Genomic DNA, 41,384 nt, shown 5'->3' with positions numbered 1-41,384 from the left:
CGACCGCCCGCATCATCTTGTCGAGGGCGACAAGCTGACCGCCGATAGCCTGGACCTGCATCCATTCGCCTTCGACCGGGGTAATTTCCCAGATGAAGCGTTGATCAGCACCCACCATGCCGGCGGCCTCGACTGAGATTTCTTGTGCGCAATGCGGACATGCGACGTTGCCCATCACTCCCCCTTCCCCGGAGCGCCCGCCAACAGACGGGTATCTCCGACTTTCACTTCGCGGACATCCATCATGAACTCGATCGATACGCCGTCGTCTGATCCGAATGGCTCGGTCAGCACGGCGTGGATCGTGACGGGCACGTGGCCATGCTTCTTGAGGTGACGCGACAGGGCTTTCCGTCCTTTTTCGACATCCAGCATGCCATAGTGACAGTGGAACTTAGGAGGCGCTTTGCTCATCCTTCCGATCCTTCAGCGATAGTGGTGAGGGCGCGGGTCGGGAATTTGCCGACTCTGTAGGCAAAACAGGGGCGTTCCCGCTTGCTCGGCAAATCCGTCATGGCGGACCAACATCCGCTTACGCCGTCCGGGTCTGAAACGAAATCGTCACCATCAAAAAGCGGCGCTAGGCAGCCCTCGCAGTTGCCGACGACAGCGTCCTCGGAATGCTTCAGGTCGGCCCGTAGCCGCGCATTCTCAGCCTCCAGCGCCTTAACCCTTTCGGCTGTGGCGAGGAGGGCTGGCAATGCGTTGACGGCTGCGACGATCAGCGTGGCATCGCAGTGCGCCAACGTAGACCGTGGAATGTCAGCGATAATCGGGCGGCGATGATTACCACTCAGGATGCCGCTGATTCCCCAATCGAGATTGTGCCGCGCCGACCATTCGCCAGGCGTCGCCTTCTCCAGCAGCCCCTTAAGCCGCTCGATCTCCGCCGCTTCAAGTGCAGGGGTCATGCGTTGTGTCCTTTCGTTTCAGCCGGCCGCCAAGCTCCCCAGCCCACAGCAACCTTGTCTTCGGTCGGATGCTTGTCGGTGCGAGGGCGACCGGGGGTGTCCCAGCTGCGCCCCTTCACGTCCCACAGAAAGCGCCAGCCACAGGCTCGCACGGAAGCGCCGCCGACTTGTTGGCAACCTGCCGCGATATAGGGTTCGGCTTCCTCGCGGCTCCGGCACGTAATCACCGAAACACCATCGAAATCGCGGAAGCGATACCACTCGCTCGCTAGGAGATATGTCAGTCCGCGCCGATAGCCCTTCGCCCTCGCAGCCTTCTCCGTCGCCGCATACAGCATAGAGGGGGCGTTCGGGCTGGTGTCGGTGCAACAGCGCGTGACTTCGGTTGTCAGGCCGTCGTCAAGCCCGCGCGCCACCGGGCGGCCGCAGACGGCGATGCCGACAGTTTCGCCGGCCTCATCATGCAGGCCATGCAGCCACAGAAACCCGGTGGGCCATCCATGGTGGCGATGATGCTCCCGCACGAACGCTCGCGCCTCGTCCCGCGTGATCGGACGAAGATCTATCGCGCGGGTCACGCCTGATCTCCTTGGGATGCGAGGGAGCGGAGGGCCTGCCACACTGATTTCTGTGTGATGCCCACTTCGGCAGCGGCCATGCGTTGCGAGTACCCACTGGCCACAAGCCGACAGGCTTCGGCTTTCATTTCCGGAGTAACCCTATAGTTACCGTTTGCAGGGCCAAATGAACTGCGGCCAATACGCCGCCCGCGTGCAGTGCGCCCGTGGCGCTCTCTGTCCTCGGCGTTCTGTTTGGCTGTGCCCCACGCGAGATTATCCCAGCGTGGGTTTAGGTGATTTCCGTCAAGATGGCGGACTTCGCCCCCCTCAAACGGGGGAAGATCGAGGAAATTGAGTGCCACCAGGCGGTGGACGGCAACGCGCTTCCTCGTTCCTGCATACCGCAGCATGACAGCTGGGTACTCACGAGAATTTCGTGGCACGGATGCGCTCAGCACCGTTCCGTCATACTTTCGCACCCTACCGAGATTGGAGACCTCGTATCTACGCTGCGTACCAGCGACGACTTTCCAAATTTCTTGAGTCATAGGTCTCCTGCCCGCTGGCGGAGCGCTTCAGCGGTCGCCAATCTTGGGTTTGGCGGAACGCGCTCCGGGACTTCAACATAAAGCGTCATCGCGGCGTCGAGGGAGGCGGTGTAGCGATGAAGCCATGGGAGAGGCCGCCTGCCTTGTGCTTCAACTTCGATCGCCTTGGGATCGACGAGACGCCAAATCGCAATATCCAACTCGCGATCCGGACCCGTCACCTTCTCGGCTCGCTCCGCCAATTCCAGCAGCGATGTCATGCGGCACCTTGGATGGCGAACAGGGCGATGTCACGCGCCGTCATGCCGGCCCATTTCGGGTCGCGCTGTGGCGCAGCTTGGCAGATAGCCTCAAGGGCTTCGCGCTCGACCCGCACAGCATCTTCGACCTGGGCTAGATGGTGGGATATGATGGCGTCGGCGGCCCACAAAGCGTCTTTGCGTTCAGCTTCTGACGCCTGTTTCCACCGCACGTCGCGCAATTCCTCCAGCGTAAATTTGCTGCTGTCTGGCACCGCATTACGCGGCCCTATGATGCATCGCGCAATCTCCCCCCGATCCGGCTTAGCGGCATGGGATGGGAGGGAGGCTTCCTCAATGGCCGCGAGCACATCAAACCAATGCACCGTGACGGGCCGGTTGATGTGCTGCTGGTCAACATAGGGGAAACGCTTCTTGAGAAGAGCCTCCCGCGATACGGGCTGTTCCTTATTGGTCATGGGTGGGGCTCCAGCGTGATGGTGTTCGATGGGCCGGGCACGCCCCACTTGTTGCGCTCCACATGCGGGTAAAGCGCATCGAACTCCTCTTGGGTAAGCGGCGTTTTCCGACCTTCTAGATCGTGCCAAAAAATGTGCTTCGGCTCGTACCATGAACAGGAAATCAGCAGCCGATTATCAACGAGCGTGACATCCCAGCTATGCGCCGCGAGGTTTGCGGCCTCGTGCCGCACCTTTTCAGGGAACCTCGCAAGCTCGGCCGACCAAGTCTCAGGCTCGGCCTCCGTATCTTTCGCTCTCCCGTGGCGCGAACGGGCGAGGGCTACGACGCGCTTCACGCCCCTTCTCCCTTGGAGGGGCGATGTGCGGAGAGGGCCGAATAAGCAGCCTCAAGCCGGCGCCAATCCTTCACGATCAGGCGGAATTTGGCCCATTCTTCGTCATCTTCGTCGGCGGCGATGTATTCGCTGGCGCAATCGGCGAACGGCTTCATGGCCTCCAACGCCTCCACCAGCTCCGGTTTTACATTGGTGCGAACAGCGGCTACCGCTTCAACTGCCTCCTCTGGTGTGCAGTCAGGGAGGCCCATCTCCTCATCCAAAGCGGCCATGCGACAAAGAGCCTCTCGACGCCCGCCCGGTTCTACATTGGTAGGGGTTGGTGTGGCGTCGTACCAATCGCGAGCGCTTTTGAGCTTGGCGATAACGCGATCAAGACAGCGCTGGGTGTCGTAATCGTCGTCTTTCATGAAGCCATCGTAGATTTCGATCGCACCTTCGATCAGGTCGGGGAGCCGACCTCGCCTTTGCTGAAACGCTGCGGAGCTCGCCGCCTCGGTAGGGGTTGGGAATTGGAGGGCGGCGATGGAGAGCGAATCCTCAACTTCAAAAAGAATGGCGGCTATCAACTCATCAAGCCGATCGAGGACGGGTACAAAATCGTCCTGATCCATTGTCCCCACAGACCACGCCCCCCAAACCCGAGTGCAGTCGTAGGTATCGCCAAGCTCTGAAAGTAAGGCGCGCTGAATACCCACGCGCAACTCCCTGGCCCGCGCCTCAAGGTTCGGTTCAGCCACGTACCATCTCCCGCTTCGCCGCCGCCACAGAGGCCGCCACATAATGATCCATGCACATCGGCTTGCCATCCATCTCACAGCCATTGTCCGCGACGTGCTGGCAAGCGGTTTTATAACCACCCCGGTCGCGCGTGGCTGTGCATAATATGACATCATAATGTGTCGGATGATAGTTGCGCGTCACGATTGTTCCTCCAAAGCTTGAGGCAAGCTTATTGCTCTTGCTTATCGGCAGTGTCAACAAACTTTTTGCATGGACGTTCGATAATAAACGGCGTTTTGCGCTTGGCGAAGATGATCGGATCGACGTAGCGTCGATGCGTCAAAGCCGCCAGGATGGTGTGGGTCTCTTTCATGACATGGCTGCCACGAAAAGTATGAAGAGAGCGGCTAGGAAGCCGGTGGCGATGTTGGTCATGCACGTGACTCCAGAGTGCTGAAATACGCGACGGAATTCACCGCCCCGCGCCACCCAAAAAACCTGGGCGACTGGGCGAGGACATCCATCGGCGCGCAATGCGCCAACCTGATGCGGCGATCGGACATGGTGTGGAAGCGGTGCTGCTCGATCATGCTGCGCCCACGTTCAAGCGAGCGCGGGGCTCGATAACCTCGCCCTTGTCGCGTTGCTTGGCGAATGGCCTGAAATCGGCGAAATCGATCAGGAAATCGCGGGCATAGGTTCTAACCGTTGAGGGCTTCTTCTGAAGTGCGCCGGCCGCGTAGTCCAGAGATCGGCCCTGTTCGGCCAAGCCCATCAGATACAGGGCAACCTTCGCCTTAGCCTCGGTGATGCCAGCCTCAGCCGCAATCTGACCGAAAAGGCGTCCAGGGTTTTCCATCACATAGCCTCCCGATTTGCAAAATAAACCGCAGCGTTACCCGCCCACCTATCGCGCATCGCATCGGCCTCGCGATCCAGCCGATCCCGCAGGTTCGGCCATGGGATCAGCGGCGTTTCTGCTACCGTTTCCGCGTGCAGGGTCAGATCCAGCGCTATGTCGCGCAGGGGGCGGATTTGGGTGTGGGCGGTCATGCCTCACCTCGCGCGTTTGCGATGGCGGCCTTTATCTTCCTTCCAAACGCGAGAAATTCGTCGACGCTTTCGCGGTGACAGTTTCCGCTGACCGCGACATCGTACATCCCGTACGGTCGCATGATGTCTTCCAGTATATTGACCAGAGGTTCGGCCGTTCGCTCCCAATGCCAGCGATCAACCTCCGCGAGCAGCTCTTCGCGGTTCTTTGCCCACATCACTCGGTAGTCGTCCGCGTCGTCGGCGTCTTTGTGCAGGGCCTGCCAGTGACGTCCGAATTGGCCGGGGTAGATGTCAAACTCGCGGTAGCGCTCCAGAGGGCGCCCCGGAAAAGTAAGGGTGACGCTCACAGTCCCCTCCCCGTCTCAACCCACCGCGTGCCATGACCGATCGCGGCGGCTTCCGAAGCGTGAAACGAGCGATGGCCTTCACCGACGCACCAGTGGCCCTTGCCATAAATGCGCACAGCCCAGTCCATGCCGCGGCGAAGCGACCAATCAGGCTGTGGCTTATGTTCGAGGGTGTAGGTGCGCACGTCCGCCGGTGCGGGTGTGGGCTGGCCTACGACTGACTGGTGAAGCATTGACGTTCTCCATCTCAGCAGCCCAACGCTGCCGTTGCTCCGGATATGCTCGCAATAAATTTGCATGTCAACGCTTGACGCAAATATTTTTCCGGCATACTCTTTGCGCATGGACACAAAACACCCCCACGCCGCCTTGGTCGACCGCCTCGGGCGGCCCAAGATCAAGGATCATTTCAACATCAGCCGCCAGGCTATGGATTACTGGTGCAAACACGGCATCCCCAAGATGCACCATCGCACCATCGCCCTGCTCGGCATGATCCACGGCGTAGCTACGCCAGAACTGGATATTAAAGGAGAGTGAGATGCTACTGCTTGCAAAGATAGGCATCGTGTATGCCATCGTCAGTTTCGTCGCGTTTTGCGTGATGTGGACCGTTACCGCGGCCGGATCGCGGGCATCATGACACTGGGTCAACTCGCAATCATCGCGATCGCCTGCTTGGCCCTCACATGCCTCATTCCAGATCAAGCCCAATACCGCGAAACTCTCCCCGATGGGGATGATGGCGCGGATTGGGGTGGGGAGACCCATCATGACAACGCCTGATATTTATGTCGATCTCCTGGTCTTCGGTTTCATCGGCGTATCGCTTTTAGCGATCAGGATCGAAACCCAGCGCCTGCGCCTCTACGCCAAATACAAAGCCATGGCCGACAGCCGAGCCTACTGGCACTTCAAGGCGCTGCAGAAGGATGCGGAAGCGTCCAGGCGAGGGAAGCACGCGCGGTCTATCCAGATCGAGCAACAGGACGCACGGCGCCGGGCGACGACGCAGAAGCTTCGGATGGAGGTGGGGAAGTGAGCCGGATCAACGATCCCCGAGCTGCGGCAAGCGCCGAACACCGCAAGCAGACCAAGGTTTGCCAGCACTGCGGAGAAACCTTCTCTCCATCGGCACACCGCCAAGTTGATCGTAAAGCATGGGCGGCCCGCAAATTCTGCGGGAAAGCCTGCACGGCGCGAGGCATCATGAAACGGCCAGAGGTGGTCGAGCGCCAAGCAGCCACCATCAAGGCCAACTTCTCAGATCCAGCCTATCGCGCCAGGCATTCAGCCATGGCAATCGACAACTTCCGTCGCGGCGCTGCCACACGAAGAAAACACGGTATCGGCTGGATACCGGATGATCTGCGCGGCATGTATCGAAAGATGCGTTTTTCCTGTGGCGCACCCGAGGCACGGCGAATGATGAGGGAATATCTTGCCGCGATGGCCCGGCGCCAGGTCAACGCCGTCCTTCAGCAAATGAAGGATAAAGCAGAGAAGCAACGCAAGCAGGCGTACTAAACAGGAAGGACCTCACAATGCCAACCGCTGAAACCTACGGCTCAATCCGCCATCTCCTGTCCCTCAAATGCGACGGCCTAGAGCCCGACAATGAAGGGATGTTCGTTCTGCAATCATGGGTGCCGGATCGCGTCGTTCGCGACGTAGAAGCCTTGTGCGCCAGGGACGATCGGTTTGATTGGTGTTATGCGGCGGATAAGGCTTTATAGGTCGCGGCGTATAGGCCATAATCGTTTCACCTCGGCCTCTACATGGGGCCTTATTTTTGCGGGTAGCACATCCAGCGCCGAAACGCGCGCCTCTCTACTCTCAAGTTTGCACACGGCAACCGCCGCTTCATAGATAAAATACCGCGCAAAACTCTGAATGCTTGACGGGGCGTCCTGCAGATCCAGGCGCCCCGCCATTATATCGTCGATCCACTCATGGGAGCGCTTGGCGCTCATTGGGTGTTATTCACTCGGGTCTACGCCGTTTGTTTCGGTAGCCCCAGCGGGCGCAAGACCCTCCTTACGCTTCTCCAAGTGCCCCTGCAGTGCCTCGCGGTGCGGCGCCATGATTTTGCGCGACCAAACCGCTTTTAGCGCATCAAGGTCACCAGCCTCATCCATGTCCGCACGCGCCTGCTCAATTGTCAGGGTGTCGGCCTGCATGGTCGTGAGCGGCCTAACAGTGTACGGCTTCCGGCTGCCCTTCGTCGCAGTCAGAGCCATCGTGTGCGGCTTCTCCATATCCGACATATGCGAGATGCGGATGCCGCCGACCTCCATGCCACCCCACTTGACGGTCGGGTCGCGGTAGAGCGTCAGAGAGCGGCCGATGTACTGGCGCGCGTCGGCACCCCAGATCGCCACCAGCACGCGGGACATGGATTTGCACGGGCGAAAAAACTTATCCGTGCCCTCCAGGGCTATACTTACGGGTTGCTCTTGCCCTCCCCGAATATGAACTTCGGCAATGGTGAAAGTGCGCGGTCCGGCGATGAAGTCGTCTGCATTCCACTGATCGCTCTTCGGTACGATCACGCTAGTCATGTCGTTCATAAATCGCTCCATGTGCGACCCGCGCGATAATTGCGGATCGTGCCAGGGCAGACGCCGTATTCAGCCGCCAATTGGGTGGCCGGCGTTTGCCGATCTGCTTTAATTGCGGAAACCTGGGAGGCGGTTAGCTTTGCTTGCGCGCTACGCTCGCCGCGTGTGCTTCGCCCTTTACGCGACATATCTCTGCTGTTGTCAGCGTGCGTGCCCACAAACAGGTGCTGCGGATTGACGCAGCCTGGGTTATCGCACCGATGGCAGACGACATCGCCCGCCCCCAAGTCGCGCCCCGACACGACCACCGAAACACGGTGAGCTTTCACGTAGCCGCCACCATTCTTTTGCAGCACGCCATATCCGTAGTGATCGCGCTTCCCCGACCACTCCCAGCACCCCGTCGCCTCATTGATAGAGAAGCGGGTCGCAAAGCGCTCCTCAAGGCTGGGGCGCTGCCATTTGCCGCGCCTAGACATACATCTCCATTTCGACCGTGCGTTCGGTCGGGATGAGCTTGGGAAGCGCGGCCAGGCCAGCGTGATAATCAGCCATCTTCGCGGCCAAGCGATGCTCGAAAGCCTCTGCCGCCTCGATGATGGCGCTCTGAACTTCGGTGTCTGGCCAGACGCGAACGACGACCATGGGGAAGCCGCCGCTGTACGAAATGAAGTCGATCCACTCGCGGTCATCGGCTACCAGCAAGCCGGTTTGATGCTGCATGACGTAATCGGCTGGGATCGTGCCGGTCAGCACGTTCTCGATCATCGTCTGCACCTGGAATTTCTGCCGGCGCGACTTGGCTTCGATCAGGCCCTCCGCTCCGACCAAACCGTCAGGCGAATAGCCGATCGTGAAGCCCCACTTGTCGTTGGTGACGAAACCGCCATCCTCTACCGGCGCAAAATGATCGGCGTACATCGCGCGCGCCTTGATCTCGTCTTCAATGCCGCGAAGCATGTCGTCCGAGATGTAGTGCGGCTCGACATATTTGCTGATCCGCTGCGCCATAAGCTCGTAGAGGTGCGCGCGTTCCTTATCGTTCGAAGCGATCTTGAGAGTCGGCGTTACGATCAGCTTCATCTCCGAAGCGGTTAACAGGCCGCAGCGAGCGGCCAGCCATTCTTCGCTGCCCTGATGGACGTGGGGGTGGTATTTTGCTGTCATTCTCTTCAAATACCGCGCCGGGATAACACTTGCAACACATAATTCCAATATGGTATGCCCGAAGCATGAACAGCTACCAATCAGCGCTCGCGCGTCATGTGGAATTGTCTGGAGGCCAGACCGCAGCAGCTGAGAAGCTCGGTATAAGGCAGGCGACGCTAAGCCGATACATAGCCGGTCGAAGATGGCCTGGGTCTGTTATGGCGCGGCTGATCGATGACAAGAGCGGCGGCCAAGTTCCCTTCGCGATTTGGCAGGCTGAATCGCTCAAGCGATACGGCATCTCCCTTTAATCATCGGTCGAGGTATCGGACAATGGCCGCCAATCGATTTGCACCCAAGCAAATGACGAAGAAGCAAAACGCGCACGCATTCCGCATGTGGCTCAATTGCTGCACAGACCGTGCACTTGAAACGGCCGACGCGACATCAATCGCTAATTCTTACGGTCTGGACGTGCGGGACGTGAATAGCGAAATTCTGCGTCAAAAGCTCATCCGGAGCAACGCGCAATGATCGGTCATAATAGCGGAGAAAATCAGGTGAGTGATATCGTACAGTCCGACAAGCTGCGGCTGTTTATCGAACGCGTTGAGCGCCTTGAGGAGGAGAAGAAGGGCATGGCGGACGACATCCGCGATGTCTACGCCGAGGCCAAGAGCAATGGCTATGACGTAAAAACCATGCGCCGCATTGTGGCCCTTCGCAAAATGGAGAAGCATCAGCGTGACGAAGCTGCTGCGCTTCTGGAAACCTATGCCAATGCGCTCGGCATGCAGTTGGCGTTCCTGTGATAATGTCGTTTTTCTCTGGGCTTCTTGAGGAAAAGCAGGCGCCTAAAAAATGGCCAATCCTCGGCGATAGGACCGACCGAACAGAGCTGGCCATCCAACTCGCTTTCAGGAAAAAAGCTCGGCTTATCTGTCCACGCGTCAGAATAGTAGCTGTCCCCAATGGTACGCATATCGCTAGCCAAGCTGGAAGGCGAAAAGCTAACCAGGAGGGCCGCAGCGCCGGCTTTCCTGACGTGGTTTGTTTCTGGTCGCATGGCCAGCTTACCGGAAACATCGTGCCGCAAACTGCCATGATCGAGTTCAAGGCGGGTAAAACCGGCTGCGTGAGTGACGATCAGAGCGAATGGCTTAGCTGGCTGCAAACATCCGGGTTTGCCTGTGTGGTGTCCCGGCACGAAGATCATGCGCTGAGCTTTCTGCGCAGTATCGGCGCGCCTTTTGTCGATCGGCGCGGGCTATGACATCCGCAGTCAAATCATTGGCACACCGTTTCTTAAAGCGGATTAAAGGCGGGCGGGGGTCGCTACTGGCGAGAAGCGATCAACCCGCCCTGTACAACGCCTATGAGGGAGGCATTGCACATGAATGGTTTTAGTGCATCAAGTGGATTGGCGCAACTCTCCGGTGAGGCCCTATGAGCATGGCTTCCAACCGTTCCGAGGATCTGACAGAGCAGTTCCGCCAGTTCATCATCAAGATCTGCGACACAGATCCAGGGCATATCGTAGCTGACGGGCGGTGGCATCGATTCCGTATCGCCGACACGCGCCATAAAGGCAGTAAGCCTGGGCGCTACCTGCTGCACCTCGACGGCCGCCCTAACGGCATATTCATGGATTGGCGCGATGGTAACACGCGGCATAAATGGAAGTCAGACGGACCATGCGAAACACTAGACCGCGAGGAGATTGCGCGGCGCCGGTCTGCGCGTCAGCTCGACCAACTGCGCGGCTTTGAAGATGCCGCGGCAGATGCGGCTAACTACTGGAAGAGATGCGGAGCCCTTAATGATGGGCTGCACCCATATCTGGAAGCCAAGGGCATTTCATCCCAATACGGTACTCGACAGGGCTCGGGTAAGCCATTCGGGCTAGGTGATGCACCGTGTGTCATCATACCGCTTTCCAGCGCAGACGGCGCCCCTATGTCGCTTCAGGCTATCCGTGATGATTCAGAACGTCGTTTCTGGCCGGGCAGCACTCAAGAGGGCGCGCATTTCATGCTCGGCAAAGACGATGGGAAAAGCCCTATCGTCTTCTGCGAAGGCTTTTCGACCGCCGCCACCATCCATGAGGCTACCAAGCTGCCGGTCGTGATGTGCATCACCAGCGGGAACATGGTCCATGTCGCCCGCTGGGCCGGCCACAAGTGGGCTGGCCGCGACATGATCGTTGCCGGTGATGATGATTGGCATCTCGTCGACAATCCCCAGGTCAAGCGCAACGTAGGCAAGGATGCCGCGCTACAGATGGCCAAGATGCTGCCAGGCCGTGCCGTTTTTCCTGATATGGCCGGTCTAATCACGGACGGCGGCGACGATTTCAACGATATGGCCCGCGAATATGGGCTTGCGGACGTTGCCGCAGTGTTCTCTGCCGCACCTGCCGCACCTGATAAATTGGTTAAGGCAACAGCTTTCGAATGGCGCGCGACGGCCTCGATACCTAAGCGGAAATGGCTCTATGGACGCCACCTGCTGCGCAAATTCGTCAGCGTCGATGTCGCTGCCGGTGGCGTGGGCAAATCATCCCTAAAGATCGGTGAGGCGCTGGCCATGGCAACGGGCCGAGACCTGTACGACAAGGGTCTACCCGAAGGTGCGCTGACCGTTTGGCTATGGAACCTGGAAGATCCGGTCGAAGAGATTGAGCGACGGCTCCATGCCACCGCACAAAGATTCCGCATCAACCCATCGGAGGTGGACGGGCGCCTTTACGTCGACAGCGGCCGCGATCAACCCCTCATCATAGCCTCTGAAGGCCCAGACGGCGCTGTTATCGCCCGACCAGTTGTCGATGCGCTCATAGCCGAGATGATCGATCGTAAAATCGATGTCCTAACCGTCGACCCATTCATTAGCTCGCACGCTGTTTCGGAAAACGATAACAACGCGATCGACCTGGTTGCGCGGGAGTGGAACGTTATAGCCGAGCGCACAGGCGCGGCGATCAATCTCGTCCATCACGTCCGAAAGCAAAATGGCACGGAGGCCACTGCAGACAGCGCTCGCGGCGCCTCCGCGCTCATTGGTAAGGCCCGCTCCGTCGTTGTCTACAACCGCATGAGCCAAGCCGAAGCCGCAGCTCTAGGCGTTCAGGAGCAGGAGCGCTTCTTCTATTTTCGCGTCGACAACGACAAATCCAACCTCGCTCCAGCCGAACGCGGCGACTGGTACCGCATGAATAACGAGGATCTGGAGAACGGAGACAGTGTCGGTGTCGCATGCTCATGGACCCCGCCCGACGCCTTCGATGGCGTTACCCTCAATCATCTCAAGCAATTCCAGCGCGCTATCGGCGAAGGCAAATGGCGTAAGGATACCCAAGCGAAGGCCTGGGCCGGCATCGCGCTCGCTCCTATCCTGGAAGCTGACCCTAAGAACAAAGCTGACAAAGCCAGGATGCGCCGGATCATCGACAAGTGGGTCAGCGAAGGCGTTTTGGAAGTCGTTCTAGACCTCGACGAAAAGCGCATGGAGAAGGAATTTATTGTGGTTGGAAGGTGGGTAAATGAGTGATGCCGCACCTGATATTTTCGAGGTGCGGCAACGTGCGGCAGGTGCGGCAAAAAAATAAGCGCGACACCAGGTTGACATTTGCCGCACCACCTGATATCGCTTCTTGGCGATCAGGTGGGGTGCGGCAAGGGTCTACCATCCGGTTCGGCAGGTCGAAGGGACCTTCTCAAGGTGAGGCAGAAATGAAGACTGAAATCGAATTTGACGACCTCGGTAAGACGGTCGTTGCGGTATACCTAGATGGCCAGCGGTACGATTATCGCGGCACACACCAACATCAAAAAATCGACGGGTCCATGACGTTGCTGGTAGATTGGGAAACCAATTGCCCGGAATGCGGAACCGCGTTTGTCACCAGCTCTACCCGTCGTACGCCCATGGCGTTCACCCGCAGGTGCTCGGAGCATCGTGTGGCCGGTAAAAACGTAAGCAAAAAACATCCGCGTTTCGCGGGTAAACGAAAGGATTAAAAAATGGCTGGCTCAGTGAACAAGGTAATCCTGATCGGCAATCTCGGCGCAGACCCTGAGAGCCGAAGCTTCAGCAATGGCGGCAAGGTCGTTAACCTGCGAATCGCCACCTCGGAAAGCTGGAAAGACAAGTCGACCGGGGAGCGTAAGGAAAAGACGGAATGGCATCAGGTGGCGATTTTCAGCGAAGGCCTCACCAATGTCGCCGAACGCTATCTGCGCAAGGGCAGCAAGGTCTATCTGGAAGGCGCGCTGCAGACCCGTAAATGGCAGGACCAGTCTGGCGCTGATCGGTATTCGACCGAGATCGTGCTGCAGGGCTTCAACGCGACTTTGGTGCTGCTCGACGGTAAGCAGGAGGGGAAAGGCTTTGATCGATCACCTGCGCCCACGCCGACAGGCCGTGTAGATCAGGGGAATGGCGCGGGAGGGTTCCGTGCGCCAGTTTCTGATGAGCTGGATGACGATGTGCCATTTATCACACAATTTGGCGCCTGGTAGACGCCATGGCCACCCGCTACATCCGCTTCCCCGCTGAGCATCCGTTCCACCGAGTGAGCGAGCCTGCCATCCATTTCTCGGAAGGAGACGGCTGGATCATGACGGTGGTTGATTATGACATGAATATCATGGAATATGGCTACCACACCGAGCATGACGCCAAGGCGGCGGCGTTCCAGTGGCGGTTGCTCAGGGGTTTGTATACCGAGGAAGAAGGGTGTATGGATATCGAGATGATCGCCGCCAGGTGGCATTTGCCGATTGTTGAGGTTGAGGGAGTGGAGGCGTAATGCGTGACTATTCCGCTCTTCTCGACGCACTTACCGAGCATGGTAATCTAACCAAGGCGTGCAGGGATCTTGGTATAGCCAAGAGCACGTTTCTGGATGCTGTTGATGCGGACTCCGCACTAGCCGACCGATACACGCAGGCGCGCGCGCGAGGCTTCGACACTGAAGCGGAGCGAGGTCTTGAGGACGCGCTCACTTGGGAAGGTGATGCAGCGCTCGGGCGCCTCGCTCTTGACGCGCGTAAATGGTATCTCAGTAAGCTGGCCCCCAAACGCTACGGCGACAAGCAGCTAATCGGCAGCGATCCGGAAAACCCGCTACCCGCCGCCCTGGACCTCTCGAAGCTGAGCCCCGAGCAGCTGAAGGCGCTGGCGTCTATCCCGGTTGATGGAAAAAAGTAGCCAAGTTACTTTTTCTGTTGACACGTGCCGCTGGTCGCAATATACAGAGATCACACCACGGGGCAGCGCCCCACCTGATGAGGGAGAATGAAGATGGACTACGAAATCATCACCGTAAGCAGCTACAACGGCGACGGGACGACCGAAAAGGCCGTTGAGGTTTTCAATCCTGTGACAGGCAAGACCATCTCCATCTGCCGCCGTCGTCCGTATGAAAATAAAGAAGCTTGGATCGCACGGGCTTTGGACACGGCCGCACGGTTTAAGGATCAGGGACGTTGACCCCCGCCACCGTAAAATCCATCCGCAAGTCGCTCGGCCTAACCCAGAACGAGCTTGGCCGCTGGCTGATGCTCTCCGGCGAGCAACCAGGGCACACGGTTCGCATGTGGGAGATGGGCAAGCGGCCTGTGACAGGGCCTGTGGAGGTTTGCTTGACCGCTTTTGCGGGTGGCTATGTTCCGGGTCATATTGATGGGGAGACGGTAAAATGACTACCACATCAATAATCTTACTCAGCCTTTCGTTAGGCTTCCTACTGTCAGGTTGCGCCGTAGTTCTGGCATTCCGCAGCGTCGTATGGGCGATAGGGCTTAACAAAGCTTGGGCTATCCTGATAGGGCTAGGCGTTGCTACTGATGTCTGCGCCATCCTTTTTACGTTCGCAACATGACAATCACCGCCGCTCACGTCCTTGCGGCTAGGCGGGCCTTGGTGGAGCAAGGCGACTATAGCTTCGTCGAGATGCCGCCCAAACTCAGGACGGTGTTTGAGGGCGAGGCAGACGCGCGCGGCAGCTTTGGAGGCAGGGGCAGCGGAAAGACTCGGACATTCGCCAAGATGACCGCCTATCGTGCTGTTGGGTGGGATCTGCAGAAGCGTGAAGGCATCATCCTCTGCACGCGCCAGTTCATGAACAGTTTGGCGGAAAGCTCGCTGGAGGAGATCAAGGCTGCGATACGTGAGGATGCGTTCCTCGCTGCTGAGTTCGAGCTGGGCGAGAAGTATGTCAGGACCAAGAGCGGGCGCGTAAGCTATGCCTTCTCCGGTCTGGATCGCAATATCGACAGCATCAAGTCGAAGTCCCGCATCCTGCTTAATTGGACCGACGAAGCCGAGAAGGTTAGCGAAGAGGCCTGGTCCAAGCTTATCCCCACGCTGCGTGAGGACGATAGCGAGAATTGGGTCACGTGGAACCCCGAGAGCAAGCGCAGCCCGACGCATCAGCGGTTCCGGCTGTCAAAGGACCCGCGGTACAAGATCGTTGAGATGAGCTGGAGGGACAACCCGTGGTTTCCCGACATCCTCGATCGTCAGCGGTTGCGCGACAAGGAAGAGCGGCCGGACAGCTATAGCCATATCTGGGAAGGCGACTTTGCCAACGCGTTGGAAGGCGCCTACTTCGCCAAGCACATCCAGCAGGCGAAGGAAGATGGGCGCATCTCCAACGTCTCATTCGATCCACTGATGACAGTCCGCCTGTTTGTCGACATCGGCGGCACTGGTGCGCGTGCTGATGCCTTCACGATCTGGCCGGCGCAGTTCATCGGGCGAGAGATCCGCGTCAGGGACTATTACGAGACTGTCGGTCAGCCGCTCGCCGCACACCTCAACTGGCTGCGATCGAAAGGCTACACGCCTGATCGGGCGCAGTTCTGGCTTCCTCACGATGGCGCGACACAGGACAAGGTGTATGACGTGTCGTATGAGTCCGCCCTGCGGGATGCGGGGTACAAGGTCACAGTGATCCCCAACCAGGGTAAGGGGGCCGCGGCGGCGCGCATTGAGATGGCCCGGCGCCTGTTCCCGCAGATATGGTTCGACAAGGACACGACCGAGGCTGGACGTGATGCGCTGGGCTGGTATCATGAGAACAAGGATGACAAGCGCGGTGTTGGTCTTGGGCCGCTCCACGATTGGTCGTCTCATGGTGCTGATAGCTTTGGGCTGATGTGCGTGGCCTATGAAGAACCGCGCAAGGCCCAACAGATCGATTATAGCAGGATGGGGAGGGTGGCTTGAAGCCCGGAGTTCCTCTTGTTCCGGTGCAGGACGAAGCCGACCACTTCATCCTCTGCCCAGACTGCGGCCAGGCGATCGACATGCGGGATTTGATGGAAGTGTTCAGGCATGAAGAGCCGGACCACGAACCCCGGCGGCTAGACGGATAATTCAGGTTATGGTAGGTCAAGGCATGACAAAAGACGACGCTTTACGCATGTTGTCTCAGCGCGGGTACAAAGGCGATCCGTCTGGGTGGCTCACTCACTGCATCCGCCGTGGTATGGCCGGCTCCGATACAGCGCTGGAGATTGCGCTGATCCTGCTGGTGGAGCGGGAGAGTGAGAAGGTGTATATGGAGAGCGGCGATGAGGCCAAAAGTTTCCGCGATCTCATGGTGGGCCAAGTCACGCTAGGAGACATTCTCCAGCCCAAACGCCGTCCCGGTCGCCCGCGCAAGGATGCCGCACAGAATGGCTGATCAAAACCCCGAACTACTGTCCTACCTGCGCAGCGAGTATAGCAACGCGCAGGACACGGCGTTGACGGAACAGCGTGCAGCCGCGCTGGATTTCTATTTCAAGCAGCCGTTCGGGACGGAGCAGGAGGGGCGATCGCAGCTCGTTACGGGCGATGTGGCAGAGGTCACGGACTATTCCGTCACCAACCTGCTGAAGATCGTGTTCAGCAGCGGCAAGCCGGTCCAGTTCGAGGCCAAATCCAAGGATCATATCCAGGCTGCTGACGATGCCACGGACGGTATCAACTACATCTACATGCGCCAGAACGACGGCTATGCCCTGACCCACGACTGGGTGAAGGCTGGGCTGCTGGAGAAGACTGCAGGCGTCAAGGCATGGGTCGAGATGGGCCACGACGATATGGTCGTGGAGGTGCCGGGCGAGGCGCTGGAAGGCGATCCTGACGCACCGACACTGGATGGCATGGAGGTCGTAGCGGCCGAGCATGTCAACGCCGATGAAGTGGAGCAGGATGAGTTCGGCAATGTCATGCCGGCTTCTCCCATTTACCGCGCCACGGTGCGCAAGCCGCGTCCGCCTGCGTTCAAGGTTGCCTTCACACCCAATGAGGAATTCGGCGTCTGTGCCGATGCGCGGGACCTGGAGACGGCGGCGTACATCTATCATATGGTGCCCAAGTCGCTCAGCCAGCTGCGGGAGATGGGCTACGAGTTCAATGATGATGAGCTATATTCCGGCAATCCGGAAAGCCAGATCATCGCCGATGCACGGGACAGCCAGCGCTCGCGGACTGATTACGATGTCTCCCGCCGTGGCGTGATGCGTCGTGTGTGGTTGATGGAGGAATATGCCTTTTACGACCTGAACGGCGACGGCATTGCGGAGCGCATTCGGGTTCATCGTGTCGGCAGTACGATCCTGAACATCGAAGAGGTTGACGAGCAGCCGTTCGAGGAGTGGTGTCCGTTCCCGATGGCGGCGCGTCGTGTAGGCGAGAGCCTGTTCGACAAGACTTCGGACATCCAGGTTGTGCGGTCCACCATGCTGCGGCAGGGGATGGACTCCCTCTATCTTTCGACCAACCCGCGCACGCTGATCCATGAACAGTCGTTGGGTGAGACCACAATTGACGATCTTTTGACGGTTCGTTCCGGTGCGCTGATCCGTTGGACTGGTGGAACGCCGCCTACGCCATGGACGACGGCGCCTGTGCATGAGCAGGCATTCGGCGCGATGGAGGCGATGACGGCCGAGCGGGAAAGTCGCACGGGCATCACGCGTATGAACCAGGGGCTGGATGCGGACAGCTTCAACGACACGACCGCGACGGGTACGGCGCTGCTGCAGAATGCCGGGCAACAGATCCAGGAATATATCGCGCGCAACTTCGTGGAGAACGGCCTGCGTCGGCTGATGCTGAAGTTGTACCGCATGATGCGGCGCTACGGCCAGCCAATGCAGATCCAGGTCGACGGGCAGTATCGTATCATCGATCCGTCGACGTGGCCGGATGACATCGACATCAAGGTTCGTGTCGGGCTGGGCACGGGCAACAAGGAACGTCGCATGGGCTATCTGTCCCAGCTGATCGAGTCGCAGGTGGAAGCGATCCAGAACGGGTCGCCGCTGGCCGATTGGAAGACGGTTTATAATGCTTCGGTGGCTCTGATCGCGGATATGGACATCGGCGCCACGGGTGACTTCATCAAGAAGCCGCCTGAGGAAGATCCTGCTGCACAACAGCAGCAACAGCCCGACCCGGAGACGATCAAGGCACAGGGCGAGGCCCAGGCAGCACAGGCCAAGGTTCAATCAGAGCATGAACAGGCTATGGCGCGGTTGCAGTTGCAGCAGCAGGCGCAGCAGGCTTCGGACGCCCTGAAGGCGCAGGCGAATGAGCAGGATCTGGCCGCCAAGCGCGAACGGACGGCCCTGGATATCGAGCTGGCGCGACAGAAGGCGGAATTTGAGGCGCGCCTGGCCGAACAGCAGCAGGCCTTTGAGATGTCGTTAGCTGAGCGTAGGTTTCTTTTCGATCAGGAAATGGCCGCCCGGAAGAATGAGCAGGCGGATCAGAGTGATGACGGCCTGACGCGGTATCGCGATGGGGGGTCGCTGAGTGAGTGATGTTGACCTTCGCCATAACAAGGCGCATTAGGGAAGGTGCCCCGGCAGTGCGGTTAACACCCCGGGGCTGACACAGGAGGATAAGTCCTATGCCGAATGAGGCTGATACGGAAAATAATAGCGAACTTCAACCAGGCCAGAAGGTTTATGTAGTCGTCCGTTCAGATGGTGAGCGCGCGCCTGTTCTGGGCTATGCGTCTCGGCTTTCCGGCGACTGGTTCGTCATCGCTATGACAGAAGACGAAACCGATCCAAAGCAGCAGTACGCCTACGTTTTTCGTCCGATTGCGGTTATGGAGATTACCGCGGAGCAATACTTGTCTGGTGAATGGCAGTGACCGTCCTCCAACTCCATAAGCCCAAACCCTGCGATGACGTGGTGGATGGTCTTCGCAAGCTGGCCGATGCCATCGAGGGTGGCTTGCTTTCAACCGTCCTGTCGAAGGGCTGGGACAATGAGGACGAAGAATGACCACTCCCTCCGATCGCCGCGCCGACGCTGAAGCCGCAGACGCCGCAATGAAGCGCTGGCTTGGCCCGGCGTTCGAGGTTGTGGCTGCAACCTATTCCGCGCGTCTCCAAGAGATTGCGGCGTCTGAGCCGTGGGAAACCGCCAAGATCGCCAAGCTGGCAGTGGCGCTGAAGATCGCGGCGGAGGTTCGAAAGCAGATCGAAGCTGTGGTCGCGGATGGCGCTGTTGCGGCGCAGGATATCCGTTATCGCAAGCAGATCGAGAATATCCCGCATGAGAAGCGGAAGATTTTGGGGATTGGGCTGTGAGCTTAGGCAGTAAAAAGCCTTACAAGGTCGAGCGCGTCTGGATTGATGACGACGAGGAAAGTTTGACATTCGGGCAAAAGCTGGTGCGGTGGTCAGCCGATTTTTGGGAAGGTCCCATCGAGGCCGGAGACCGCGGCCATTACGTGCGCCGCACCTTCACGGGCACGCGCAATGTGGCACGCCACACACGCACCTGCAGCTTTCACGCACAGCTTATGGCGGCGTTCGGATGAGCTTGGGGATTAGGGTCCCTTGCGGACATGAGTCGTTATGCCTCAGAATTGCACGCCGCTTCCGCGGCGAAAGCGTCGAGCGCCAATGGCGAGAATGGGATAAGCGCCCGCGCTGGCGAAGTTTGGGAGACGCCCTGTGAACGCCGCCACAGACGCCTACAACCGCCTCCTCGAGGCCAGACGGCATTGGGAACATATGCCCCAGTATGAGAAGGAAGAGATTGAGCGCGCGCTGAACAAGCGTTCGGATGACGCGCGGATACGTCGGAGATTGGAGAAGGTGGTATGAGCAAGCTCGATAAGAAGATTTGGCGGATGCGTGCGCAGGCCCGGAGGTTCCCGCAGGTGGCGGCGGTTCCTGGCTGGCTAACGCGGTATACTACGCTCTGCAAGGCCTCGGAAAACCCCGAACGCTGGAACCGACCGGTGCGGGCCGTATGAACCTCGCCTCTCTAAATCTGGGCGAAGGCACCGGACACGGCGTGTGGAGCGCGTGTGTCGATGTCGTGGGCGATGATTGGGCTGCAGCTGAAGCCGATCTGGCGCAGCAGGCGAAGGGCTATATCGACAGCGACGGTTCTAAGCCTGTCGGTGGATATCATGTGTTCCGCGATCATGCGCGGAAGGTGATGACTTTGGATTTGATGAGGGGTGGGTGAGCCCTAGAGGAGAAGAGAAATGGAAAATCAGCACAAAAAAATCACCGGCTATCGCGATCTATCGCAGGCCGAAATCGATTTGATGAACGAAGTCAAAGGTCTTGAAGCGAAGTTCAATGGTCTGATAGACCGGCTCAAGAATATGGGCTCCTCGGTTGATCAGAGGAACGTAGCTATCGCCGCCACAGCTGGCGAAGATGCTTTCATGCGTGCTGTAAGGGCCATTGCTCAGCCGGAACGCAAGGTCGCATAAATAAAGCCCCTGGGGGATTGGCTCAACCCCAGGGGCTCCATTACGCCTGTCACCTTGGAGGATGTGACGAGCCGGGAATAGCAAATCATCCCGGTTGACGCAACCCCTTTCGAGGAATGACAAAAGTGGCATCGCAACCCGTGATGGAAGCACAAGGCGCTGAGGCTGAAGCCACCGCCGCAAACGAGACGATCCAGACGCAACAGCAACTTGGCAACGAGATGTATCCGCAGGATGGCGCGCCGGTCGCTGAAGGCGAAGAGCCTCGGCCGACAGACGCTGAACTGGCGGAGCAGATTGAGGCGGAGGAGGCCGCAAAGCCTGCGATCAACGCGCCGCACTCATGGAACGATGAAGACAAGGCGATTTTCGCGCGTCTTGATCCAGAGGCTCAAGCGGTGGTGCTTCGGCGTGAAACGCAACGCGATCGACAAGTTTGGGACAAGAGCAGGGAAACAAGCCAGATAGAAGCAAGGGCCCGCGTAGACGTTCTAAAAATCCAGAATAATTACGCCACGCAGGTCCAGGCATTGCTCTCCGGATCGCAGCCGCCGCAGCGTCCGGACCCACGTCTTCTCCAGACTGGACAGGAAGAGCATCGTGCGCTATTCTACTCCCAGGAAGCTGAAGTCCGGGCATGGGAGACCCAGCAGCAACAGCTGCAGTCCTACCTAGGCCAAATTCAGAGCCACGCTCAGGCGTTGGAAGAGCAGCACGTTCAGGCTCAGCGGGCCGAAGATGAGCAGCTTCTAGCAACCGAGCTTGGCGACACATGGTCTGAGCCATCGAAGCGGCAGAAGTTCCTTACTGATCTGGAACCCATCGGCGGAGAACTCGGGTATACTAAGGAATTGATGGCGCAAGCCAACGCCACGGACATCCTTGCACTGCGCAAGGCCCATTCTTGGAAAGAAAAAGCCGAGAAGTGGGACAAGTTGCAGAAGGCCAAGATGACCGACGTTCGAGCGGGCAGGTCAATTCCTCCCAGAGTTACGCAGCCGGGGGTTTCCGGGGCACAGGCGGGCAATCAGCCCAAAAGCGTCGCTGAAACTCTCTACCCGAATGATGTAAGGCGGTGATGGAGTGCGCTCCCGCCGCCTAGGTGGGAGCAGCCTTCATGGCAACTATCGGAAGCAGCTTTATCGGCATTGCCGATTATTATAAGTCGACCAACCAGAACCGGGATATCATTCCCGTCATCGAAGCCCTGAACATCGTCAATCCTCTCATGGAGGATGCGTACATGATCGAGGCGAACAACGGCACCAAGCACCTTTCGGCGATCCGCACGGGCCTGCCTTCGGTCACTTGGGGCAAGCTCTACCAGGGCATTCCGCAGAGCAAGTCCATCAAGCAGCAGGTCGAAGACACGACCGGCTTCGTTGAGGGCTTGTCCACTGTCGATACGCGCCTGCTGGAGATTGCCAAGGACCCGGCCGCTCTTCGCATGTCTGAAGCGGAGAGCTTCCTCGAAGCGATGAGCCAGGAAGTCACGACCAACTTCTTCTACAGCGACACGCGCACCACTCCGGAGCGCTTCAAGGGTCTCGCGGCACGCTACGGTGCGCTGGGCGGCGACGGTGCGGGCAACCAGATCGTCAACGCTGGCGGTGTTGGTTCGGACAATACCTCGGTATGGTTCGTGACGTGGGGCGCCAACCAAACCGGCCTCATCTATCCGGAAGGCACGACTGCGGGCATCAGCCGCCAGGACAAGGGCGAACAGCGCGCCTATGACGACGTGAACAACCCCTACTACGCCAAGGAAGAGTTGTTCCGGCAGCATGTCGGCGTCCGTGTCGGCGACTGGCGTTTCAATGCCCGTATCGCCAACATCGATGTGTCGGATCTGCAAGCGGGCACGGTCGATCTCTACAAGTTTATGCGGGCGGCTTATTACAAGCTGCAGGTCCGCCGGAACAGCAAGATTGGCAACGGTGGTATGGTTTCGGCCGGCAAGACGGTCATCTACGCCAACCGCACCGTGCTTGAGGCGCTGGAAGCTCTTTCGGTCAACAAGGGTTCCTCGGATAACTTCGTGCGCCTGACGCCCGATGAAATCCAGGGCCGCGAGGTCATGACCTACAAGGGTATTCCCATCAGGGAGACCGACTCCATCATCAACGCGGAAGCCCTGGTCTCGTAAGGCCCGCTGCTAGGAGAAAGAACATGATTCTCGATCGTTCCGAAATGTTCAGCAACGCTCAGGCGGTTACGGCCACGGCGGCATCGACCAATGTGATCGATACCGGCGCGACCGGCACCGTCTACGCTGCTGCTGCCGCACTGGCTCGCGACCTTGGCAAGGGGACGCCTGTTCCCCTCGCAATCCGCGTGGTTCAGAACTTCAACAACCTCACGTCGCTGAAAATCTCGTATCAGATGGCGACGGACGCGGCGTTCACCACGCCCGTTACGGTGATTGAATCCCCGGCCTACACGCTGGCCCAGCTCAACAGCGGCACGACCGTTGTGCAGCCGGATAGCGTGCCTGCCGGCGCCAATCTGCGGTTCCACCGTCTTCTGTACACTGTCACCGGCACCGCGCCGACGCTGGGTCAGATCACGGCCGGTATCACGATGGGCGACCAGACCAACACCGTCTACTGAGGAAGGAAGCATCATGACGAAGGCAAAGAACCCGAAGTCCTACGTTTCCTCGCAGGACGTTTATGTGGAGGGCCAGTATTTCAAGGCTGGCCAGCCATTCGTGACCGACGACAAGCCTGCGGATCATTGGGAGGATATTACCCCCAAGGAAGCGCACGCGATCGAGGTTTCGGTCAATCCCGTTCCCAACGATCCCGTTTACGAAGATTTGGATGAAGCGGCACTCAAGGCGATTGCGGTTGAGAAGCACGTCAATCCGAAGGGCATGAAGAAGGATGAGCTTATCACTGCCATCAAGGCAGCTGTCGAGCCACGTCTGTAACTGAAGGCGGGGGCTTCGGCCCCCGTCTTTCATAGGTTTAGGGAGCGCGTAGATGCCAACCTACGTCAACGGCGAAAAGGCGTACCTCTACGACGCCAACACAGATCTTCCGATTGGGGCGGCTGGGCTTTCGGGGCCTGGCTCGACCATCGCTACCAACCAAGTGGCAGTTACCACCTCAGCCACGCAGGTTGTTCCTGCACGCGCTGGGCGCCAAAGCATCACGATCAGTTCTACTTCAGCGGTTGTGTTCTATCTCGGGGGTTCCGGCGTCACTACCTCGAACGGCCTATATGTAGCCGGTTCCGCTGGAGCGAGCATCACGCTGGCAACCTCTGCGGCGGTGTATGCGATCGGCGCATCGGCTGTCACGCTTTCCTATATCGAGAATTACTGATGCCGGACGGCATTTCGTACCCGCCTGCCAATGTTCCGCAGCCGGCCACGGTTGCTCCGCCCGCCGTTTCTGACTCGGGCGCCTTGGGCAATTCCCCGCGCTTTGCGATGGAGAACCACACGCATCCAAGCAAGGCGCGGAAGGATCGGTTGCAGACGGCAGCGGATGGGACCCTGACTTGGACATATTCTACGGCGTTCGGCTCGGGGGTCGTGCCACGAATTTGCGCGGTAGCGGAAACGTCCGCTGGAAACACTGACGTTTACAACGTGCAGATCGTCGGCACGCCGACCAACACATCAGCCAGCATTCTGGTGAACCGCGTACAGAAGTCTGTGGCGTCTCTCTTGGGCCTTACCGTTCTGTCCGTGCCCGCATCGCCCGGTGTGACGTGGGTCCATCTTTTGGCGCTGGAGCCTTAAAGATGGCCTCGCCCAACGCAGGACCGATCACGGGCCGGGAGCGCATCCGCGTTCTGCAGGGCGGTGTCGATGTGTGGCTTGATCGGCCGCAATTCGTGGCGCTGACAGCGCTTCCTGCTAAGGCTAATCCGCCGCCGCGCCCTTATACAGCGCCCACTACGCTATTGGGCACGGAAACGTTCAGCGCATGGCAGGACGGCACGAAAATCACCATGAATGCCGCCGACATGGCGACGTTTACGGCTGGGTCAGGGACTGCGCCGGCACATCCGGACCCCAATATCCCCACCACATTCACCGGCAACGAACTGGTTATGGGCCACCAGTCGGGGTGGCGGGTGGCGTGGACGTTGGACGAAACGGGCCAGATCATCAGCGGCGGACTGCCGGCGGGCTACGCTTTCCTGACCACTAACGGGGGGCAGGATTATCTCACAACCAATGGCGGCACGACCCGCTTGATCGCAAAGGTTTAACTCGATGGCGAATCTGGACTTCGATGTTTTCGCAGCGTCACGGGGGATGCCGGCGCCTCTTTCCGGGACGGTGCAACCTTTCAAAATCGCTGTCATTGGCGACAGCTACGTGGCGGATACGGGGTCAACCGATCCCAAGTCTTTCGGCTACGCGATGGCTGCCGCTCTTCGCGCCAAATATGGAGACGCGGGGGCCGGGTATGTGCCGGTCATTTCGACCAGCGGCTCCGTGCTTATAAGCATGTCGTTCGATAACAACATTCCGCAATATGGTCGCTGGACAGATCCCCGGCGCACAATGGCGGCGGCTGGTATTGCGTCGACCATGACAGGTGGCATCGGCGCAACCGACACAAACCAGATGACATTCAGCCCTGGCGCCAATAACAGCTATGGCCGTGGTGTTGTTGACACACTTTCGGTGGCGCGTGTGTTTTACACCCTGCGCTCGTCGTCTCCGCGTCCCGGCCTAATCATTCGGCCAAGCAATTTGGGCGGTTCGGATTATCGCGCGCGTGTGATTTCCTCCGGAGCCGATTTCACAGGCACAATCTCCGGTTCCACGCTTACGGCGAGCGCGGTAACCGGCCTCATTCCCCGTGGTGGCGCGCTTGTCAGTGGATCGGGTGTTACCGCCAATTCGGTCTTGGCGACCATTTCGACTGATACGAACACCACAGCTGGCGGGGCTGGCAACTACAAACTCAGCCAAGTCTCAACCGTGGCCTCCGGCGTTGCGATGACTGCATCGTCCCCGGAAATTCTGGCGCTCGATACAATTCAGACGGCGGTGTATAATTCTGTAACCGGGTACAACAACAACATTGCTATCGGCAACATGAACGGTGACATCATCGTTCATGGAGTCGAGTATTATAACGGCCAGAAGGGCGTCACGGTCACGCAACTCGGCTATGGGGGCATCTCTGCCTATCAGGTCGCCGGCCTAGACGATGCAACCCAGCGTCGCTTCTGGCAGCTGGCGGAATTCGATCTCGTCATCATCTGCTTGGGCCAGAACGGGAAAACCTACTTTGGCCCCGAAGCGTTCGCGAACCATATGAGCACGATCATTTCTCAAGTGAAATCGTGTCCGCGCACCAAGGTTATCCTAATGCGCCAGCTTGACGCTTCGGACTCTCTTACATCTTATCACCCGCAATATGATGCGGTGTACCAGCAACTCGCTCTCGCCTATGGCTGCGGTTATTATGACGAACGCACCGCGAGCCCTAGCCTTGTCAATTATGCGACCGCGAACGCGGCCGGCCTTATGCTCGACGGCGGCCATGGTAATTTCCAAGCTAACACCATCATCGGAAACGACCTTGCCTCCAAAATCTTCCTTCCGATCGTGACAGGATGATCTATGCCTGCTGACCCCTCCACCTATTCCGGTCTACAGGCATCCATCATCGCCTGGATGGACGATAGCAGCGACACGTTCATCGCGCGCGTGCCGGAGCTTATCGCGCTGTCCGAGCGCCGCCTGTCGCGCAAGCTGAATAGCCCTGAGATGGAGGCATCGACCACGCTTGCCCTGACGGATGGCGCAACGGTGCTTCCATCCGACCTGATGGAAATCCGGAACGTCTATATCGAGTATGACAATTATCGGTCGAAGCTGAAGCAGGAGACGTTGGAGGATTTCAACTTCGGCTATAACACGACCGAAACTGGCCGCCCTTATGCGTTCTCGCTGTCCGGCGGCAACATGAACGTACGTCCGCTGCCGGATCAGACTTACGCTATCACCATGACCTATAAGCAGTTCCTGCCTGCCTTGTCGGACGACAACCCGACCAACTGGCTGCTGTCGAAATGGCCGGATCTCTATTTGGCCCATGCGTTGCTTACTGCGGTCGATTTCGGGTTCGAGACGGAGCGGCTGGATTGGGCCACGAACAAGGCCGAAACGCTGATCGCGGAAGTGAATGATGCGGGTCAGAAGATGAAGTGGGGCGCTGGCCCGCTTGTGCCGTGCCCGCCGGTTCGGGATGTGCCACGTTTGCGGAGGTATTGATGCCGCGCGTTATCTATTCCGAACTTCTGCAGGATCAGCCAGCGTTCCAAAACCAGGGTTTGACCGTGTGTGATGGCGTTTACGCCATTGCCAATGGTTTCGCGCCCATGCCTGCCTTCAGCCCGCTTGGCAACGGCACCTTGGCTGGTCCTGCGATCGGCGCGTCCGCTTATCGTGTGGCGTCTACCGTGTATCTGTTCGCTGGAACTGCAACCGACATCTATCGCTACCAGACGGGCGGCTTCACCAGCCTTATTTCCGGCCTGTCCACGGCGCAGGGAATCGGTTTGCGGTTTCAGCAATATAGTAACCTGATGCTGGCGACGAACGGGATCGATCCGATCAAGAAGTTCGATCCTGGCAGCCCTACCACATTCACCAATCTCGGCGGCACACCTCCCACAGCGCGCTATATGGCGGTTGTGCGCGGGTTTCTAGTGATTGGCTACGCTGCCGGCGATGCGTTGCGGGTAGCATGGTCCGATAACGGCGTTCCCACGACGTGGACGCCGGGGACGGGCGAGGCTGGGTTCTATATCCAGCCTTCTGGTGGTGATATCACTGGCGTTGTGGGCGGCGAATTCGGCTTGGTGTTCCAGGAAAGCCGCATCCTGCGCATGTCCTACACAGCGGATGACACAATTTGGCAGTTTGACGAAATCGCGTCCGACATCGGCTGCATCGCGCCCAACTCTATCGCGACGCATGGCAGGATCACCTATTTCCTGTCGAACCGCGGCTTTATGATGACCGATGGCGCAAGCGTGACGCCTGTTGGGGCCGAGAAGATCGACCGCACCTTCCTGTCGCTGCTGTCTCGCACCTACCTGTCCAATATGAGCGCAGTGATCGACCCGAAGAACTCACTCTATATCGTCATGCTGCCTTCGGCCGCACCGCCAACCACGGCGTATGTGCTGAACTATGCGCTCAACAAGTGGACAACGGCCCAAATCACCGCAGAGCTGCTGTTTTCGGCGCTGTCGCAGGGTGTTACACTTGAAGATCTGGACGCAATCTACACCTACCTGGAGGCGATTCCTATCTCGCTGGACGATCCCAGCTTCAGAGGCGGTTATCCGCTGCTTTTGCTGTTCGATGCGTCCAATCAGCTAGGTTCCTTGTCCGGGCCTCCGGTTAAAGCAACCTTCGTGGACGGACAGAGCGAGCTTAATCCAGGCATCAAGACGCGGATTCGCACAATCAGGCTGCTGGGTGACACGCCAACCGCTACGGTAACGGTTTTGGGATCGAATACGCTGAGCCAGTCCATGGCACCAACCTCATATTCGACGCATCAGGCATCGGGGGTGTATAAGGTCCGCGAGAATTGGAATTACACCCAGATCATGATCGAAATCCCGGCTGGAACTCAATATTCCTTCATGCAAGGCTATGACTTGGTTGCGGTGCAAGGCGGTCGGGCATGAGCCTCCCGCCCCTCATCAAGGAAACCGAGAGCAACGAGGCTGAGTGGAAGCGTAAGGTGCGCGATCTGCTCAATCTGACTGTTCGCCGCACGCTGGGGCAGGGGGTTTCGGCCGAGCGCCCGAAGAATCCAGTTATCGGGCAGCCTTTCTACGATATCACCCTGGCAAAGCCCATCTGGTGGTCGCCGTCCAACGATTGGCGCGATGCCAGCGGGACTGTCGTATGAACCCGGAGTCATGGGATTTATATCAGAAATGGCGGCCTGAATTCGCCAAGGCTATAGACGAGGATCTTTACCCGCTGCCTTGGCTGGATGTCGTCGTCGCATGTGGTCGCGCCTTCTTCATCAGCGATGATCGTTGCGCGGCGCTCTATGAGGTACGCCAATATCCCAGCGGAGCGCGTGACATTCATGGGCTAGTTGCTGCCGGCGATTTATCTGCTATAGTGGAATGGTTGATCCCTGCGGTAGAGGCTCACGGAAGAGCCCTAGGATGCTCTGGCTTTCTTATAGAAAGCCGAGACGGATGGTCTAAAATCCTTAAATCGCAAGGCTTTGAGAAGTTCCAAACTTCGGTAAGGAAGCCACTTGTCTAATTGAGATGCATTGGTTAGAATGGGCTTGATCCCAGTCGTAGAGCTACGGCAGATCACCTGACACTATGTCAATGGTGTGATGTCGCTCCGATAGGAAGTCTCATTACCATTGCGGGGCAAGGAAAGCGCCTGAAACGCCTCCTCGCCCCTGGCCAAACGAGGAGCTTCTCGCATGGATTACGATATATTACCCCCTGCAAGTGTGGTGCGTCAATTGGTTAGATACGACCCAGAAACTGGAGAGATAAACTGGCTCCTTAGGGCGCCATCGTCATTTCCAGTGCAAAACAAGAAAAGGGCTGCAGACCAATATAACACCCGCCTTGGCGGTAAGCGCGCTGATTTTAAAGCCTCAGAAAAGGGCTATAGAAAGGTCTATATCGAAGGCCGCCAGATTATGGCTCACCAAGCCGCTTGGTGCTATTATTATGGCGATTGGCCATATTCTAAATTAGATCACATAAATGGTGATGCATCCGACAACAGGATTTGCAACCTCAGGAAGGTGACGACAACTGAAAACGCGCGAAACGCGCAAAGGAGTTCTATTAATACGAGCGGCCAAACGGGTGTTCATTGGTGCAGAACCACAGGCAAGTGGGTTGCTCGCATAACGTCCAATTATGTCAAAAAGCATATTGGTCGGTATGATAATTTTGAAGATGCTGTCGCCGCTAGAAAGGCGGAAGAGGCACGTCTTTGTTTCCATGAAAACCATGGAAGGGATGGTCCATTGCGCGAAACCACGGAAGATTTCTAATGGGATTATCCTCTAAGAAGACTAAGACCACGACGACATCGGCGGCAACGCCGTATGCGCCTGCGCAGCCTGCTATAGACGCAGGCATCAAGGCCGCTCAGGATGTCTTTCAGCAGAACCAGCCGATCCTACAAACGAACGCCGGTTTGGCCCAAAATGCATTCCAGCAGCTTGCACCTACCGCGTTTGGGACCAGCCCCTATGTCGCCAGTGCTCAGAATGCTGCGCAGGCGATCAACAGCGGTGCCTTTCTCGGCAATAATCCCGGCGCATCGACCTATGCCCAGATCCAAGGGGCACAGAACCCATCCCTTGGTGCGCTGACAGGTCTTGCGAACAGTCCCGGAACCAATCCAGCTGCCGCCGCACTGGCGGCCCTTGCCAATGGCGGTGCGGTCAATCCTGCAAATTCGTACCTGACGCAGTTCGCCAACGGCGGCGGCCCTGGCGGCGATGTTCTAAGCGCCATCGCCAATGGCAGTTATAACAACCCTGCCGATGTTTACTCGAAGGCGGTGACGGGCGGGAAATATCTCAACGCGCAGCCATCGGCGGATCTCTACAAGACGATCATGTCGGCGGATTATCTGAAGGGCAATCCGTATATAGATGCGATCGTGGCGCAGACCGGTGCCGACGTGTCCAAGGCGACCAACCAACGCTTTGCGGCGGCGGGGCAGGGTGCGGGTGTTTCGTCTGCGTTGGCAGATGTCCTGTCGAATAACTTGGCAAAGAACGAAAACACGCTCCGTTACAACAATTACAATGACAGCGCCAATCGCCAGCTCACCGCTGCGGGACAGTCTGACGCAGCGTTCAGTGCTGAGCGCAACCGCATGCAGGATAGCAATTCGCTGATCTCGGGCAATTACAACCAGTCGCAGGCGAACAAGCTGGCTGCAGCGAACTCGCTTGCTTCCAACGCGCTTGGCGCCGCTAACTCGCTCGGGTCGAACTTCAACGCAGGCCAGCAGAACCAGTTGGGCGCGGCGTCTGCCCTTGGGTCGCAATTCCTGCAGGGCCAGCAGAACCAGACCGCAGCCGCGACGGCTCTGGGTAACCAGTTCAGTCAGCAGCAGCAAAACCAACTGGGTGCCGCGACGGCTGCGGATGCTTCACGTAACTCTCAGGTGCAGCAGATTTTGGCCTCTCTTGGGCTCACAGGCCAGTTGACGGATGCCCAGTATGCTGGCGTGGCCCCCGCCTTGTCTCTGCTGAATTCTTCAAGCACAATACCTTATTCCGGTCTAGGAGCTTATGCGAGCCTGATTAACGGGCTCTCCGCGCCATACGCAACGAACACCACCAACAGTACCACGAAGAGCAGCCAGTCGCTTGGCTCAGTGCTCGGTGGCTTAGCGGGTGCTGGACTATCTGCTTGGGCTGGCGGAGGTCTCGGTGGGCTGGGGTCTCTGTTCGGCGGTGCCGGTGGTAATGCATTGGCAGGATTGGGCGCAAACTTTGGCGCGCCTTTAGTCGGATCCACCGTTCCGGTTAACCAGCTCAATGTAGGCAGGATTTCGTAATGTCGATGTTCGGCAACGCATTCAAGCAAGGCGGAGTGGGCCGCAACATCGCCGGTTATGTCGGCGACGCGCTGCTTAGCGCATCCGGCAATCGTCCAATCTACGGCCCCGCGGTTCAGCAGCGGCAGGAGCAAGAAGCTGAATTCCAGCGTCAGTTGGCATTGGCGCAGTTTAAAGCGATGAACCCTGAGCCGACCAGTATAATGCAAAACGCTCTGGCGGGCGGGCTACAGCCTGGCACGCCCGAATATAGCAAGTTCATCCTGAACGGCGGGCAGGGCAAGGATGAGTTCTCGCGACTTCTGGATGAGGGTGGATACACGCCAGAGCAGGCGACCGGGCTAATTAGGCAGCGCGCTAATGCCTTGGCCAATCCTCCGTTGCAGATTCAAAATCCTGACGGCACAATCACTCTGATGCCACGGCCTCAGTTCGCCAGTGGCGGAACTACGCCACCTCCGGCCGGCCCGCCACCTCAAGCGATCGAAGCGCTAAGGGCTAACCCCGGTTTGGCCGACCAATTCGATGCCAAATATGGGGCGGGCTCTTCCTCACGGGTATTGGGAGGTGCGGGCGCAGGTCCGCGCACCTTTCCCTGACCCAATGAGCGCGCCTGGGATATTGACCAGTGGTCGTAGAACCATTGCCGGGAACGCGGCGGTTGGTGGTGTGCGCAATAGCCATCACTTGACAGGAGATGCCGCGGACTACACCGGGGCGACGCCGGCACAGCTGGCGCAGTATTTTGGGCCGCGAGCGCGTATCTTGCCTGAAGGGGACCATGTACACGTGACTTTACCTGGTTTTGGCCGAGTGCCTTTTTACGGCAAGCGTGGCGCGGCGGGGGCTTTGTAATGGCAGCTAATTTCTTCGACAAGTTTGACAATGTGCAGGCTCCGCAGGGCCAGCCGATGGTGCTGGGTACTCCAGATCCGGCCAAAGCATATGAGGCGCCGCTTGCACAGTCTCGGTTGGCTGCCGCGGCGCAGGAAGCGCGTTTGCGTGAAATTCAAATGCGCAAGGAAGCCGCCGAAGCCCAGAAGTCACAGCTTGAGGCGGCTAAGGCTAGTGGCACGCCTGTTCCGATGACGCCTCAGCAGCAGGCTATGCAGGGCATGGCTGATGATGAACTCCTGTCAGCCATCGCGGATGCGCGCAACGAAATATCCGCCGGGTATTCGACTGGCTTCACTGGGAACCTGCTTGCCAAGCTGGGCGGGTCGAATGCGCGCGATCTTCAAGGCTCTTTGACCACGATTGGATCACGCCAAGTTCTCGATCGCCTGATGCAGATGAAGGCCGCGTCGCCCACCGGGGCTTCTGGCCTTGGCGCTCTTTCGGAAAAAGAGGGCGCGTATCTTCGTGATTCCATCGCTTCGCTCGACCAGGCGCAGAGTGCGGATAAGCTTCTGCAGAGCCTTGCCAAGATCGAAACCCATTACCGCAAGTACAAGGCTCTGACGAGTGGGGAAGATCCAAGCAAGCCTGAAGTCGCCAAGAAATATGGCTTGGTGACTGCTGAGAACAGCAATGCTGTGAAACCAGGCGACGGCGGCTCAGGCCCTACCGGCGGAGGCTCCATGACGCAGGCTGGCGACACTCGCACAGAAGCAAATCCAGTCCTTTCCGGTGTGAACGAGCGCATTCGGCAGATGATCGAGCATAGCAGATCCGCTGAAGCCATCACGAATTACATGAACCAGGTTCAGCCGGGGCTTGGTGATCAGCGTGCAGCGGATGTTGCGGCTGCGGTGCAGTATCGCAGTCAGCATCCAGACGTACCGATGAACATGTACAATATCTCGGTTGAAAACCGGGAAGTCCCGCTCACGACGACGCAGGCTTTGGTAAACGCGGCAGCTGGTTCAGCGCCGGGCGCGTACGCCATGAATGCGGCTGACACGCTGACTATGGGCACGCTGGACAATATGACGGCCAACCCTGCAATGGCGCGGGCGGGGCTGGATTATGCTAGGCAGAATAGCCCGGTGGCATCGACGCTTGGCACGGTCAGCGGCGGCGTCTTGGCTGGCATGGGCGGTGAAGCGCTTGGCACCGCCGCCGGGCTTGGGCGTGCTGCGGCGCCTGTCGCGGATGCTCTTTACGGCGCAGGCTATGGCGCAGGTTCTTCTGACGAAGGTAACCGCTGGACCGGAGCTGCCTTGGGGGCAGGTGCAGGGCTTGGCGGCGGTATGTTCGGCCGTGGCGTCGCTGGTGCGCTGGGTGGTGCAGCGCGCGGTGTCAGGAACGCCGATGTTCAATATCTTCGCGGCCAAGGTGTAGACAATATGACGCTGGGGCAGATTGTCGGCCAAAGCGGTGGGCTGGGCCGTTATATCAAGGGCCGCGAAGATCGTCTGACGGGATTCTCCGGTATTGGCGATGCTATTCAGGGCCAGCGGGCAAACGCGCTTGAGTCCTATAATGCAGCCGCCTTCAATCAAGGTGGGGCTCCTATCGGGGCACTTCCCGGCGCGATCGGCAATGATGGCATTGCCAACCTGAATGCGGCCAAATCGCAGGCATTTCGTTCCGCGCTCGATCCTGTATCGCTGGATCTCAATGATCCTGCTTTTGTCGCGCAGATGCGCGGCATCAATCAGCGGGCAGCACGCATCCCCAACGATGAAGGGGCTGGGCAGCGTGCCGTGAATGCGCTGGCCAATCGGATTGGAGAGCCTGCTGGAGATACCGGCATTCTAAATGGGCGCCAGTTTCAGGAAGCGTATCGCGGTCTCGCGCGGACTGCGAACGAAACCAAGAATGGTGCCTACGGATACGAAATCGGCCAAACCATGCGGGATGGCCAGATGGCGCTTGCGGACGCTCTGAACAACCAGAGCCCTGGTGCTTTCCCAGACTTCTTGGCTGCCAACCGCACGCATCGTAATGCCAGCATCCTTGCTGATGCCGTGAATGCGGCCAGGAACAACAATAACGTGTTCACGCCAGCCCAGCTGGGTAATGCAGCTGTGGCCAATACCAAGCGGTTCAGCGGCGCGATGGCAGCGGCCGAAGGGGACGCCCCATTCGATCGACTGGCCAAGGCTGGGCAGAATGTGCTTTCGTCCAAGGTTCCCGACAGCGGGACCGCAGGGCGGGCTGCATCGAATTTCAACCCGCTTAATCCGGCAGATTATGCCAAGGCCGCTTCGCGCGCGGCGGCTCTGCCTCTGTATTCGGATACACTCAATCCTCTTATTAACCGTGCTTTGCTGGACCGTCCTGAATGGGCGCTGCAGACCGGCGATATTTTCAGCAACGTCTTGCGCCGCCCTTATGGGATGTTCGGCAGAACTGGGGCGCTCGCTTATAATTTCGGGGGGCAGTGATGTTCGATTTCTGGCGGACCATGCTCGCCTCTTTTGGTTTTGGGCTGGGGTGGGCGATTGCTGCCCAATATCGCGCATGGCAACCCAAGCGCATCAGCTATGCAACCGCCCGTCTTGGCAGGGACATTGTGCTTGCTTGCCTTATAGCCCCTCCAGCTGTGGCGATAGGTATGATGCTATTGACCAATGTACCCATCCAGGTTGCTCTGTGAGCCATGGCGCGCTATAACAGGCCATCGATGATCCCAGTCGGGCGCCAAGCCGCCGACAGATCGCTTAACCTCATGAGCGACGCGGGGTAGTATGTCCAAAAATTCAGTCACAGATTGGGACCAAACGCCCGCGAACAATACCGATATTGCTGGCATCAATATCGCTGAATTCTGCCCGCCCAGTTCGCTCAATGACGCCATACGCACGATCATGGCGCAGATTGCGGCGTGGATTGTAGCTGCGACAGGTCCGTTGCTGAAGTCCGGCGGGGCTATGACCGGCGCCATTACGGGGATGGGCACAACGTCATCTGTCAAGGACAGCGCTGGCAACGCGCGCAGCATTGGTTTCCGCAGCCTGCCAGTAAGCCGATCGGTCACTGCAGCAGCGACGCTAACCTTGGCGGATCAAGATAGCTGCGTGGTCAGCACTACCGGCGGCTTCCTCATCCCCGCCAACGCCACGCTCAATCTTCCTGTCGGCTTCATGGCCGCATTCTACGTCGATAGCGCATCCAGCCGATCGATCACGGCTGAGGCTGGCGTGACATTGCGTCTGGAGGGCGCTTCTTCCACCGGGACGCGCACAGTGGCTCAGCGCAGCAGGGCCTATTTCTGGCAAGTCAAAACCAACGAATGGCTTGTTAGCGGAATGGGTGTGTCATGAGCGGGATTTTCGTTGCGGCTGCTGGTGGCGTCGGTTCTGTCGCCCCTCCGCCTTCGGGGCTTACCGCCCAGCTTGGCTGGAATATTGGTAGCCCGTATAATGTCGCGGGCGCAACTGGGACAACGCCTACAAATTCCTATACCTATTCCGCTACCGGCGGGACGCCGCCTTATACTTTTTCCAACGAAATGATCCAGAACCCAAGCGGCAAGATAGACGTGGTTGCTGTTTCCAATTCAAGTGGACCTGGGCAGTTCGCGATTTTTTACCAGAATTTCGCGGTGAACGAGAGCCAGAGTGGTCGGGTTAAGATCAACGTCACAGACAGTCTGGGGGCTACATCGTTCGCCCTGCACGATCAAACTATCAAGCGCACTAGCTGATGCGAGCCGGCGCACCCCCGGCATTGAAGGAGGCTTATATGAGCAAGGACTTTTGCGGGAAACTGCGTGCTGCGATCGATGCCGCACCGGCCCACATGAAGGCGGCTCTAGAGGCGCTGTTCGCTCTGTATTGTCAGGGTGAAGATGGCGGCGTCACGACTCAGAGCGGCGGCACCACTCCGCCTCCGACCAACCCCAAACCGCCCAAGCCCGGCGGCGGCTGATTTGTGGCCGAAATCTCAGAAATATCGCTGTCTGGGTTAAAGGGATGGGGCGGTTGGTCGCTCTTCTTTCTGGCTTTGGTATGGTGGATTCGGGGCATCCCGGAGCGGAAGCGCGCAGCGACGGAAGGAGAAACCGCGCTGCGCGCCTCCTATGGTGAGCATATCGACCGCCTGACGCTTCGGATTGATCGCATGGAGGCCGAGCACGAAAGCGACCGGGTCAACTGGATCGCGGAGCGCACGGCCATGCGGCAAGAGCATGACGCAGCGCGCGAGCAATGGCGCCGGGAGCGCAGCGAGCTGCTCGACCATGTGGCAGGTCTGGAGCGCAAGCTTCAGTCTTACGGATCATCCGCACTTAACATCCAGGCTGGCGGGGTAAACGCCCCGACCACAATCAAGCGGACGCGGAGGACGCGGCCATGAAACTTTTCATCGCAACCTTGCTGGTGGTGTCGGTCTTTGGGATGATCAGCGGTCGAACTGCGGCCTTCTGCGCGATCGTGCTGTTGACAAATTTCGGAGCGGGTCAGGCTTTTGTGTCAGCTACGCATGACTACACACCGTGGGTGTGGAACCTGTTTATCGACACTGCGGCACTGCTGGCGTTGACCACGCCGGAACGGATCAAGATAGGGGGCTATCACATCCGTTTCCCGATGTCTGGCCAAATCGGCGCCGTATTGGCGGCCACTTACGCCACGCAGATCGTCATGCACCTTGGGTTTGGTCTTAGTAAAAACGGGGATCAGAACGTCTATTACGATAGCATTACCGCAATGGCGTGGCTGCAGCTCCTCATCCTTTTCGGCGGGAGTTTTCCAAATGGCGGTCGGCGTCTGGTGCATTGTTTTAGGTTATGTTGCCGCGTTTCCATGGATTTTGCGCCGCATCTTGCGCGCATATCAACGCGGAAAGGAGCAAAGTGAATGATCGACGCAAAATCTCTCTTCGACCGTATCCGCGTCATCAAGGGCAAGCCCCTGACGCAGCAAGAGGTAAACGACGTGAACGCGATCCTGGCGCCAGCCGGGGCTTCTCCTTCGCCGACACCTGCGCTGGCCTTGCCGCCGCATCCGCACCTGATGCCGGACATCATCATGGCGGCCCAGCGGAGCGAGTTGAAGTGGAAGATACCTACGTCGGTAACGCTGGCCCAGTTCGCCCTCGAAAGCGCATGGGGCAAGAAGATGCCGCCGAACAGCTTCAACCCGTTCGGGATCAAGGCACGCATCCGTGATGGCAAGATCATCGATCCTTACGTGACGGCCAACACCGATGAGCAGAATTTCAACGGCCAAGCGCAGTGGCGCGGCCCGCAGCCGTTTCGTAAGTTCAAGTCGTTTGATGAGGCTTTCGACGCCCATGGCGAATTGCTGGGCTCGGCTGGCGTCTATGCCAAAGCCCGCGCCAAGCTGCCAGATCCGGACGCCTTTGCTGATGCGCTGACCGGCGTCTATGCGACCGCGAGGAACTATGGCTCAGCGCTCAAGAGCCTGATGCAGAGTAGTGGGCTGTATAAATACAATCTGACAGGGCGGCAGTCATGACCGAAGACCGCCACAGCTTCTATCTCGGCCTAGCCATCATCGCCGCTATTGTCGTGATCTACATATCCGGCGTCGTGAAGGGGCAGGCGGCCGACGTTGCCGTGCTGACGGGGCTTATTGGTGTGCTGGGGACTTTTACGCGTCGTAGCGCTCTTACGCCCACGGCATCGACCGAGAATGGTGATGTGAATGTGGCACCTGCAGCGGGGGAAGAGAAGTAATGCCGGCTTTTCTGGTCTCGTTCTTCACCAGCAAAGCATGGTCCATGATCCGGCCCATGCTGCCGTGGATCGCGGGCGCCATTGCCATCCTCACCTTCTACCTGTGGATACACAGCATGCAGGCAAAGATCGCGCGCCAGGATGCGCAAATCAACACGCTAGCGATGAACCTGAAGGCGGAACAGGCCGCGCGCGCCAAGGATGTCGCCGGCCTTACCGCTCTATCCTCCGGCTTGCTTGCCGCCTCATCCGCCAAATCCGCCGACCAGAAAGCCCTTTCGGAGACGATCGATGCGACCAACCCTACGCCTGTCAGCGCCGGCCTTGCTTCTTTGCTTGGCTGCCTGCGCGAAAACGATAACGGTCGAGAGTGCGCCACCCCCACCCGCTCTGGTGGCGCCACTCCCACCGCAGCCGCAGGTGCCCACTGAGGCTACCGACGCTGCTGTCGGCGGGTATATCGTGAATCTGCGCGCCTGGGGGCGTGAGGTAGCGGCGCGGTATGAGGCGCTTAGGGCTTGGGCAGTGGGGCTTCGGTAATCACCGCTCATCCTTTCAAAGAACATCGTCTGTAGCGTCGCGGACCTTGAACACCGTAATACCCTTGTCGATCTCTCCAGGAGGGTTGATCTCTGCCCAGTGGGTAAAGGTGTCCTTGTGCAGGGTGTTGCCATCGACGATTGCCCAATACCATTCCGACCCTTCAAAACGAACTCCATCGTGGGTCGTCAGCGCGGGCGCATCTGATGGATGATAAAAGACCACTTGGGCTCCATAGTTAGGCCCCCAAGCCAGGAAGCATGTTTCGTCGTCCTTGGGCGCGCTCTCAATCGGCAGCCACTCTATATTCCCCATAAACCTACTCCTTTTGATCTAGATTCCGAAGAGTAACCTCATCATTTGCGCGAATGGAGGCTCCGACATGGATCGCGGGAACATGTTAAGCCCGTAGATGGCGCTCTGCATCACCATGGCTTTGTCGGCGGGAGAAAGCTTGCGAGATAGCAAGATCGTTCGTTCGCCCCTGCCTTGGCAAACGGAGCAATCCTTGGTCCACCAAATCAGCTTCGGCACTTTCCCAGTGCCGTGGCATACATGGCAGTGGACCATCTCTACGTCAAACTCTGGATATTCCATCCCATCCTCCTATTCAGCTACGAGCGTTGCTTCGGCACGGGCTTTCGCGGGCCAAACGCGCCACTTCCCGCCCGAGTGGCGCTCAATCTTCACCGGGCCATCCTGACCGTAAACCATAGCATAATGGCGGATCTCAGCGACAGCACCGGGGCCCTCGCTCCACGCCACGGGAATGCCGCCTTGGATGAGGCGGTATCGCTCGCGTTCCATATCAAGCGGCCTCCTCTGCCGCAGAGGGGGTGGGGGAAGCCGCCCTAGCGGCGAGGGAACGGATCTCTGCTGCCAGCAGCTTGCGCACTGCATCGCGCGGGAAGGCCGGGTCCCTGCTGTCGCGGGTGTAATGCTCGCAATGATAGTAGCGCGGTATGGCGCCGCGCGGCGGATAGGCGAACCCATCGTACAGACACCCGGTGGCGGTAAGAACCTCGCAGGCATTGTTGCCGTCATAGTCGGGCCCGATGCGTACGGGCTTCCAGCCGTAGACTTGCTCGGAGACGGCTGCATCGACATCGCGATCCGGGCCGGTAAGCGCCTCAACCCATTCGGCCAGCGCCTCAAGTTGCAGCCTGTCCCTCACGCCGCCCTCACAGCAGCGTCGCTTGACGGGGGTTGGGTCATGCTGCTCTCCGCGTGATGCGCAGTAGCCCGGTAGGCACGTTCGTTCCGGCAGCCGAGAAGCTGCCCACGGGCAAGTCGCGCCATTCCCCCTTCAGCTCGCCATGATCGTAGTGCGCCGTCGCCGGCAGGATCGACACCAGCGTGCCGCCCGGCTTCAGGAACTTCTCAGCGTGCCGAACATGCTTGGCATAGTGCCGCCCGTAAAAAGGCGGGTTCATGACGACGTAATCGAAGTCGGGTGTCGCCGGCTGCTCAAGAAAGTTGCCAGTTAGGACGTTGTGGCCCTTAGCCTTAGCTTCGGCAGCGCGGCCGGGGTGGTATTCGATGCCCAATGCGCGATGCCCGCGAGCGCGGACCGCATCAAGGATACGGCCGTCGCCGCAAGACGGCTCCAGCACGCGGCAGCATGGCGGGCCAGCCCCGTATCGGCTGTAGTTGGCGGGATTGGGCACGCCCGCGAACTCCAGCGCCGCGTCAACCACTTCGGGCGGCGTCCAGTAGAATTGTAGGTCCTTGGAAACCGCTGTGCTGGCAGATGGTTTAACGTCTTCCTCTTCGGCATCCGGAAGCACTTCACCGTAGAACTCGGCGAGCGCCTTGTTGATGTCGATCAGCGTCCACTTGTCGAAGATGATGTGCGCGTTGCCGTTGGCGAACCCGCGCACCGTGATACCGCGATCTGGGGCAATCCATTCCTGTTCGCCAGCGCCAGCAGCATACCGCTTGAGCTTACGGCCATTCATGACGGCATCTTCGCCGGCCCGGTGCTGCGCCTCTACATCCTGGATCTCGCACCATTCGATATGAAGCTTGCCCTGGTAGGTCGCGAGCGCATTGCAGATGTCGCGGAACTTGTCCTTGCTCCAGCCGGAATATCCCCATCCCTTGAGGATGACACGCTTCGGCAGGCCCTGCACACCGATCCGAACTTTGCTGTGCGACTTATAAGCCGGATCAAGGTCGACGAATGCCTCCGCCAAAGCGCGCAGGATGTGGTAGCGCGGCCTGACGAAATAGTCGCCGAACGTGGCCTTGGCGTTGTCGATCGTCAGGGGTGGCGGGTCCGCTATAGCTCGCTCGAAAAGCTGTTTGTCCTTGGCACTTGCTATCCGGTCGATCTGGAGACGGTTGTAGATCGCCTTCCAGCCAGACTTGAGCAGGTTCTTACGCAGGGCCGAGGCATGAAAGTGCGGCCGGCCACCTAGGCTTTCTACGACGGTCCCAAGGACAGTGGTCGCCATGTCGAGGCGCGTCCAAGCAGCCTCGAATGCGGCAATCTCTTCCTCGATCGCGGCGGCCTTGCGGTCGTGCTCCTCAACTAGGTCGGCGACAGTGCGCGGTAGGGCTACAGCGCCGCTCACAGCGCCTCCTCGCGTGGACAGGGGCCGAAGGTCCGTTCCGTGCTTACCGGAAGCACCAACCGTGAACAAACGCGTCCATATGCAGGACGCTTACGCCGTTTGACGGTCGCGTGCCCTCCTGTGCGGGTATGGGAACCGCCTTCGGGAGGCAGCGCCGCCATCGGTGGGTTGGGCTTAGGAAGCGGGAGCATCGGGGGCTCCTTTGGGCTGTGCTTTCTTCCGGATCGGCAGCACGGCAATGTGGAAAGCAATCGCGCCGTTTTCGCGGGTCTCTACGCGCTCAAGATACGTCCCCACCTTTCCGCCGTCCTGACGAGCGACCGCCCGCATCATCTTGTCGAGGGCGACAAGCTGACCGCCGATAGCCTGGACCTGCATCCATTCGCCTTCGACCGGGGTAATTTCCCAGATGAAGCGTTGATCAGCACCCACCATGCCGGCGGCCTCGACTGAGATTT

Annotated in this window: 68 protein-coding genes; 47 read left to right on the top strand and 21 right to left on the bottom strand. The window is 58.7% G+C overall.

The annotated features are described in order from the left end of the window. Positions 1-174 precede the first annotated feature (174 nt). The 14 genes from ACOJSI_RS20570 to ACOJSI_RS20505 form a co-directional block, all read right to left on the bottom strand. Positions 175-414, bottom strand: a complete 240-nt coding sequence (locus ACOJSI_RS20570; RefSeq protein WP_420140190.1) for a hypothetical protein — start codon at positions 412-414, stop codon at positions 175-177. Beyond that, positions 411-911 carry a hypothetical protein gene (locus ACOJSI_RS20565; protein WP_420140189.1) on the bottom strand — a complete coding sequence of 167 codons (501 nt, stop codon included), beginning with the start codon at positions 909-911 and terminating at the stop codon, positions 411-413. Before ACOJSI_RS20565 ends, ACOJSI_RS20570 begins: the two co-directional genes overlap by 4 nt. After that, positions 908-1,489, bottom strand: coding sequence for an XF1762 family protein (locus ACOJSI_RS20560; RefSeq protein WP_420140188.1), 582 nt, complete (start codon positions 1,487-1,489; stop codon positions 908-910). The genes ACOJSI_RS20565 and ACOJSI_RS20560 overlap by 4 nt, the downstream gene beginning before the upstream one ends. Next, positions 1,486-2,019, bottom strand: coding sequence for an HNH endonuclease (locus ACOJSI_RS20555; protein ID WP_420140187.1), 534 nt, complete (start codon positions 2,017-2,019; stop codon positions 1,486-1,488). The genes ACOJSI_RS20560 and ACOJSI_RS20555 overlap by 4 nt, the downstream gene beginning before the upstream one ends. Continuing rightward, positions 2,016-2,279 carry a hypothetical protein gene (locus ACOJSI_RS20550; protein WP_420140186.1) on the bottom strand — a complete coding sequence of 88 codons (264 nt, stop codon included), beginning with the start codon at positions 2,277-2,279 and terminating at the stop codon, positions 2,016-2,018. The genes ACOJSI_RS20555 and ACOJSI_RS20550 overlap by 4 nt, the downstream gene beginning before the upstream one ends. Beyond that, a complete protein-coding gene (locus ACOJSI_RS20545; RefSeq protein WP_420140185.1) occupies positions 2,276-2,737 on the bottom strand; it encodes a hypothetical protein in 462 nt (153 codons plus the stop codon). The genes ACOJSI_RS20550 and ACOJSI_RS20545 overlap by 4 nt, the downstream gene beginning before the upstream one ends. Further along, the gene (locus ACOJSI_RS20540; RefSeq protein WP_420140184.1) at positions 2,734-3,075 is read right to left on the bottom strand and encodes a hypothetical protein; all 342 of its coding nucleotides are present in this window, start codon (positions 3,073-3,075) and stop codon (positions 2,734-2,736) included. The genes ACOJSI_RS20545 and ACOJSI_RS20540 overlap by 4 nt, the downstream gene beginning before the upstream one ends. Further along, complete coding sequence (locus tag ACOJSI_RS20535; protein WP_420140183.1) at positions 3,072-3,815, bottom strand: hypothetical protein; 744 nt, start codon at positions 3,813-3,815, stop codon at positions 3,072-3,074. Before ACOJSI_RS20535 ends, ACOJSI_RS20540 begins: the two co-directional genes overlap by 4 nt. A 212-nt stretch (positions 3,816-4,027) precedes the next feature. After that, positions 4,028-4,171: a hypothetical protein gene (locus ACOJSI_RS20530; protein WP_420140182.1), complete on the bottom strand. Its 144-nt coding sequence runs from the start codon at positions 4,169-4,171 to the stop codon at positions 4,028-4,030. Between the two features lie 213 nt (positions 4,172-4,384). Continuing rightward, the gene (locus ACOJSI_RS20525) at positions 4,385-4,657 is read right to left on the bottom strand and encodes a hypothetical protein (protein ID WP_420140181.1); all 273 of its coding nucleotides are present in this window, start codon (positions 4,655-4,657) and stop codon (positions 4,385-4,387) included. Next, positions 4,657-4,851, bottom strand: coding sequence for a hypothetical protein (locus tag ACOJSI_RS20520; protein WP_420140180.1), 195 nt, complete (start codon positions 4,849-4,851; stop codon positions 4,657-4,659). Before ACOJSI_RS20520 ends, ACOJSI_RS20525 begins: the two co-directional genes overlap by 1 nt. Beyond that, positions 4,848-5,201 carry a hypothetical protein gene (locus tag ACOJSI_RS20515; protein ID WP_420140179.1) on the bottom strand — a complete coding sequence of 118 codons (354 nt, stop codon included), beginning with the start codon at positions 5,199-5,201 and terminating at the stop codon, positions 4,848-4,850. The genes ACOJSI_RS20520 and ACOJSI_RS20515 overlap by 4 nt, the downstream gene beginning before the upstream one ends. Then, positions 5,198-5,434: a hypothetical protein gene (locus tag ACOJSI_RS20510; protein ID WP_420140178.1), complete on the bottom strand. Its 237-nt coding sequence runs from the start codon at positions 5,432-5,434 to the stop codon at positions 5,198-5,200. The genes ACOJSI_RS20515 and ACOJSI_RS20510 overlap by 4 nt, the downstream gene beginning before the upstream one ends. 67 nt (positions 5,435-5,501) lie before the next feature. Then, a complete protein-coding gene (locus tag ACOJSI_RS20505; protein ID WP_420140177.1) occupies positions 5,502-5,975 on the bottom strand; it encodes a hypothetical protein in 474 nt (157 codons plus the stop codon). Here ACOJSI_RS20505 and ACOJSI_RS20500 point away from each other — a divergent pair. Together ACOJSI_RS20500 and ACOJSI_RS20495 are read left to right on the top strand one after the other, a co-directional pair. Beyond that, the gene (locus ACOJSI_RS20500; protein WP_420140176.1) at positions 5,974-6,243 is read left to right on the top strand and encodes a hypothetical protein; all 270 of its coding nucleotides are present in this window, start codon (positions 5,974-5,976) and stop codon (positions 6,241-6,243) included. The two genes, ACOJSI_RS20505 and ACOJSI_RS20500, sit on opposite strands and share 2 nt — an antisense overlap. After that, complete coding sequence (locus ACOJSI_RS20495; protein WP_420140175.1) at positions 6,240-6,728, top strand: hypothetical protein; 489 nt, start codon at positions 6,240-6,242, stop codon at positions 6,726-6,728. The genes ACOJSI_RS20500 and ACOJSI_RS20495 overlap by 4 nt, the downstream gene beginning before the upstream one ends. 452 nt (positions 6,729-7,180) lie before the next feature. Here the strand turns inward: ACOJSI_RS20495 and ACOJSI_RS20490 are convergent, their stop codons facing one another. The 3 genes from ACOJSI_RS20490 to ACOJSI_RS20480 are packed head-to-tail and all read right to left on the bottom strand — an operon-like array spanning position 7,181 to position 8,929. Further along, positions 7,181-7,771: a hypothetical protein gene (locus tag ACOJSI_RS20490; RefSeq protein WP_420140174.1), complete on the bottom strand. Its 591-nt coding sequence runs from the start codon at positions 7,769-7,771 to the stop codon at positions 7,181-7,183. Then, the gene (locus ACOJSI_RS20485; protein WP_420140173.1) at positions 7,768-8,241 is read right to left on the bottom strand and encodes an HNH endonuclease; all 474 of its coding nucleotides are present in this window, start codon (positions 8,239-8,241) and stop codon (positions 7,768-7,770) included. Before ACOJSI_RS20485 ends, ACOJSI_RS20490 begins: the two co-directional genes overlap by 4 nt. Next, the gene (locus tag ACOJSI_RS20480; protein WP_420140172.1) at positions 8,234-8,929 is read right to left on the bottom strand and encodes a YqaJ viral recombinase family protein; all 696 of its coding nucleotides are present in this window, start codon (positions 8,927-8,929) and stop codon (positions 8,234-8,236) included. The genes ACOJSI_RS20485 and ACOJSI_RS20480 overlap by 8 nt, the downstream gene beginning before the upstream one ends. Before the next feature lie 65 nt (positions 8,930-8,994). Between ACOJSI_RS20480 and ACOJSI_RS20475 the strand changes: the two genes are divergently transcribed. The 45 genes from ACOJSI_RS20475 (at position 8,995) to lysC (ending at position 38,350) form a co-directional block, all read left to right on the top strand. Next, positions 8,995-9,222 (top strand): helix-turn-helix domain-containing protein, encoded by a 228-nt coding sequence (locus ACOJSI_RS20475; RefSeq protein ID WP_420140171.1) that lies wholly within the window; start codon positions 8,995-8,997, stop codon positions 9,220-9,222. A gap of 219 nt (positions 9,223-9,441) precedes the next feature. Next, entirely contained in the window at positions 9,442-9,723 is a 282-nt protein-coding gene (locus ACOJSI_RS20470) for a DUF2312 domain-containing protein (protein ID WP_420140170.1), read from the top strand. A gap of 2 nt (positions 9,724-9,725) precedes the next feature. Beyond that, positions 9,726-10,184, top strand: coding sequence for a VRR-NUC domain-containing protein (locus ACOJSI_RS20465; protein ID WP_420140169.1), 459 nt, complete (start codon positions 9,726-9,728; stop codon positions 10,182-10,184). Positions 10,185-10,357: 173 nt separating this feature from the next. Continuing rightward, positions 10,358-12,460, top strand: coding sequence for an AAA family ATPase (locus ACOJSI_RS20460; protein ID WP_420140168.1), 2,103 nt, complete (start codon positions 10,358-10,360; stop codon positions 12,458-12,460). A 182-nt stretch (positions 12,461-12,642) separates the two neighbouring features. After that, positions 12,643-12,930, top strand: coding sequence for a hypothetical protein (locus tag ACOJSI_RS20455; RefSeq protein ID WP_420140167.1), 288 nt, complete (start codon positions 12,643-12,645; stop codon positions 12,928-12,930). A gap of 3 nt (positions 12,931-12,933) precedes the next feature. Then, positions 12,934-13,431, top strand: a complete 498-nt coding sequence (gene ssb / locus ACOJSI_RS20450; protein WP_420140166.1) for a single-stranded DNA-binding protein — start codon at positions 12,934-12,936, stop codon at positions 13,429-13,431. A 5-nt stretch (positions 13,432-13,436) separates the two neighbouring features. Next, the gene (locus tag ACOJSI_RS20445; protein ID WP_420140165.1) at positions 13,437-13,721 is read left to right on the top strand and encodes a hypothetical protein; all 285 of its coding nucleotides are present in this window, start codon (positions 13,437-13,439) and stop codon (positions 13,719-13,721) included. Continuing rightward, the gene (locus ACOJSI_RS20440) at positions 13,721-14,122 is read left to right on the top strand and encodes a hypothetical protein (RefSeq protein WP_420140164.1); all 402 of its coding nucleotides are present in this window, start codon (positions 13,721-13,723) and stop codon (positions 14,120-14,122) included. The genes ACOJSI_RS20445 and ACOJSI_RS20440 overlap by 1 nt, the downstream gene beginning before the upstream one ends. 93 nt (positions 14,123-14,215) lie before the next feature. After that, a complete protein-coding gene (locus ACOJSI_RS20435; protein ID WP_420140163.1) occupies positions 14,216-14,404 on the top strand; it encodes a hypothetical protein in 189 nt (62 codons plus the stop codon). Further along, positions 14,401-14,616, top strand: a complete 216-nt coding sequence (locus tag ACOJSI_RS20430) for a helix-turn-helix domain-containing protein (RefSeq protein ID WP_420140162.1) — start codon at positions 14,401-14,403, stop codon at positions 14,614-14,616. Before ACOJSI_RS20435 ends, ACOJSI_RS20430 begins: the two co-directional genes overlap by 4 nt. Before the next feature lie 175 nt (positions 14,617-14,791). After that, positions 14,792-16,144, top strand: coding sequence for a phage terminase large subunit (locus tag ACOJSI_RS20425; RefSeq protein ID WP_420140161.1), 1,353 nt, complete (start codon positions 14,792-14,794; stop codon positions 16,142-16,144). A 262-nt stretch (positions 16,145-16,406) separates the two neighbouring features. Further along, positions 16,407-16,604, top strand: coding sequence for a hypothetical protein (locus ACOJSI_RS20420; protein WP_420140160.1), 198 nt, complete (start codon positions 16,407-16,409; stop codon positions 16,602-16,604). Beyond that, on the top strand, positions 16,597-18,732 hold the full coding sequence (locus tag ACOJSI_RS20415; protein WP_420140159.1) for a portal protein: 2,136 nt from the start codon (positions 16,597-16,599) through the stop codon (positions 18,730-18,732). Before ACOJSI_RS20420 ends, ACOJSI_RS20415 begins: the two co-directional genes overlap by 8 nt. A gap of 89 nt (positions 18,733-18,821) precedes the next feature. Further along, positions 18,822-19,070, top strand: a complete 249-nt coding sequence (locus ACOJSI_RS20410) for a hypothetical protein (RefSeq protein ID WP_420140158.1) — start codon at positions 18,822-18,824, stop codon at positions 19,068-19,070. Then, complete coding sequence (locus ACOJSI_RS20405; RefSeq protein WP_420140157.1) at positions 19,061-19,204, top strand: hypothetical protein; 144 nt, start codon at positions 19,061-19,063, stop codon at positions 19,202-19,204. Before ACOJSI_RS20410 ends, ACOJSI_RS20405 begins: the two co-directional genes overlap by 10 nt. Then, the gene (locus tag ACOJSI_RS20400) at positions 19,201-19,512 is read left to right on the top strand and encodes a hypothetical protein (RefSeq protein ID WP_420140156.1); all 312 of its coding nucleotides are present in this window, start codon (positions 19,201-19,203) and stop codon (positions 19,510-19,512) included. The genes ACOJSI_RS20405 and ACOJSI_RS20400 overlap by 4 nt, the downstream gene beginning before the upstream one ends. Further along, positions 19,509-19,745 (top strand): hypothetical protein, encoded by a 237-nt coding sequence (locus ACOJSI_RS20395; RefSeq protein ID WP_420140155.1) that lies wholly within the window; start codon positions 19,509-19,511, stop codon positions 19,743-19,745. Before ACOJSI_RS20400 ends, ACOJSI_RS20395 begins: the two co-directional genes overlap by 4 nt. A gap of 437 nt (positions 19,746-20,182) precedes the next feature. Beyond that, the gene (locus ACOJSI_RS20390) at positions 20,183-20,404 is read left to right on the top strand and encodes a hypothetical protein (RefSeq protein WP_420140154.1); all 222 of its coding nucleotides are present in this window, start codon (positions 20,183-20,185) and stop codon (positions 20,402-20,404) included. A gap of 19 nt (positions 20,405-20,423) precedes the next feature. Further along, positions 20,424-20,657 (top strand): DUF7681 family protein, encoded by a 234-nt coding sequence (locus ACOJSI_RS20385; protein ID WP_420140153.1) that lies wholly within the window; start codon positions 20,424-20,426, stop codon positions 20,655-20,657. 143 nt (positions 20,658-20,800) lie between these two features. Further along, entirely contained in the window at positions 20,801-21,736 is a 936-nt protein-coding gene (locus tag ACOJSI_RS20380; RefSeq protein ID WP_420140152.1) for a hypothetical protein, read from the top strand. A 38-nt stretch (positions 21,737-21,774) separates the two neighbouring features. Further along, on the top strand, positions 21,775-22,803 hold the full coding sequence (locus ACOJSI_RS20375) for a major capsid protein (RefSeq protein WP_420140151.1): 1,029 nt from the start codon (positions 21,775-21,777) through the stop codon (positions 22,801-22,803). A gap of 23 nt (positions 22,804-22,826) precedes the next feature. Next, positions 22,827-23,267, top strand: a complete 441-nt coding sequence (locus tag ACOJSI_RS20370) for a Bbp16 family capsid cement protein (protein ID WP_420140150.1) — start codon at positions 22,827-22,829, stop codon at positions 23,265-23,267. Between the two features lie 13 nt (positions 23,268-23,280). After that, positions 23,281-23,589 carry a hypothetical protein gene (locus ACOJSI_RS20365; protein WP_420140149.1) on the top strand — a complete coding sequence of 103 codons (309 nt, stop codon included), beginning with the start codon at positions 23,281-23,283 and terminating at the stop codon, positions 23,587-23,589. A gap of 52 nt (positions 23,590-23,641) precedes the next feature. Then, positions 23,642-23,986: a hypothetical protein gene (locus ACOJSI_RS20360; protein ID WP_420140148.1), complete on the top strand. Its 345-nt coding sequence runs from the start codon at positions 23,642-23,644 to the stop codon at positions 23,984-23,986. 424 nt (positions 23,987-24,410) lie between these two features. Further along, complete coding sequence (locus ACOJSI_RS20355) at positions 24,411-24,884, top strand: hypothetical protein (protein ID WP_420140147.1); 474 nt, start codon at positions 24,411-24,413, stop codon at positions 24,882-24,884. Positions 24,885-24,888: 4 nt separating this feature from the next. Next, positions 24,889-26,250, top strand: coding sequence for an SGNH/GDSL hydrolase family protein (locus ACOJSI_RS20350; protein ID WP_420140146.1), 1,362 nt, complete (start codon positions 24,889-24,891; stop codon positions 26,248-26,250). A gap of 3 nt (positions 26,251-26,253) precedes the next feature. Beyond that, entirely contained in the window at positions 26,254-26,907 is a 654-nt protein-coding gene (locus tag ACOJSI_RS20345) for a phage adaptor protein (RefSeq protein WP_420140145.1), read from the top strand. Next, complete coding sequence (locus ACOJSI_RS20340) at positions 26,907-28,337, top strand: hypothetical protein (protein ID WP_420140144.1); 1,431 nt, start codon at positions 26,907-26,909, stop codon at positions 28,335-28,337. The genes ACOJSI_RS20345 and ACOJSI_RS20340 overlap by 1 nt, the downstream gene beginning before the upstream one ends. Further along, positions 28,334-28,564, top strand: coding sequence for a hypothetical protein (locus tag ACOJSI_RS20335; RefSeq protein WP_420140143.1), 231 nt, complete (start codon positions 28,334-28,336; stop codon positions 28,562-28,564). The genes ACOJSI_RS20340 and ACOJSI_RS20335 overlap by 4 nt, the downstream gene beginning before the upstream one ends. Beyond that, positions 28,561-28,935 carry a hypothetical protein gene (locus ACOJSI_RS20330; protein ID WP_420140142.1) on the top strand — a complete coding sequence of 125 codons (375 nt, stop codon included), beginning with the start codon at positions 28,561-28,563 and terminating at the stop codon, positions 28,933-28,935. The genes ACOJSI_RS20335 and ACOJSI_RS20330 overlap by 4 nt, the downstream gene beginning before the upstream one ends. 172 nt (positions 28,936-29,107) lie before the next feature. Further along, the gene (locus ACOJSI_RS20325) at positions 29,108-29,695 is read left to right on the top strand and encodes an HNH endonuclease (protein WP_420140141.1); all 588 of its coding nucleotides are present in this window, start codon (positions 29,108-29,110) and stop codon (positions 29,693-29,695) included. Continuing rightward, positions 29,695-31,221, top strand: coding sequence for a hypothetical protein (locus ACOJSI_RS20320; RefSeq protein WP_420140140.1), 1,527 nt, complete (start codon positions 29,695-29,697; stop codon positions 31,219-31,221). The genes ACOJSI_RS20325 and ACOJSI_RS20320 overlap by 1 nt, the downstream gene beginning before the upstream one ends. Continuing rightward, positions 31,221-31,820 (top strand): hypothetical protein, encoded by a 600-nt coding sequence (locus ACOJSI_RS20315; protein ID WP_420140139.1) that lies wholly within the window; start codon positions 31,221-31,223, stop codon positions 31,818-31,820. Before ACOJSI_RS20320 ends, ACOJSI_RS20315 begins: the two co-directional genes overlap by 1 nt. Then, positions 31,747-32,076, top strand: a complete 330-nt coding sequence (locus tag ACOJSI_RS20310) for a D-Ala-D-Ala carboxypeptidase family metallohydrolase (protein WP_420140138.1) — start codon at positions 31,747-31,749, stop codon at positions 32,074-32,076. The genes ACOJSI_RS20315 and ACOJSI_RS20310 overlap by 74 nt, the downstream gene beginning before the upstream one ends. Beyond that, on the top strand, positions 32,076-34,553 hold the full coding sequence (locus tag ACOJSI_RS20305) for a hypothetical protein (protein ID WP_420140137.1): 2,478 nt from the start codon (positions 32,076-32,078) through the stop codon (positions 34,551-34,553). Before ACOJSI_RS20310 ends, ACOJSI_RS20305 begins: the two co-directional genes overlap by 1 nt. Further along, complete coding sequence (locus tag ACOJSI_RS20300) at positions 34,550-34,765, top strand: hypothetical protein (RefSeq protein ID WP_420140136.1); 216 nt, start codon at positions 34,550-34,552, stop codon at positions 34,763-34,765. The genes ACOJSI_RS20305 and ACOJSI_RS20300 overlap by 4 nt, the downstream gene beginning before the upstream one ends. A 91-nt stretch (positions 34,766-34,856) precedes the next feature. Next, positions 34,857-35,432, top strand: a complete 576-nt coding sequence (locus ACOJSI_RS20295; RefSeq protein WP_420140135.1) for a hypothetical protein — start codon at positions 34,857-34,859, stop codon at positions 35,430-35,432. Beyond that, the gene (locus ACOJSI_RS20290; RefSeq protein WP_420140134.1) at positions 35,429-35,815 is read left to right on the top strand and encodes a hypothetical protein; all 387 of its coding nucleotides are present in this window, start codon (positions 35,429-35,431) and stop codon (positions 35,813-35,815) included. The genes ACOJSI_RS20295 and ACOJSI_RS20290 overlap by 4 nt, the downstream gene beginning before the upstream one ends. 38 nt (positions 35,816-35,853) lie before the next feature. Beyond that, positions 35,854-36,039, top strand: coding sequence for a hypothetical protein (locus ACOJSI_RS20285; protein ID WP_420140133.1), 186 nt, complete (start codon positions 35,854-35,856; stop codon positions 36,037-36,039). Positions 36,040-36,042: 3 nt separating this feature from the next. Beyond that, the gene (locus ACOJSI_RS20280) at positions 36,043-36,465 is read left to right on the top strand and encodes a hypothetical protein (protein WP_420140132.1); all 423 of its coding nucleotides are present in this window, start codon (positions 36,043-36,045) and stop codon (positions 36,463-36,465) included. After that, entirely contained in the window at positions 36,462-36,968 is a 507-nt protein-coding gene (locus ACOJSI_RS20275) for a hypothetical protein (RefSeq protein ID WP_420140131.1), read from the top strand. The genes ACOJSI_RS20280 and ACOJSI_RS20275 overlap by 4 nt, the downstream gene beginning before the upstream one ends. Beyond that, positions 36,969-37,589 carry a glycoside hydrolase family 73 protein gene (locus tag ACOJSI_RS20270; RefSeq protein WP_420140130.1) on the top strand — a complete coding sequence of 207 codons (621 nt, stop codon included), beginning with the start codon at positions 36,969-36,971 and terminating at the stop codon, positions 37,587-37,589. Beyond that, on the top strand, positions 37,586-37,810 hold the full coding sequence (locus tag ACOJSI_RS20265) for a hypothetical protein (RefSeq protein WP_420140129.1): 225 nt from the start codon (positions 37,586-37,588) through the stop codon (positions 37,808-37,810). Before ACOJSI_RS20270 ends, ACOJSI_RS20265 begins: the two co-directional genes overlap by 4 nt. Positions 37,811-37,854: 44 nt before the next feature. Continuing rightward, positions 37,855-38,241 (top strand): hypothetical protein, encoded by a 387-nt coding sequence (locus tag ACOJSI_RS20260; RefSeq protein ID WP_420140192.1) that lies wholly within the window; start codon positions 37,855-37,857, stop codon positions 38,239-38,241. Then, positions 38,147-38,350: an Rz1-like lysis system protein LysC gene (gene lysC, locus ACOJSI_RS20255; protein WP_420140191.1), complete on the top strand. Its 204-nt coding sequence runs from the start codon at positions 38,147-38,149 to the stop codon at positions 38,348-38,350. The genes ACOJSI_RS20260 and lysC overlap by 95 nt, the downstream gene beginning before the upstream one ends. A gap of 15 nt (positions 38,351-38,365) precedes the next feature. Here lysC and ACOJSI_RS20250 read toward each other — a convergent pair whose 3' ends face one another. From ACOJSI_RS20250 to ACOJSI_RS20235, 4 genes are all read right to left on the bottom strand, one after another. Next, positions 38,366-38,665, bottom strand: coding sequence for a hypothetical protein (locus tag ACOJSI_RS20250; RefSeq protein WP_420140128.1), 300 nt, complete (start codon positions 38,663-38,665; stop codon positions 38,366-38,368). Between the two features lie 493 nt (positions 38,666-39,158). Then, on the bottom strand, positions 39,159-39,524 hold the full coding sequence (locus ACOJSI_RS20245) for a hypothetical protein (protein ID WP_420140127.1): 366 nt from the start codon (positions 39,522-39,524) through the stop codon (positions 39,159-39,161). Between the two features lie 37 nt (positions 39,525-39,561). Next, entirely contained in the window at positions 39,562-40,926 is a 1,365-nt protein-coding gene (locus ACOJSI_RS20240) for a DUF4942 domain-containing protein (RefSeq protein WP_420140126.1), read from the bottom strand. Between the two features lie 174 nt (positions 40,927-41,100). Further along, a partial coding sequence (locus ACOJSI_RS20235; protein WP_420140125.1) for a hypothetical protein occupies positions 41,101-41,384 on the bottom strand: 284 nt, incomplete at its 5' end.

Origin of the sequence: Sphingomonas sp., from assembly GCF_048595155.1 — a bacterium.
Lineage (GTDB): Bacteria > Pseudomonadota > Alphaproteobacteria > Sphingomonadales > Sphingomonadaceae > Sphingomonas_I.
Note: the sequence above shows the minus strand (reverse complement) of the source record. Positions and strands in the feature narration are given on the sequence as shown.

Coding starts and splice junctions, on each gene's coding strand:
- ACOJSI_RS20570 (WP_420140190.1), bottom strand. CDS start 414: ATGAGCAAAGCGCCTCCTAAGTTCCACTGTCACTATGGCATGCTGGAT.
- ACOJSI_RS20565 (WP_420140189.1), bottom strand. CDS start 911: ATGACCCCTGCACTTGAAGCGGCGGAGATCGAGCGGCTTAAGGGGCTG.
- ACOJSI_RS20555 (WP_420140187.1), bottom strand. CDS start 2,019: ATGACTCAAGAAATTTGGAAAGTCGTCGCTGGTACGCAGCGTAGATAC.
- ACOJSI_RS20550 (WP_420140186.1), bottom strand. CDS start 2,279: ATGACATCGCTGCTGGAATTGGCGGAGCGAGCCGAGAAGGTGACGGGT.
- ACOJSI_RS20545 (WP_420140185.1), bottom strand. CDS start 2,737: ATGACCAATAAGGAACAGCCCGTATCGCGGGAGGCTCTTCTCAAGAAG.
- ACOJSI_RS20530 (WP_420140182.1), bottom strand. CDS start 4,171: ATGAAAGAGACCCACACCATCCTGGCGGCTTTGACGCATCGACGCTAC.
- ACOJSI_RS20525 (WP_420140181.1), bottom strand. CDS start 4,657: ATGGAAAACCCTGGACGCCTTTTCGGTCAGATTGCGGCTGAGGCTGGC.
- ACOJSI_RS20520 (WP_420140180.1), bottom strand. CDS start 4,851: ATGACCGCCCACACCCAAATCCGCCCCCTGCGCGACATAGCGCTGGAT.
- ACOJSI_RS20510 (WP_420140178.1), bottom strand. CDS start 5,434: ATGCTTCACCAGTCAGTCGTAGGCCAGCCCACACCCGCACCGGCGGAC.
- ACOJSI_RS20500 (WP_420140176.1), top strand. CDS start 5,974: ATGACAACGCCTGATATTTATGTCGATCTCCTGGTCTTCGGTTTCATC.
- ACOJSI_RS20505 (WP_420140177.1), bottom strand. CDS start 5,975: ATGATGGGTCTCCCCACCCCAATCCGCGCCATCATCCCCATCGGGGAG.
- ACOJSI_RS20490 (WP_420140174.1), bottom strand. CDS start 7,771: ATGAACGACATGACTAGCGTGATCGTACCGAAGAGCGATCAGTGGAAT.
- ACOJSI_RS20485 (WP_420140173.1), bottom strand. CDS start 8,241: ATGTCTAGGCGCGGCAAATGGCAGCGCCCCAGCCTTGAGGAGCGCTTT.
- ACOJSI_RS20480 (WP_420140172.1), bottom strand. CDS start 8,929: ATGACAGCAAAATACCACCCCCACGTCCATCAGGGCAGCGAAGAATGG.
- ACOJSI_RS20475 (WP_420140171.1), top strand. CDS start 8,995: ATGAACAGCTACCAATCAGCGCTCGCGCGTCATGTGGAATTGTCTGGA.
- ACOJSI_RS20470 (WP_420140170.1), top strand. CDS start 9,442: ATGATCGGTCATAATAGCGGAGAAAATCAGGTGAGTGATATCGTACAG.
- ACOJSI_RS20465 (WP_420140169.1), top strand. CDS start 9,726: ATGTCGTTTTTCTCTGGGCTTCTTGAGGAAAAGCAGGCGCCTAAAAAA.
- ACOJSI_RS20460 (WP_420140168.1), top strand. CDS start 10,358: ATGAGCATGGCTTCCAACCGTTCCGAGGATCTGACAGAGCAGTTCCGC.
- ACOJSI_RS20455 (WP_420140167.1), top strand. CDS start 12,643: ATGAAGACTGAAATCGAATTTGACGACCTCGGTAAGACGGTCGTTGCG.
- ssb (WP_420140166.1), top strand. CDS start 12,934: ATGGCTGGCTCAGTGAACAAGGTAATCCTGATCGGCAATCTCGGCGCA.
- ACOJSI_RS20445 (WP_420140165.1), top strand. CDS start 13,437: ATGGCCACCCGCTACATCCGCTTCCCCGCTGAGCATCCGTTCCACCGA.
- ACOJSI_RS20440 (WP_420140164.1), top strand. CDS start 13,721: ATGCGTGACTATTCCGCTCTTCTCGACGCACTTACCGAGCATGGTAAT.
- ACOJSI_RS20435 (WP_420140163.1), top strand. CDS start 14,216: ATGGACTACGAAATCATCACCGTAAGCAGCTACAACGGCGACGGGACG.
- ACOJSI_RS20425 (WP_420140161.1), top strand. CDS start 14,792: ATGACAATCACCGCCGCTCACGTCCTTGCGGCTAGGCGGGCCTTGGTG.
- ACOJSI_RS20420 (WP_420140160.1), top strand. CDS start 16,407: ATGGCCGGCTCCGATACAGCGCTGGAGATTGCGCTGATCCTGCTGGTG.
- ACOJSI_RS20415 (WP_420140159.1), top strand. CDS start 16,597: ATGGCTGATCAAAACCCCGAACTACTGTCCTACCTGCGCAGCGAGTAT.
- ACOJSI_RS20410 (WP_420140158.1), top strand. CDS start 18,822: ATGCCGAATGAGGCTGATACGGAAAATAATAGCGAACTTCAACCAGGC.
- ACOJSI_RS20405 (WP_420140157.1), top strand. CDS start 19,061: ATGGCAGTGACCGTCCTCCAACTCCATAAGCCCAAACCCTGCGATGAC.
- ACOJSI_RS20400 (WP_420140156.1), top strand. CDS start 19,201: ATGACCACTCCCTCCGATCGCCGCGCCGACGCTGAAGCCGCAGACGCC.
- ACOJSI_RS20390 (WP_420140154.1), top strand. CDS start 20,183: ATGAACCTCGCCTCTCTAAATCTGGGCGAAGGCACCGGACACGGCGTG.
- ACOJSI_RS20385 (WP_420140153.1), top strand. CDS start 20,424: ATGGAAAATCAGCACAAAAAAATCACCGGCTATCGCGATCTATCGCAG.
- ACOJSI_RS20380 (WP_420140152.1), top strand. CDS start 20,801: ATGGAAGCACAAGGCGCTGAGGCTGAAGCCACCGCCGCAAACGAGACG.
- ACOJSI_RS20375 (WP_420140151.1), top strand. CDS start 21,775: ATGGCAACTATCGGAAGCAGCTTTATCGGCATTGCCGATTATTATAAG.
- ACOJSI_RS20370 (WP_420140150.1), top strand. CDS start 22,827: ATGATTCTCGATCGTTCCGAAATGTTCAGCAACGCTCAGGCGGTTACG.
- ACOJSI_RS20365 (WP_420140149.1), top strand. CDS start 23,281: ATGACGAAGGCAAAGAACCCGAAGTCCTACGTTTCCTCGCAGGACGTT.
- ACOJSI_RS20360 (WP_420140148.1), top strand. CDS start 23,642: ATGCCAACCTACGTCAACGGCGAAAAGGCGTACCTCTACGACGCCAAC.
- ACOJSI_RS20355 (WP_420140147.1), top strand. CDS start 24,411: ATGGCCTCGCCCAACGCAGGACCGATCACGGGCCGGGAGCGCATCCGC.
- ACOJSI_RS20350 (WP_420140146.1), top strand. CDS start 24,889: ATGGCGAATCTGGACTTCGATGTTTTCGCAGCGTCACGGGGGATGCCG.
- ACOJSI_RS20345 (WP_420140145.1), top strand. CDS start 26,254: ATGCCTGCTGACCCCTCCACCTATTCCGGTCTACAGGCATCCATCATC.
- ACOJSI_RS20340 (WP_420140144.1), top strand. CDS start 26,907: ATGCCGCGCGTTATCTATTCCGAACTTCTGCAGGATCAGCCAGCGTTC.
- ACOJSI_RS20335 (WP_420140143.1), top strand. CDS start 28,334: ATGAGCCTCCCGCCCCTCATCAAGGAAACCGAGAGCAACGAGGCTGAG.
- ACOJSI_RS20330 (WP_420140142.1), top strand. CDS start 28,561: ATGAACCCGGAGTCATGGGATTTATATCAGAAATGGCGGCCTGAATTC.
- ACOJSI_RS20325 (WP_420140141.1), top strand. CDS start 29,108: ATGGATTACGATATATTACCCCCTGCAAGTGTGGTGCGTCAATTGGTT.
- ACOJSI_RS20320 (WP_420140140.1), top strand. CDS start 29,695: ATGGGATTATCCTCTAAGAAGACTAAGACCACGACGACATCGGCGGCA.
- ACOJSI_RS20315 (WP_420140139.1), top strand. CDS start 31,221: ATGTCGATGTTCGGCAACGCATTCAAGCAAGGCGGAGTGGGCCGCAAC.
- ACOJSI_RS20310 (WP_420140138.1), top strand. CDS start 31,747: ATGCCAAATATGGGGCGGGCTCTTCCTCACGGGTATTGGGAGGTGCGG.
- ACOJSI_RS20305 (WP_420140137.1), top strand. CDS start 32,076: ATGGCAGCTAATTTCTTCGACAAGTTTGACAATGTGCAGGCTCCGCAG.
- ACOJSI_RS20295 (WP_420140135.1), top strand. CDS start 34,857: ATGTCCAAAAATTCAGTCACAGATTGGGACCAAACGCCCGCGAACAAT.
- ACOJSI_RS20290 (WP_420140134.1), top strand. CDS start 35,429: ATGAGCGGGATTTTCGTTGCGGCTGCTGGTGGCGTCGGTTCTGTCGCC.
- ACOJSI_RS20285 (WP_420140133.1), top strand. CDS start 35,854: ATGAGCAAGGACTTTTGCGGGAAACTGCGTGCTGCGATCGATGCCGCA.
- ACOJSI_RS20275 (WP_420140131.1), top strand. CDS start 36,462: ATGAAACTTTTCATCGCAACCTTGCTGGTGGTGTCGGTCTTTGGGATG.
- ACOJSI_RS20270 (WP_420140130.1), top strand. CDS start 36,969: ATGATCGACGCAAAATCTCTCTTCGACCGTATCCGCGTCATCAAGGGC.
- ACOJSI_RS20265 (WP_420140129.1), top strand. CDS start 37,586: ATGACCGAAGACCGCCACAGCTTCTATCTCGGCCTAGCCATCATCGCC.
- ACOJSI_RS20260 (WP_420140192.1), top strand. CDS start 37,855: ATGATCCGGCCCATGCTGCCGTGGATCGCGGGCGCCATTGCCATCCTC.
- ACOJSI_RS20250 (WP_420140128.1), bottom strand. CDS start 38,665: ATGGGGAATATAGAGTGGCTGCCGATTGAGAGCGCGCCCAAGGACGAC.